The organism is Desulfocurvibacter africanus subsp. africanus DSM 2603 (assembly GCF_000422545.1).
In the GTDB taxonomy this organism is placed as follows: Bacteria; Desulfobacterota; Desulfovibrionia; order Desulfovibrionales; family Desulfovibrionaceae; genus Desulfocurvibacter; species Desulfocurvibacter africanus.
Map to the genome: position 1 here is coordinate 112,293 of NZ_AULZ01000005.1, position 57,421 is coordinate 169,713.

The window sequence follows — 57,421 nt, forward strand, 5'->3', positions numbered from 1 at the left end:
AGCTTGCAGGGCTTGTAGCCCGGCAGGACTACCAGGATTGGCACGCCGCCCTTGGTGTCGGTTTCGTGCTTGAAGACGCTCATGCCGCTTCCTCCTTGAGCTTCTCCTGGCTCAGCTCGATGAAGAACTCGTCGCTCGTGTCCAGCTTCACGCCGACCGTCTCCTGGCGCTCCTCGGGCCAGGTCTGCAGGGCTTCCTTGTTGACCTCTTCCTTGATCCGGATGCCGTCCTCCAGTTTCAGCTCCTTGAGGCGCTGGAGCACCAGTGCCCAGGTGAACTTGGAAAGAAGCTTGAGCTTGGTGGACTTGCGGAAGCCGAACACGCCGAAGGCGCGCTCAACGGACCTGCGCTTCTTGAACAGATCGGCCTTGTTGTAGGCCCCGAACGTGGCCAGAGCCGTCTCCAGCTCCTTCTTGCGCGCGGCCAGGGGTGCGGCCGCCTTCTTGGCCTCGGCCTTGGCCACGTCCAGGGCTTCGTTCATGGCTGCCTCGATCTCGCCCAGCTTGCGGCCGATGCGACACAGCTCTTCCAGCACGGCATCGGCCTGGGCCAGATCCTCGATTGTCATCACTTGCGGTTTGCTCCGTGCCACGGTCATCCTTCCTTGGTCTGTCGATTACGCGCGAAAGCAGTCATTCAGCTGGCCGCAGACAAGGCACTCGCTCAGCGGCACGGATTGGCCCGGCTTTACCCCGTTCTCGGGGCAGGCCACGTGGAGCCTTTCGCCGTCCTCCATCGTGGACATGATGCCCAGGGCCTCCAGGTTGGACAGGGGCTCCTGGATGCCGCGCAGCTGCGCATGAATCGGGCTCAGGCGTTCCCAGATGTCCGAGGGCACCGTGCCGGCCAGCGATCCGAGGTCATTTAAAGCCGCGTTAAACTTCTCCGTAATCATGCTCCGCCTTCCTTGTTTTGCAGGTTTCGCGGGCAAGCCTGGCAGGCCTGCCAAAGCTTCACGGCCCAGCCGCTGTCAGGAGCAAGCGGCTTGCGCTGCTGCTCCAGACACTCCTGGCCGGTGATCTCGCCCAGGGCCGGGCAGGTGACTCGCTCGCTCATGAGCGCGGCGCGCACACGGGCCTCGACCTGGGCTAGGTTGCCCCTGTAGTCGTTCTTGAGCACACCGCTGATGACCGCCGGGCAGTAGCCAAGACGCTTGGCCAAGGAGGCCTGCTTCTGCCCGGCGTCCACTTCGCGGGCCAGGGCGAGCACCCAGTCCGGGGCATCGTCCCGCCAGGCGACCCGCACGGCGGTTTCCTTGGGTCCTACGATGCTCACGAGACACCTCCAGCGCTCCAGACCACGCGCCCCTCATTCGGGTCCCAGATCTGCTTCGTGCGCTGAATCTGAGGCGGGAGAATGCCAGTGTCGCGGTCGTCGCACAGGCGATAGCGCGCCAGGCGATGCGGCCCGAACTTCTCCACCTCGGCGAGGTAGCCGGCCTTGAACAGGTGCTTCACGTAGTCCTTGGCTTCGCCCTCGGCCACGCGCACGCCGTCGGCGCTGGCCGCGTCGGCCAGCTCGCGGTAATTGAAAGGCTTTTTCATGCGCATGATCAGCCACATCTTCTCCCGGCCCGAGCCCATGCGCACGGTCTGGCCGTCCTTGTCCAGGCGCGGCGTCTGGAGGCTGCCGCGCTCCAGCTCGTAGACCTGCGCCGGGCCGAGCATGTAGGCCGGCCGCAGATAGCCGCCCTTGACCAAGCGGCGCACGTAGTCGACCACGGCTGCGCGCGAGCCGTTGCTCAGGGCATGGACGCTGCTGACGGTGATGGGCTTCTTGTCCCTGTCCAGGTCGGAGATGATCCGCCAGTAATGGTCCTGGCCGCGCATCCGCGACTGCTGATGGATGGGCTTGCGGGCCATGGCTAGCGCCTCCTGGCGGGCGGACGGCCGGAGAAGAAGGGCTCGTCGCCCCACTGGGCCAGGCCCATGATCTCCAGGCCCTCGATGGCCGCGCGCTCGCGCGCCCGCTCCAGATTCACGCAGATCCGGCGCACGCGGCCCCCTCCGGCCTCGTGGATCTTCGCCAGCAGGTCCTGGCCGATCTCAACGCCTGGGGCGTAAAGCCGGGCCAGATGGCGCGTGTCCTCAAGGCTCGCGGGCTGGGCCGGAACCCAATCCAGGACCCGGTTGTCCACGCGCTCCCACCTGGAGAGCAGCTCCGGAAGCATTTCCTCGCCGATGAGCACGATGGACGCTCCGCTCTTGTCGTGGATCTCGCGCACCACCTCGATCATGCCCTTGCGGGCCAAATGGTCCGCTTCGTCCACGAGCACCGGCAGCTTGGTACGGCACAGGCAATCGATGATCTGCTCGATCATGTCCGCCACCGTGCGCTTGGCCGGTACGCCGACCTGGCGCAGGAGCGCTGTGCAGAGCTTCTTGCGCGTCCAGCTCTCGCCGACCTCCACGTACACGGCCCGGTTGACCACCACGGCCCTGGTCGCGGCCACGGTCTTGCCGTAGCCGCTGTGGCCGTAGAAGCAGCCCATGCCTGGCAGATGCGGCGGGCGGTTCATGACCCGCTTGACCAGTTCGTCCAGCAGCGTCACGTTCCGCAGTGGGGCCACGTCCCCGTTGACAGAGGGTTGTGCCTGGGTCATCCTTCAACCTCCTTGATTGACAAGGCCTCGCGGCTACGCTTCAAACGCCGCGAGGCCGAATTCCCGATACATGTCCCGCTGGCTCAGGTACTCGGCAGTCTTGCTGTAGCCATCCAGCCAGCGGGCATCCGCTTCCGAAATCTGCTCCCCACGCTCCAGCCGCTGCTCCAGGCTCAAGGCCCTCAGGTAGCGCGCCTTCTTGATGTCCATGGGCTTCGGCTCCGGCCTGACCTGCTCGGCCGGCTCGGCCTTGGCCTGCAGGGCCTGCTCGAACTCGCGCACAAGCTCGGCGTGCTTGGCCTGCTGGGCCGGGGTAAGCTCGACGGCCACGGGCGCGGCCTCCAGCATGGGCGCGGCTCCGGCCAGGATCTTGTCCTCCTTGCGCCGGATGCGCTTGAGTTGCTGCCGGGCGCGCTCCTCGCGGGCCTGCTCGATGACGGGCTTGGGGAAGTAGGGCGTGGCGTTGGCGTCCAGGCCGGCCGTGCAGATGAGCCGGCCTTCCAGGTCGCGCACCCACACCATCTGGACATTGTGGATGTCGTAGCCGACCTGCACCTCTCTCTCGTGGTAGAGGTCCAGCTCACGGGCGAAATAGGAGTTGTTGGCGACCTGGACGACGCAGCGGCGCACGGTGCGCACAACGTAGGGCCGGAACAGGTCGGCGGTCTCCTCGGGAGTTGGCCGCAGGACCTCAGCTCCCTGGGACAGGCGCAGGTTCCAAAGCTCGTTGGGGCTCATGTGCCGAGCCCGGCCCGTCTCCTGGTCGGTGATCTTGGGCAGGCTGGAGTGCGGGCGGTTGTTGTAGGCGTCGATGCACCCCTGAGCCCAGTCCACGAACTGCTGCCAGCTCATGAGCAGCTTGGACGATCCCTGCTCCTTGAGGTCCTTCTTGATGCGGTCGTCGCGCTCCTTGCGGGACTGCTGGTCCATGTCCATGCCGCAGTAGGCCGGCAGCATGCGTGCGGAGCGGACCCAGCAGGAGCCCTGGAAGCGTTCGATGACGCCGCGCGCCTGGCTGCCGTAGGGCAGCGAGTGCTGCACCGAGGTGCCCAGGCGGGAGAGCATGCCCAGGGCCGGGCCTGTGAGCACCTCGTTCTTGAAGCCGCAGCCGTTGTCCACGTAGAAGATGGCCGGGATTCCGCCGATCTCCACGGCGTTGCGCACGGCGTCGGCCACGAGCCAGGACGATTCGTGCAGCTCGGCGCTCCAGCCCACGCAGCGCCTGGTCACAAGATCCAGCACGGAGATGATCTCCGGCCGCACGGGCTGGCCGTGGATGGGATGCTGTACATTCAGGTCGGCCTTGTGGCCGTCCGCCGTGTAGACGTCCCCCAGCTCCAGGTCGTCGAGGCCGCGACGCTTGTAGGCCATGAACTTCTTGAGTTCGCGCGAGCCCAGGCGACCCTTGTTCTTGACCCGCACGCCCATGCGCGCCAGCTCGCGCTCGACAGTGCGCAGCGCGGGCAAGGTCACATCGTCCGGCAGGAGCCCAGGTGTCTGAAGCTCTTCATAGCACTGCCTGATGCTTGGCTGGCCGCGCCGCTGGTACAGCTTCATGAAATAGAGCAGCCAGGCCGGATCGTTCCGCCTGGCCTCGGGAGCCTTGGGCGCAAGGCCGTCCGGGCCCTGCAGCTTGAGGATGCGCCGCCAGTTGCGCAGGGTCGCGGCGGACAATGCGCGGGATGAGCCCGAGCGGGCATTGGCTTTGAGCACAAGGGCCTGCAGGTGCTCGACCAGGCCGCCGCACGCGGCCGCTTCGGCGATCTTGCGCTCGGCCTCCAGCATGCCCACGGCGGCACCCAGGCGGGATACGGCGTCGAGGATGGCCAGTCGCGCGTCGCGGATCTCGCGCTGCCAGGTCTTGAGGCTGACGGCCGGGGCCGGAATGGCCTCCGGGGCAAGGATCACGGCCGGAGCCGAGCGAGCCAGGAGCGCCTCGGCAAGCTTGTCACGGGTTTCGATGGGCAGGGCGGAGGTGATCCACTCGCTTCCGCCGCCACGGCCGGAGCGCGGGCGGGACTGCCAGCCTTCAGCCTTAGCTTGACGCTGGATCGTCCGCTCGCTTGTGCCGAGCAGGTCCGCAAGCTCCTTCGTGCTGTATACGTCTTTCAGCGTAGTCATCCGGCTGTCCCGCTATCCTCTTTGGTCCTACAAGGCTGGGCCGCACAAAGCCGCAGAGCGGCCGTTGTTGGATTCAGCGCCCCCTGCTATGGGTCGTTAAACGCCCTTCACAAACCCCTGAAAAAAGAGCGTTGCTCGTGCTCGGACCAATCGCGCATGCCAAGCAAGCCAGCGCAATGCTGGATGCGCTGACAAAGCACTTTTTCGCGCCAGGGTTGTCTTACCTGCAAGCCACGGCCGTTGCTGGAGAAATATATCTCGACGTTCTCGCGCCAGAGATACTCGATTGGCCGTTTTGGTCGCCTGATCCATTCGCGGAGTAGCCATCTACGCCGCCTCCTGTCCGTTGTTCTCCAGGTCCTCAGGCAGGGCCAGGAACTGCTTGGGACAGCCCTTGTCCCTCAAGGCACGCAGGACTCGGCGGCTGTTCTTGCGGCCGAATATCGTGTGGCTAACCAGAGAGTGGTGCACTCCCAGTTCGGCGGCCACGTCGTTGACCTCCAGGCCGATGTCAGCCATCCATTCTTTGATCCTGTACGGCTTGCGCCGCTTGCCTGAGCCCTGCTTCATATTTCTTCCTCAAGCTTCTTTTTGCGACGTTGCAGCCGCTTGATCTCGGCTTCGATCTCGGCCCGCTCCAGGAGCGCCGCCTGTCGTTCATCTATGATCGTGAGCCCAAGCGGCGCGGCCAGAGCCTGGATGGCCCCGTGATCGCCCACGACGCGGCAGAACACCACCAGAGCGCGCAGCCCAGGCACATGCTCTCGGTCAGCTGGATTGAGCCACTTCTCAAGGGTCGCCGGAGCCATTCGTAAGGCATTCCCGGCCTGCAACCTGATGCCGTGCTCGGCGGCCACCTCGGACATGCGGTCGCAGATCTGCTCACGGGACAAAGCACTTTCCTTGGCGGCCCTGTTCATGGCCGCCTTGAGCGCCTGGAGTACGTCCAGTCCAGGCCCGAAGAGGGAAAGTTGCCTACCGTCCGCTGACTTGCGCATTCGCTATCCGGTCAATTTGTGACCTCGGACATTGACCCCCCGAAGGAGTGCCGAGTAAGGTCTAACCGTGACGGTCGTTTTGTGACCATCTTTCTGGGCACTTTATGACCCATAATTTTGGGAGTCAACATGAAAAAGTATGTCGCAGTTCATTTTTATGAGCTAGCGACCCACTTTTATGGATTTGTGTGGAATTATATGGAGATAGCAACAGATGGCGACCAACGAAGGGCTGTCGGAGTTTGTGTCGGAGTTTGACCCTAGAAGTGCGACACAAAATTTTGGGGAAAGACTCAAAAAAGAACGCGAGAAGCTGGGCTTGTCCCAGCGTGACATGGCCCAAAAAGTTGGTGTTGGTCTATCCTCAATCCAGAATTATGAAAGCGGGCTTCTGCCTAAGGGAGACCACCTGGTAAAACTGGCAGTTGCCCTTTCTTGCTCTGTAGACTGGCTCCTCTTCGGAACCAAGCAGGGCGCCGGTGAGCACTCCGAAGCTTCAAGGATGGGTGTTGGTTTTCCTAGCCAAGTAATCCAACCCTGCGACCCGGAGTTGGTCATGGTACCAAAGGTCGAGGCCAGGCTCTCTGCCGGGACAGGCAGCCTGGAGACCAGCGCGGAAATCACAGGGCGATTCGCCTTCCGCTCCAAGTGGATTCGAGCCCGAGGCAATCCTCAAGAGATGGTTTTGATGGACATCTACGGGGATTCAATGGAGCCGGAGATCAAGGCAGGTGACACGGCCCTGATTGACCAGAGCCAGACCGACGTGCATGTGGGTAGAATCTATGCGATAGGCATTGATAGTGAGGTTTTCATCAAGTACGTGGACCGAATCCCCGGCAAGTATATTCTTCGATCTGCAAACAAAAACTACGAACCTATCCCCGTTGATCTTAACGAAGAGAGCTGCAACGTCCGCATTATCGGCCGGGTTGTGTGGTGGTGCAGGGAGGCCCGCTGATGAAGGTTGCTAAATCGTTATGTATCGCACTAGCATTCTCTTTTATATTTTCTGCAAATGGATTTGCGGAGAAAGTTGCATTTTCAATCACTGGTAAAGAAGATTTTAGTTTTCCAGGCAGGAGTAGAAAGTCATTTACGCTTGTTCCTGATAGAGATGATCTGACGTTTGACATGTTGCTGGAGGCGGTCAAATCTGCTGCCGTTAATCTCCAGCAAAATGAAAGATGCGACGTGGTTGAGGTCTGGATAACATGCGCCAAGTCTGGAGACACGTTTTCTGGATTCAATGTTTTGGCCCTGGCCAGATATTGTCCTGATGGACGCGGACACTCTGGGAGCGATAAGTGGACTTGGGAAGTATTTGTAACCAAAAATGCTACGCCTGATAAAATCAAGTTTATCAATGCACTTGAAACGCGTTATCCAAAATTCAGGGATATGTATTCAAAAGAGTATAACGCCGCCCGCACACAGATCGCCGCTGACCTTGGGTTGCCGCCTGATTTCAGGCCGGACATTGAACTAGAGGAAGTTGTCAGCCGCCGTAGCGGGGGTGTCTAAAACAACCGCCGCGCGGATTATTTTTCTGGCGGCGGTGTTCAAATCAGCCTTTTCCCCTCGGATGCCCACGAGTCCCGATATATCCCGGCATTTCCCCGAATATCCCGGATAGTGCCGGTGTTAGAATCTAGCGCCGCAGCACACCAAGCGCACGCATCCGCATCCCGGCGGGCGCGAATTTCGTGTACCAGATAGTCCAGATGGACGTACGCTGCACTGTTACCCTGTCCAAGGACTGTTTCCAGGCTAAGTTGGCCTTCTTCGCGGACTTGGCCATTCACCGTCCCTTTGAACAGGTTAAGGCGGTCTTTCAAGACAAGGAGCGGCTCAAGCCGTCCTACTCCAGCGTGTTCGCCCAGAAGCGCAAGCTGGCGAAGGCCATGGTCGCCGCCGCCAAGTGCGCTGGACGAAGCGACTTCAACCGGGAACGGTTTCCCATCGATTCAAGGCGACGAATTATGCATGAGACGGACGACTGAACGAAGGCCCCGCGAATGCGGGGCCTTCGTACGTTCAAAAGGGGGGCTTCCAAAGCCCTTGCCGTCGGCTGATCGCCGACGGCAATTCACCTCCTGCTTTATCGTGTTATTGGTCGGCTTGCAGCCGGCCAATAACACCATGACAAAGCTAACAAACGACGATTATAGGCGCTTGCGGTTGAACCAAGCGAGGGCGCTGCCCTCTCTCAGACTCACTCCCGGCAGGGAGCTGGGCTCCCTGCCCCCATTTTATGTGCAATGTGCCGTAGTTTAGCTTGCAGAATAAATGCTATCAACACATCAATCCATGCCTCTTGATGCATATGCGTAAAACCGGTATAAAGACAGGCTCTATCGACAGTTTGGTGCCCATAAACTGCAGATTGCAGCATTTTTGTCCGCCGGAATTGCCGAAAATATAACGTTTACAACTCCGGCTGAAAGGAGCCTATAGTGGAAGCCTACATCGACTACATCATCCATAGCACGGTCATACTATTGACTATCCTGTTCATCTACATCCTAAAATGTATCAGTGATAAAGCCGCCGCTTCTAAATCCACCTCTTTAGATATTCAAAAGAGGTGCGAAAGTGATGACACTTCGCTAGATCCATTCTACTCCAGCTTTGCTGACAACATACATCATCGTATCGGCGAGTAATAACAATCCCTTACGATAAATAACCCACAAATCTCTGTAGTCATCCTTTCATCAAGTATATGACACAAAGACCGCAACGAAGTCGGCTAAACTGTATACAGCCTAGCCGACTTCGTTGCGGCCGTTATCTTTACCAATCCCATCTTTTTGACCCCTTATTCCCGCCTGCCTATAGTTCATTGCCAGGGGATGGCCGACTCGGCGCCCTCGGTTGGCATCTCCTTGGGAACCACGATACCGCTTGCGTGCCGACTTCACTTGGTTCGGCGGCCTCCGCAACCACGGTGCTGCCCCACCAGTCGTTCTGTCGACAAGCTGAGACTGCTTACCTGTGCCGTGTTTGACGACAGCCCCCACGTCCAGGCCATCGCCAACCACATCTCCCCACATGTTCATCTGGACTATTGCAGTTCAGCTAAAACTACGTGTCCGACACGTGTCCCAATCCGTTTTTTCCGTGTTTTTGGTGGCACTTGGCTCATCGACAGGTCTAATGATTTAAGGCAGTTTAGCGGCCTAATAGTTTAGAAGCACACGACTTTCACGCAGGCGACAGGGGTTCAAATCCCCTTGGGGACGCCAACGCAAATCAACAGGTTACATACCTGAGCATTTTCCAGGGGTAGCATTGGACTAGCACTGCCCCGCAATTGCAGCCCTCGAAGCATCCGCTTCGGGGGCTTTTTGCATCTTGAACAGAAACACCCTCCCACGCGGCCCAAGTCTCTCCAGTGGGTTCTTCACGCACCCGAGCTAATGCAAATATCTTCAGGGTTCTTCTTTCGACCTTTCGACTGGCCGCGACGCTTGGCTTGCGGCCCTGGAGAGGATAGCGTTGCGTGGTCTTGAACTATCCGGCCAAGGCCTGCCAGCGCGCCGGTACGCGCGCGGCCCTTGATTTGCAGCCTGTGAGCCTTATTTCTTGGCCCGGCCACTCGGCGCAACCTCCATGCCTCACCCGGCGCGCCCCAACGGTCCAAGACCCCAACGAGCACGCATGAACCCGACCATCCATGATTTCCTGGCCAGCCTGGCCAAGGACGACCCCTACGGCGACCAGGTCGTCCATCACGAGATCCTGCCCGAGCGGGCCGAGAGCCTGGCCCAGACGCGCCGGCCATGGCCCAGGCTCGTGCAGGGCCTTTTGGCCTCGCGGTCGATTTCCAAGCTTTACAGCCATCAGGCCTTGGCCTGCGACCTGGTGCGCGCCGGCCGCCATGTGGTCGTGGCCACGCCCACGGCCAGCGGCAAGTCGCTGACCTACACGCTGCCCGTCATCGAGCAGTCCCTGGCCATGCCCGACAGCAAGGCCCTGTGGCTGTTCCCGCTCAAGGCCCTGGCCCAGGACCAGCTGCGCTCCTTCAACGAGCTTACGGCCCTGCTGCCGCCCGACCCGCGCCCCGGCGCGGCCATCTACGACGGCGACACGCCCGACCACCGACGCCGCAAGCTGCGCGAGGACCCGCCCGGCGTGCTGCTGACCAACCCCGAGATGCTGCATCTTTCATTGCTTCCTCACCACTCCACCTGGGCCGCCTTCTGGGCAGGGCTCACGCACGTCGTGGTGGACGAGGTGCACACGTATCGCGGGGTCATGGGCTCGCACATGGCCATGCTCTTCCGGCGCATGCTGCGCATGTGCCGCTACTACGGCGCGCAGCCGACCTTCGTGTTCTGCTCCGCGACCATCGGCAACCCCGGCGAGCTGGCCAACCTGCTCACGAATCTGCGGGCCGAGGTCATCCTCGATAGCGGCGCGCCCCAGGGCCGGCGACATTTCCTGTTCATGGACCCGGCCGCCAGCGCCGCCACTGCCGCCATACGCCTGCTACGCCAAGCCCTGGAACGCGGCCTGCGCACCATCGTCTACTGCCAGTCGCGCAAGATGACCGAACTCATCGCCATCTGGGCCGCCGAGAAGTCCGGCGAGTTCAAAGAGCGCATTAGCGCCTACCGCGCCGGCTTCCTGCCCGAGGAGCGTCGGGAAGTGGAAACGCGCATGGCCTCCGGCGACCTGCTGGCCGTCGTGACCACCAGCGCCCTGGAGCTGGGCATCGATATCGGCTCCCTGGACCTGTGCATCCTCGTGGGCTACCCCGGCACGATCATGGCCACCCTGCAGCGCGGCGGCCGCGTGGGCCGCAAGCAGCAGGAATCCGCCGTGGTGCTCATCGCCCAGGAAGACGCCCTGGACCAGTATTTCCTGCGCCATCCCGAGGACTTCTTCAACCGGCCGCCCGAATCCGCCGTGCTCAACCCGGCCAACCCGGTCATCGTCACCCGTCACCTGGACTGCGCCGCCGCCGAGCTGCCCCTGCGCATGGACGAGCCCATGCTCCAGGAGGAAGGCATCGCCCAGGTCGCCCAGGACATGCTGCAACAAGGCACGCTCCTGCAATCCGCCGACGGCCGCCAGTTGCATTCCCGGCGCAAGCGCCCCCACCGCGAAGTGGACTTGCGCGGAGCCGGCGGCACCATGGTCATCGAGGTCGACGGTCAGGTCATCGGTCAGATCGACGAGTACCGCGCTTTCCGCGAGGCGCACGACGGCGCGGTCTACCTGCACCGGGGCGAGACCTTTGTAGTAGATCGCCTGGACCTGCCCGGCCGGCGCGCCCTGGCTCACAAAGCCCGCGTGGGCTACTACACGCGCGTGCGCGGCGAAAAGGACACCGAAATCCTGCGTGTGTACGGCTCGCGTCAGGTCCTCGACACCCGCGTGCACCACGGCCGGCTGCGCGTCACCGAAACCATCACCGGCTACGAGAAACGCCGCACCAGCGACGGCAAGATGTTGACCATCGTGCCCCTGGAATTGCCGCCCCAGTCCTATGAAACCGAGGGCCTGTGGATCGAAATCCCTTCCGAAATCCAGGCCGCCGCCGAGGAAGAACGCCACCACTTCATGGGCGGCATCCACGCAGTGGAGCACGCGGCCATCGGCATCCTGCCGCTTCTTGTCATGTGCGACCGCAACGACCTCGGCGGCATCTCCATACCTTTCCATCCGCAAGTCAACTCGGCCGCGGTCTTCGTCTACGACGGAGCGCCCGGCGGCGTGGGCCTGTCTCGCCTGGCCTTCACCAAGGCCGAGGAACTGCTGGTCAAAACCCTGGCCGTCGTGCGCGAATGCCCCTGCGAACTGGGCTGCCCGTCCTGCGTGCACTCGCCCAAATGCGGCTCCGGCAACCGGCCCATATCAAAAGACGCCGCGGCATTCGTGCTCGAACTGCTTTGTGGAGAATCGGGGAGGGCGTTGCCCTCCCCGAACCCCACCCACCAGGGGGGACGCCCCGCTGGACCCGCGATGTTCCGGAGCGATGAGGCCCTCGCAGACTCGGCCCCCATCGCTCCGGAAAGAGTATATCTCGCAGATACTATCCCCCCGGTCGGCCGCAGGCCGACCGGCGAACGCGGCGGCGGATTCGCCGGCGCTTTGGCCGGAGAAGACGCCGCCGATTTCCCGACCGACCCCGAGGCGTCTCCCGGTCCATCCGAACAGCGCCCTTCTGCCGCACAGCGGAGGGGCCGGGGGGACGAGTTCCCCCGGCAGGGGTCTGGGGGCGGCGCCCCCAGTTCGCCTTCGCCTTCCCGCTTCGTGGTCCTCGACGTGGAGACGCGCCGCTCGGCCGCCGAGGTCGGCGGCTGGCACAGGGCGCGGGACATGGGCGTGAGCGTGGCCGTGGCTTATGACTCGACCACGGATGTGTTTCATACGTTCGGGCAGGACGAGCTGGACGGCCTGTGCGAGCTGCTGTCCGGCGTGGAGCTGGTGGTGGGCTTCAATGTGCGCCGCTTCGACTACGCAGTGCTCTCGGGCTGCGTGGAGTATGACTTCCTGCGGCTAAAGACTCTGGACATGCTGGAGCACGTCAAGCGGCGGTTGGGCTATCGGCTGGCCCTGGACCATTTGGCCTCGGCCACGCTGGGAGCCGGCAAGAGCGCAGACGGGTTGCAGGCTCTGGCTTGGTGGAAGGAAGGCCGGGTGGATCTCATTGCCGAGTACTGCCGGGCCGATGTGCGCATCACTCGCGACCTGTACCTGTTCGGCCGGGACAAAGGCCACCTGCTGTTCAAAAACAAAGCCGGCAGCCTGGTGCGCCTGCCGGTGGACTGGACTGGTTAGGTATAGGACCGTCGGGCCTGGATATTTGCGGTGAAATCCACCACAATCCGCACGTCCTGAACGCCGATGCGCGGCACAAGGTATGCATGGGCGGCAGCGTGGAAGAATATCTGCTCATAGCCGACCTGGCCAAGGCTGCGGGAATGGCCAGGAATATCGTGCGCCGCTACGTGAAGTCCTTTCCGAGACTCTTTCCGGGCAAGCGCTTCGGCCGTGTCACACGTTATCCGGAAGCGTCGGTCGAAACGTTGCAGCGCATCGCGGAGCTCTACCGCGAGGGCCTTAACGCCGCCGAGATCAAAAAGCGCCTGACCGGAGCAGAGCCTGGTGAGCGCGAGAAGTCAGCTCAATCAGGGATTGCTCCGGTAGTTGAGTCAAAGACAGCCCTGGAGCCTGCTGAAGGCGCTGTTCGAGATGCGGCCCGAAACGAGGCCGATGATGAGCGAATCGTGGAGTTGTCCACCGAACTACGCAGATTGACCGGGGAGCTGGACGCCGTACGCCAGGAGGCCGTGCGGCTGGCCGGGCAGGTGAACCAGTTGACTCGGGACCGCCTGGAAAACCTGGAGCGGCAAGAGCGTCTGGAAGCGCGCCTGAACGAGCTCGAGGCCTTGCAGGGTCCGCCTGCGGAGTTCCTGCGCCTGCCCCTGGTGTTCCGTTCGGAGCAGGGCGAATACCTGGGTGTGACCGATAAGCAGAGCAGCCAGCATTTCAGCCTGCGCGACTTCGTCTGCATCATCCACAAAAACGCCGGCGGCCGCACTGACGTGGACACGAGCTGGCAACGCTCCGGCAACGCAGGCTGGCGGCTGATCATCCGCGAAATAGCCTCGGTCACGGGTCGCAGCAAGAGCCATTACGTGGACGTGGAGCGCTTCGCCACGCCCAAGGGCAACCTCGTGGCCAAGCTCATGGACCTGTGCTTCGACGGCCAGACCATGCCGCCGTTCTTCGTCTACGAGCTGTTCCGGCAGATCGGCCGGGACTTCACTTAAGCCCTTCCCGCCTCCGCAATACGCATATCGATAAAACAATGGGCTGACCGGGCCCGTCCCCGATGATATCCTGGTTCATTGCCGCCCAAGCCGACAGGACCGGCTGCCTGATCGCGGCAAGAGCAAACCAGGAGGCCGCATGCCCTTCGCCATGCCCCCAAGAACACATACGCATGAAGGTCGGGAACGCCGCGTCGGCGTGGAACTCGAGTTCGCGGGCTTGGGTTTTCCGGAGATCATCGCGGCGGTGCGGGAGGTTTACGGCGGCACGGCCAAATCCGAGAACCGCTTCCTGCACAAAATCGAGGGGACGAGCCACGGAACCTTCGGCGTTGAGTTGGATTCGTCCATCTTCAAGCAGGAGCGCTATTTGAAGTTGCTGGACCGGATCGGCATCCATCTGCACGAGCTGGACACGGGCGACCTGGTGGAAGGTGTCCTGGAACGCGTGGCCGCCACGGTCATCCCCTACGAGGTCGTCACGCCGCCCATCCCCTTGTCCGAGTTGGACAGCGTTGAGCGCCTCCGGGACGCTTTGCGGGCGCGCGGGGCCGAAGGCACGGGCGAATCGCTCCTGTATGCCTTTGGGCTGCATTTCAACATCGAGCTGCCCGATCTGGAACGCGAAACCATTCTCAGCCTGCTCAAGGCCTACCTGCTCCTGGAGGAGTGGATCGCCGAGGAGTCGGACATCGACTTGAGTCGGCGCGTGACGCCATTCATAGAGGAATTTCCGCACGATTACCGGGCCAGGGTCGTGGACCAGAACTATCAACCCGACCTGTCCGCACTCATGGCGGACTACCTGGAGGCGAACCCCACGCGCAACCGTTCCCTGGACCTGCTCCCGCTATTATGTCAGCTCAACTGTGAGCTGGTGCGACGCTATCCGGTGGAAAGTCATCTCATCAAACCCAGGCCTGCCCTGCACTACCGCCTGCCCAACTGTCGGCTCGACGATCCTGAATGGAACGTGGCCGACGAGTGGTCCCATTGGGTGAGCGTGGAGAAGCTGGCCGAGGACAGGGACAAGCTGGAGGCCATGGGCCGTGAATATGTCAGTCGCCCGGGCTTTCCCCGGAACCTGCTGACTCCGGATTGGCCTGAGACGGTACGTAGGTTGCTGCGCTGATGCGAAGGCCGCTGGTGGGCGTCACGGGACCGGACAAGGGCGGCCTGGCGGCTTGGCTGTGCACATGGTTGGCCATTCGGCGCGCGGGCGGCAAGGCCTGCCGCATAACCCCGTCCCGGCAACACCCCGTGGATATCGATGCGCTCGTCCTTGGTGGCGGCTCGGACGTGGATCCGCGCCATTACGGCCAGGAACGGCTCGAGTTGGAGGAATCGATACGCGAGCAGAAGGGCGAGCGGGTCTGGTGGCGGCGCTGGCTCAACATCGGGCTTTTTCCGCTCCTGTGGCTCCTGCGCTTGGTGCTCAGCACCCGGCAGGCCCCGGCCGTGGACCACGCCCGCGACGAACTGGAGCTGAAGATGCTCGGCGCGGCCCTGCTGCGCCAAATTCCTGTCCTGGGCATCTGCCGCGGCGCGCAATTGCTCAACATAGGACTTGGCGGCAGCCTGCATCAGGAGCTGTCGGCCTTTTACACCGAGATCCCGCAGGTGCGCACTGTCTTTCCGCGCAAGGAGGTGCTGCTGGAGCCCGATTCGCGCCTGGCGGGCATCCTGGGCGCGACTTCGGCCAGGGTCAACGCCCTGCACGACCAGGCCGTCAAGACGCTGGGCAGCGATCTGCGCGTCGTGGCCCGCGAGCCTTCGGGAGTCGTGCAGGCCATCGAGCACACGCGCCAGCCCCTGGCTCTGGGCGTGCAGTGGCACCCGGAGTTCATGCCCCAGATAGCCAGCCAGCAGAACATCTTTCGGGCTTTGGTGCGGCAGGCCGCCCGGCAGCCGGGCGAATGAAGGTCTTGCCCCTGCGCTCGCACGTTCCGGCGCGCCTTCCCGCTCAGTTCTTGGCCAACAGGAGCCGGATGAGAGCCTTGGCCTCCTCCCGCGCCACCGGCCGGGAAAACATGAACCCCTGAGCCTCATCGCAGTCCAGGTCACGCAAGGTCTGGAGCTGTGAGGCCAACTCCACGCCCTCGGCCACCACACCGAGACCCAGGTTGCGGGCCAGGGAGAGAATGGTGCGGATGATCTCCAGATTGTCGCCGGTTCCCTGCAGGCCGCTGATAAAGGAACGGTCGATCTTGAGCATGTCTATGGGGAAGCGTTGCAGGTAGGACAGCGAGGAGTAGCCCGTGCCGAAGTCGTCGATAACCAGGGCAACTCCCAGCGCCTTGAGCTCGTTGAGTTTATCCACCGTGGCCTTGACGTCCTGCATGACCACGCTCTCGGTGATCTCGAGCTTGAGCCGTTGCGGGGCGATGCCCGTCTCGCGCAGCACGCCCTGGATGAACTCCACCAGATCCTCCTGCATGAGCTGCTTGCCCGAAATGTTCACGCTCATGTTCAGACCGCAGGCTTCGGGACATTCCACATCCCAGCAGGCCAGTTGCCGGCAGGCCTCGGTCAGGATCCATTTGCCCAGAGAAACGATGAGCCCGGTCTCCTCGGCCAGGGGAATGAACTCCGCCGGCTGAACCAGGCCCCGCTCGGGGTGCTCCCAGCGCGCCAGGGCCTCGAAGCCCTCCAGTCGCCCGCTGAGCACTGAAACGATGGGCTGGTAGTGCACGCGCAGCTCCTCGTTCTGCACGGCATGGCGCAGCTCGGTTTCCAGGCGCAGCACGCGCACCGCGTTTTCGTGCATGAGGCGGTTGAATACCTTGAAACGGGCCTTGCCCATTTCCTTGGCGCGGTACATGGCGATGTCCGCGTCGCGCAGCAGATCTTCGGCGGTCATGTACTCGCGCGTGCGCAGCACCATGCCGATGCTCGCACTGGTGAAGACCGTGGTGCCCTCCACGATGAAGGGTTCCTCGATGACGCTCAGGATACGCTTGGTGATCTGGACGATTTCGCGATGGTTGCGGAACTCCTCCAGAAGCACGCCGAATTCGTCGCCGCCCAGCCGCGCAACGGTATCCATGCTGCGCAGGCAGCACTCCATGCGCCTGGAGATGCCCACCAGCAACTCGTCGCCCGCCATATGGCCCAGGGAATCGTTGACCCACTTGAAGCGGTCCAGATCCACCAGCAACACGGCGAAGCGGTAATCCGGGCGGCGCTTGGCGCGCTCCAGGGCGCGTTCCAACCGTTCGTGGAACAGCAGGCGGTTGGGGAGGCCGGTCAGGGCGTCATGGAAGGCTTGGTGCGTGAGCTGCTCCTCGAAGGCCTTGCGCTCCGAGATGTCGGAAAAGATGCTGTAGACTCCCTTGATCTTGCCTTCCATGAGCACTGGGTAGCCCACGACGGATACGGGAATGAGTTCGCCGTTCTTGTGCTTGCGCCACGTCTCGGATTGGAAGGGCCGGCCCGCCACCACCAAGCGGAAAAAGTTCTCGGCCTCCATTGCCCGTTCCTCGGGCACCAGGGCCGATCGGCTGAAGTGGCCGCGCAGCTCCTCGCGGCCGTAGCCGAAAAGCCTCTCCAGGCCGCGGTTGACGTTGAGGATCTGCCCCTCGGTGTCCAGGAGCATGATGCCCAGCGGCGAGCTTTCGAACAGTTCCTGAAAAAAGGCCCGCTGTTCCACCAAAGCCTGCTCGGCCTGCTTCACGTCCGAAAGGTCCATAAGCGAAAAGAGCGCCCGGCTGGTGCCGGGGAAGATGGCTATCGTGACGTACACGGGCTTGCCCGCGCCCAGGCGGTCGGTGAACACGGCCTCGAAGGATTGGGGCGAACGGCGCACGCCCTCCCGGAAAAGGTCGTGGCAACGCTCCACTGTTTCCAGAGCCTCGCCCATGAAGAAGTAACGGTAGGTCATGAGCGCCTCGATCTCGTCCCGGCTGTAACCGGAGAACGACTCGAACTCGCTGTTAACCAGACATATGCTCCCGTCGGTCTCGGCCACGAATAGGGCCGTGCCCGAGTTCTCGAAGAGCGTCTTGTACATGGTCTTGGAGGAGCGCAGGATCTCCTCCGCGCGCCTGCGCTCGGTGATGTCCCGGAAAGTGCCGATGCAGAAGCGTACGCTCCCCGTGGTCGCCTCGGTCACCAGCGCCTCAGCCGGGAAGCGGCTGCCGTCGGCCCGATGGCAGAGCACTTCCAGGCTGCGGCCGGCCAGGAGCTCGCGCATGAGCCCGCTGCCGTTGCCGCCCAGGATGGTGGACAGCGGCTTGCCGGCCAGATTCGCCTGATTGTAGCCGAAGGCCGCCTCGGCCGCCGGATTGCAGCCCATGACCAGCAACGAATCGCCGCCGAAGGTCACGATGGCGTCGGCCGCCGTGCGCACGATGGCCTCGGTCTTGGTCACGGCGGATTCCAGGGCGTCCATGACCTGATTGTAGCGCCTGGCGATGAGCCCAGCTTCGCTGAAAGGCTCCTCGGGCACGCGCAGGGACAGGTCGCCCGTGGCCGCTTGCTGATCCATGGCCATGAAGAGGTCGGCCAGATCGTTGCGCGCGCCATGCTCGGAGATGTTCAAGCCCACGGCCTCGTCGTCAGGCGAGACGCGCAACGGGTGCACGCGGTTCACGAGCCGCAGGAGCAGGTAGGTCAGCACAAATGACACGCCGCAGGCCGCGCCTATGCCCAGGATCTGCACCTGAATTTGGCCGGCCCTGGTCAGACCCGTGCCGATAAGCTCCGGGTTTCCCAGCAGGGCCACGGCCAAGGTGCCCCATATGCCGCAGGCCAGGTGCACGGGCACGGCTCCTATGGCGTCGTCGATGCGCAACCGATCCAGCAGCCTTTCCGAGGCTAGGCAGACCGGGCCGGCCACCAGGCCGATGATGGCTGCGCCCGTGGCGTCCACCACATGGCAGCCGGCTGTGATGGCCACCAGGCCGCCAAGGACGCCGTTGATGAGCCAGGCCACCCTGGGTACGGAGGTCAGCAGCCAGCCCATACCCAGGCAGGACAGGCCGCCCATGGCGCCGGCCAGGGTCGTGCGGGCGATGATGAGCGGAACGTCGGCGGTCAGGGCCAAGGAGCTGCCGCCGTTGAAGCCGAACCAGCCGAACCACAGCAGCATGGCTCCGAGCACGGACAAAGGCAGATTCGAGGCCGTCATTTCCCTGGGTCGGCCCTGGGCGTCGAAACGCCCCTGCCTGGGACCGATGACGAGCAACGCGGCCAACGAGACCCAGCCGCCCACGCTGTGCACCACGGTGGAGCCGGCGAAGTCCACGAAGCCCATTGCCCCCAGCCATCCCGTGAGTTCTCCGTGCCCAAGCCCGCTCCAGGCCCAATGGCCGAACAGTGGATAGATAAGGGCGGAGACGATGAAGGACACAATGACGTAGGCGGAGAAACGCATGCGCTCGGCCACGGCGCCCGAAAAGATGGTCGTGGCCGTGCCGCAGAACATGGCCTGGAAAAAAAAGAACGCGGCGAGCCACGGCTCGCCGTCCAACGGCAACGCAAAATGGCTCCAACCCACGATGCCGGCCGTGCTCGCGCCGAACATGAGCCCGTATCCAACGGCCCAGAAGGTGAAGACGGATATGACGAAGTCGGCCAGGTTCTTGATGGCCACATTTATGCTGTTCTTCGTGCGTGTCAGACCAGTCTCAAGACACATGAAACCGGCTTGCATGAGGAACACCAGCGAGGCCGCCATGAGAACCCAGAGCAGATCCACTGGCTCGTAGCTCATTCCTCACCCCTGGGGCTGGAAGGCAACGACAGTATTGTCGCCCTTATTCCCTATACGGAACGGGAGAATAGAATTTACATAAATGGAAGTAAAGACGAACTCAGATGGAAAAGAGCCTGCAATGTCTATTGGATCGCTTCCGATATGCTAAAAGCAGCCCGTGGAGAAGGAATCGCCTCTCCACGGGCGTCCAATACATTTAGAATCGCTCGAATTCCTGGTCCTCGTCGTGGCCACGAGCATGGCTCATGTCCAGGGAAATGCGCTTGATGCCTGCCGGAGCCTTGGCCAGGTTCTTACCCTTGCCATTGCCATTGACGCCGGGCAGGGGCGTGGAGCGAGCCGGATCAGCAGCCCTGCGCGCCGCGGACGGCCTGTTCGCCGTCGCGGAGTCGGTCTGGCCTACCTGAAAGAAGCCGATGGTGGACTGAAGCTGCTCGGCCTGGCTGGACAACTCCTCGCTGGTGGAGGACGTCTCCTCTGCGACGGCGGCATTCTGCTGGATGACCTTATCGAGCTGCTGGATCGCCTTGTTGATCTGCTCGGCACCGGAATTCTGCTCATTGCTGGCCGCGGCGATCTCCTGCACCAATTCTGCCGTGCGCTGGATGTCGGGCACGATCCTCATGAGCATCTCTCCGGCCCTCACGGCGACTTGCACGCTGGCCGCCGACAGTTCGCGGATCTCGCCCGCGGCGGTTCCGCTGCGCTCGGCCAGCTTGCGCACTTCGGCGGCCACCACGGCGAAGCCCTTGCCGTGCTCGCCGGCGCGGGCAGCCTCGATGGCTGCGTTTAGGGCCAAGAGGTTCGTCTGGCGGGCGATCTCCTCGATAATGGAGATCTTCTCGGCGATCTCCTTCATGGCCTCCACGGTATGTTCCACGGCCTGGCCGCTCTCCCTGGCGTCTTTCGCGGTCTTGAGGGCCATCTGCTCGGTCTGCTGGGCGTTATCGGCATTCTGGCGGATGTTGGCGGCCATCTGCTCCATGGAGGAGGAGACTTCCTCCACGCTTGCGGCCTGTTCCGTGGCGCCCTGCGACATGGACTCGGAGGAAGCCGACAACTCCTCGCTGCCCGAGGCTACGTTGTCCGAAGCACTCTTGACCTCCATGACGACATCGCGCAGGCAGGTGACCATGTCGTTCAAGGCCTTGGCTAACACGCCGACTTCGTCCTTCTGGTCGATATCAAGCCGACGGGTGAAATCTCCCTCGGCCATGGCCTTGGCTAGTTCAACACCCTTGGTAAGCGGATGGACGATGCCCCGGGTCAATAAAAAGGCCAGGAACAAGGATGCAGTCATGCCGATACAGATCATCGAAAAAATGATGACCTTAATCTTGGAATACATGGCTGCCGCACTCTTTTCGGCTTGGGCGGCCGTCTGCTCGTTTATTTCGGTAAGCTCATCCAGATGGGCGCGCATGGCGTCGAACTTATCCCTGCCCACACCCAGAGCAAGTATACGCGCCATGTCTCTGCCTTCAGCGGAATTGCTCTTCAATGCATCGAGGATTCGTTTTGATACCTCGATCCATTCTTCGCGCATGGCCTCGTACTTGGGCATCACGGCAGCTTCTTCCGCTGAAGTGGAAAGGGCCTTGAATTTTTTCCAGCGTTCATCGGCCTGTTTGAGGTTTGTCTCATGCTCGCTGAGAAGATCTTTATATATCTGTTCGCCAGGATTTGCCGAAATGAGAGAACGCTCGGCCACAATAAGCTGATGCAGGTCACGGTCCACTTGCAAGAGGTAATTGATGCTGGGCATCCTCTGTTGGAATATCTCCAGCAGAGAAGATTGTATGGAGCTCGCGCCATACCAGCCAACCAGGCCCGACGCCACAAGGAGCAAACCAAGTGTCACGAAACCACCAAGAAGCTTGCTGCCGATACGGACATTACCCATTGCCGCCATGATGAATCACCTCTTCCAACGTTTGTGGGCCAACCTGTTCCTAGGACGCTTTGACCCTGCTTCCCAGACGTTCCGCTACGCGGCGGAAATGCGTTCCAGACCCTCGCACCAGTCCTGTCCATCCTCTCTCAAGACATAGCCCCTGCATGACGTGCATTGGCTGAAAAAACCTCTACTCAACCCATCGGTCATCTTTCTCGCTGGACGTTCATCTCGCCCAGCACCTTGGTTTATGTGCCCATGCTGGTTACTTCATACATGCCAATGCGGCGATGGCGCATGCGATGAGGTTGAGCAGGATGAGGCCTAGATCGATCCTGACTGCAAGCCTCAACTTTTTCTTGGCTTTCCCAACATAGGCAATCGCACTAAATTCAATAGCACACGCGCTTGAAAGTCTCTGTGCTCGCGGATGCTAAGAAACGTAGCCCAATTTTTTGATTTCGCACTATACATATCAGTAAGAAAAACGATTGACAGATAAATTTTGTTGGCAAGCTTTGTCCTTATATTCCAACAAAATGAAATACTCCCTCATTATCCTTGGGCGGCATATGTAAACTTGGTCATCGACTTGATCTATGGTGAGTCAGCACGAAAGGACCGCACATTCGAGAGCCAGACGGGATCGGATGAAATCCGTGACAGGGGCTGCGCCAAACATCTTTCCCATGGCCCAAAAGACCTGCCCTGACCCCGGGATTCCGCCAGCGCTCCCTCGCCACTCTGTAACGCCTCTGTTATATAATCCATCTAGCCAACTAATGGGCAGACGCAAAAGGATACACCCTATCACGTCACTGTAGTAGGCCAGCCCGAACAAGTATCCCTTCAAGCCTCCAACTCCAGTATGAGACGCGTCCCGTCGCTCGTCTCGCCATGCTCCGCAAGGCCCATCTCTGCGCCCATGGCTGCACGCGATCGGCTTCGAGAGAAGGCTGCTCGTTATACAATACGTCGCCAAGCTGCCGCAGGCGGACTTTCCGGAGATGGCACGCCAAGTGAAATCTCTCTACATTGCCTTGGGAAGATTGGTTTTATTGCGACCTGCAAGACCGAATGCCAGACTTTCTATTCATTTGGCAAAAAAACATTGTCGATCGTCTGAAAAATGTTACTGTACTGGAGTTGAAGGAAGCGTCCCTACAGGAGGAGGAGACAATATGGAGTCCTATCTCGAAGATGCACTGGGGATCGTCAAGGCCCAGGCCGGGGTCCGCCACATGACCGAGGAGGAGATCGTCTCCATGGTGAGGACCCTTGCCGAAGGCATCAAAAACGCCACCGAAGGCATCGTGATCGAAGGCGAGGGCGACAAAGGCGAAATCCCTTCGGACCCCTCCAAGGCCATCCGCGAACGAAGCGTACAATGCCTTGAGTGCGGCAAGAAGTTCAAGGTGCTCACCAAGCGGCATCTTGCTCTACATGGCCTGACTCCCAAGGAGTACAAGGCCAAGCACGGCTACAAGAAGGGTACCTCGCTCATTGCCAAGGGCTTGGCCCGTGATCGGCGCAACAAGATGCGCGAACTCAAGCTCTGGGAGAAGCGCGGCGGGGGCGCGGAAGAAAAAGAGATGTAGGAGCATGTCGCAAAGGCTGCGACACCTCGAAGAAAAGAATGTTAAAGCCGTTGCACGACGGCTTTTTCATTTCAATCGTCCGACGAACGATAACTCTGGCGCTGGCGAGCGTGGCGCTCGGCCAAGTTGCGCAGGAGACTCTCGCCCACGGCCTGACCGCGCCAGCCCGTGATGTGCTTCCAGGGCGCATCGGCCTGGCCCATGAACAGGTCGCACATCATGTCCGCCACAAGCTTGCGAGGCGCCAGCAGCTCGGGAGGCAGGCCCAGCTCCCCTGCCCTGCGGTCCAGGGCGGCCTTGGCCTCGTCGGCGGCCGCCTTGAGGGCATGGGTGTGCAGCGGCCTGCCATGAGCAGGAGGCAACTCCTCCTCGGGAAGCTGCCTGGCCTGACGCAGCATGGCCAGGATAACCTTGCCGCTCCTGCGCACGACTTGGGGCCGCATGCCTTCCACTGCCGCCAGATCCGCGAGCTTGCCCGGCCAATCCCGCACCACGGCCCGTAACGACTTGTCATCCAGTACGAAACTGCGCGGCAGGTCGCGCGACATGGCCTCGTGCTCGCGCCAGGCGCTCAGGTCGCGCAGGGCCGCCAACTCTCGGCGGTCGAACTGCCACAGGGAGCGCATGCGCAGGTAATAGCACGCCGCATCGGTCTCGAAGCGGGCCTCGCCCTCAAGGGCCGCGCACTCCTCCCTTGCCCAGCTCAGTCGCCCCTGCTCGGTCAGGGCTTGGCCGAGAATGCTGTACATGGCCGGGAGATAACGCACATCCTGGGCCGCGTAGATCAACTGGGACTCGCTCAAGGGTCGCTTGATCCAGTTGGAGCGGGTCTCGTCCTTATCCAGCTCCACTCCGAACAGGGCTTTGACCAATGACCCGTAGCCCGGCTGGAAGCCATATCCCAGAAAGCTCGCCGCCACCTGCGTGTCGAAAACCGGTCCGGGCGCAAAGCCGCAGAGATAGTAGAGGGCTTCCAGGTCCTCCTGACAGGAGTGGAAAATTTTGATCAGACGCGGGTCTGCCAGGATTTCCACCAGAGGCGAAAGATCGTCCACCCCCAGCGGATCGACCAGGAAGACCCCGCCATCCGCGACAAGCTGTATCAGACCCAGGGTAGGGAAATAGGTCCGCGAGCGCACGAACTCCGTATCCATGCCCACGGCGTCGCAGCCGCGCAGCCTGGAACACAGCTCGCCCAGGGCCTCGGCCGACTGCACCAGGATTGCCTCGCTGTCGACCACGCCCGGCAGCTCCAGGGCTGGGCCCTCGCATCCCCCCGCGCTCATATCGCCACGATCCATGAACACCTCGCGCGGCCGACATGCGTTGACTTTCGGCCGATCGTATCGGATAGCATAAAATGATGACCGTAACCAGCCTTGGGCCTGGAGCCACCTTCCCCAATGCAATAACCCAAGGAGCATCCCTTATGAGACGCATCTGCTTAAAAGCCCTGCCGCCTCTGCTGGCCGTCGGGCTGTTCATCGGGCTGGCCGCGCCGGCCGACGCCGAGAACATGGCCTACGACTTCGAGGCCGAGATTCCCGAGGCCTGGTCCGAGGACGCAACCCACCAAGTAACAGGGCAAAGCCAAGTCCTTGGTCCGTTCAACCAACGCAACGACGACTACCCCAATAAGGCTTCGCTGCGCATCAGCAAGGAGTCGCAAGGCAGGCCGCTCAAGGTCGAGTTCGATCTGGTGCTGCTCGGCAACTGGGACTCGCAAGGTTCCAAGGCCGACAGCTTCACGGTCGAGGACGGCGACGGGAATGAACTGCTCAAGGTCGAGCAGTTTCCCTGCGACCTGACCGACAAAGACGAGAACCTGCCGGAAGGAACTCCTGGCGCGACCAAGGTTGGCAAACGCTACATGAGGCACTGCGTGCTGCACAAGTCCTTTGTGCTGCCCGCGGGGGTCGAGGAAATCGTGTTCAAGGGCAAGACCACGGGCCGCCGCAGCGAATTCTGGGCCTTGGACAACGTACGCCTGACCGCCGGGTAAGTCCCTGCCGGCCTTGCCAAAGGACAGGCCCGGAGGCTATATGTGTCCGGCCGGGTTGTCGCCCGGCGCACGCATGGCCGCCCGCTTGTCCGGGCGACCGCGAGCCACTGCAGACCCGGGGAGGACGCCATGACCAGCTTTTTCTTCTTTTTTCTGGGCATAGCCGTTGTCGGCACCGCTCTTTTTTACCTCAAGCACACCGCCGATAACGAGTAGGGCTGGTTCGGCATCCGCCGGGACAGTCACCAAGGGGCCATCGGCCCCTTTTCTCATTTTTGTACATTACAAAGCTCACCCGACACGCCGCTGAAGAGATAATTTCAAGAGCAGGCCCATCACACAGATCGATTCTCTGGTTTAACAAAAACGTATTATACAGTCGCCAATCGGCCTCCGCTTCTTCAATTATGTCCACGCAAGCCCTCTCGCAACTGGGGTCACGCGGGCATAAATAATATTTTATTAATTCAATTCAGCAGCTTAAAAACACAGGCCGCATTTTAAGCGATTATGGCACAAGCCGTGCTAATCTCAGTCTGAGTCCGGCAGACTTAACTACCTTCATCTTCCATCCCGCCTGTTTTATTTCTCCGCAGAGGGGCCGTTCTGGCCCCTCTTTGCATTGCCCTTTCCCATACTGATTTGCCAGACAGCATTTTCCCGTATATAAAAAGAGGCAAGAACCGACCACCGAGGATATCAATGTGTCTCCCTTGCTTCTATTCATCATCAGCTTTTTAATCTTTCTGATCATCTCCGCCATGGGCTATGGCCAAATTCGCAAGGACTTCAGCCGCCGCTACGAAGAGCTGCTGGGACGCTACAACTTCGTGGAGGATGGTTACTCCCGAGTCGCCGGAGAGTTGGACCGCGAACGCGTCCGCGTCAAGGATCTCGCCAAGCAGGTCGAAGAGCTCAAGTTGGATATTCAAGACCGCGACATGATACTGCGCGAGGTGCTGCCCTCGGCCAACCCCACGGCCCTGGACATTCTCGTGACCAAGGGCCTCCTGAGCAAGCGCGAGGCCGAAGCCAAGCCGACGCAAGGCAAGGACCCGCTGGTGGTGCTCGTGGAGAAGGGTCGGCTTACGGAGGACCAAGCCTACGAGGCCCAGAAGCTCTCCGAACGCATCGCAGCGCTACACAAAGTTTAGCCTGGCACGCAATGCAGTTCCGCGCGTGGGCGAGTTCTCCGACTCCCCAGGCAAAGTTAGTTCCTAGTCAGAGCCTCTCCCACCCTGCGCAACGCATGATAGAAGGCATAGAATTGCGAAAGCTTGGCCAACTCGAAACGTCGGGTAGTGCCCAGGCTGCGCAATTCCTGCAAGCGCGCCTCGGCGCGGTCCAGCGCGCCGCGCACGGCCTCGATCCGCTGCGAGGTGTGCTCGGACCAAGCCGTATCCGCCAGACTCAGCAATGCCGCCTCGATGCTTGCGGCCAACTCACGCATCTCGGGTTCCATGATGAAGCTCGCCGGCTCGCCGCTCTCCGCGGCCAGGGCGTTGGCCATGGCATGCAGACCGCCGTGGATTCGCTCGGCCGTGGTCATCAGGCCTAAGACGTGCTGGTAGGCGCGCGGGTAGATGCGCGATTCCTGGACAATGGCCTTGGTCGCCACATCCCGACTCTTGGCCAGCAAGGCGTCAAGGCCGCCGGCATCCGAAACCGATTCGGCACGTTGGGTTTCGAGGAAGTGGCTGGTCATGGCCGCCACTCGTAGCGCGGCATCGCGGAAGTACCGGCCAAGCGTCTCGCGCAGGAGCGCCGAAGCCCGCTGGGGCCAGACCGTCAGGGAAACCAGCACGGCGCAGGCAATGCCCAGAGCAATCTCCACCACCCGGTCGATTGCCACGATCCTCCAGTCCTCACTGTGCACGCCCATGAGAAAAACGATGGATACCGTGATCGCGGCCATGCGGAACTGCGGGGCATAGCTGGTCAGAAAGCCGCAGAAGGCCAGAGCCACGAACAGGAAGAGACCCGTGTACACGTCGCCGCCGGGGTTCACGGCAAGCACCAGCACGCTGATGAGCGCGCCCACCAGGGTTCCGGACATGCGGTAGGCGGCCATCTGCAGGGAGTCGGCCACATAGGCCTGCAGCACGATGACCGCAGTGACCACGCCGATATAAGACGAGGGCAGCCCTAGGGCCAGGGCCGAGGCATAGGTCAGCAGCGAGGCCAGGCCGACCTTGAAGCCCTGCTTGAGGCTGGGAACAATGCTCTCGCGCGTCAATTTGGCCATATATCTCTCTATATAACTCACGTTAGCGTTATTTTCCGGCAGGCGAGCCTGTGGATTTCGAAGATTCGTACACCCGCCTTCGGAGTTGCGCTACGCTGGCTCTGCCGCTACTTCTGACTGCTCCGGCGGGTCGCCGCTCCATCCTCGCGCGGTTCATGCGCCGGGGCTCGTTACACCCTCTCCCTAAACTGGGCAACCAATAAGGCTGTACCCATGACCAACATGACCAATACCATCATTCTCGCCCCCAACGCCTTCAAGGGCAGCCTGCGCGCGGTGCAGGCCGCCGAGGCCATGGCTCGAGGCCTTGCCGATTCCGGCCTGCGCCGCGAACTGGACCTCATGCCCGTGGCCGACGGCGGCGACGGAACCCTGGACGTGTTGCTGGCCGGCGGCGGACGTCGCGTGACCTGCACGGCCGATGATCCTTTGGGCAGGCCCAGGGACTCGGAATTCGGGCTGCTGGATGACGGCCGAACGGCCGTGGTCGAGATGGCCCGCGCTTCCGGTCTGGCCCTGCTGACCCGGGACGAGCGCGACCCCATGCGCGCCAGCACCTCTGGCACAGGCCAGCTCATGATCAAGGCGGCGGAACTGGGCGCGCGCACCATCATCGTGGGCGTTGGCGGCAGCGCCACCGTGGATGGTGGGGCGGGCTGCCTGCAGGCCATGGGCGTGCGCCTGCTGGACGCCGAAGGCCGCGACCTGCCGCCGGGCGCGGCTGGCCTGGCGCGACTTGCGTCCATCGACCTGCAGGGGTTGCATCCGGCCTTGCGGGATGTGCGCATCCGCGTGGCCTGCGATGTGGACAATCCGGTCCTGGGCGAACGCGGCTCGGCCAGGGTCTTCGCTCCGCAAAAGGGCGCGACCCCGGAGCAGGTCCCCCAGCTCGAAGCCAACCTGGGTCATTTCTTCACCCTGGCCGCCGGGATGGGCCGCGATGTGCGTGATCTGGCCGGAGCCGGCGCGGCCGGAGCCTTGGCCGGCGGTTTGACCGCCCTGGCCGGAGCCAACCTGGAGAGCGGCAGCGACCTGGTGCTGAACCAGATCGGAGCCGACGAGCGCATCGCCAGAGCCTGCCTGGTGGTCACGGCCGAGGGCCGGCTGGACTCGCAGAGCCTGGGCGGCAAGGGACCCGTGGGCGTGCTGCGCCGGGCAGCCGCGCACAACGTACCCGTGGTGGCTCTGGCCGGCGAGGTGCTGGGTTCGGATGCGCTCTTCACCCAGGCCGGCTTCCGCGCAGTGGCCTCCATCTGCGACGGCCCCACCAGCCTGGAGGACGCCATGCGCCGGACCGCCGAAGCCGTGGAGTGCGGGGCGCGCAGGCTCGGCCTGCTCATGCGCCTGGGCGCGGACGTGCTGGCCGGATCCCGGAACTGATCCGTCGGGCCTGACTATTGGGCTGCGTCGAACGTATCCCACCGGCTGCTTCCGCTTCATCCACAGCAGGCCATCCTGATCGCAAGCTGAAGACAGGCTACGTGGCCAGGATGGCTTGTACACTTCCCACGCATGGAAAGCACCCGCAAAAACATATTTTTGAATGTGAAGCAAATGTATTGCTTCATTGCAAAGCTTAATATGCCTATATTTGAGTGCTTAGATTAACATATCAATTCATCCATCTGCGATCTTATCCACTTTTCTGTTGAACAGGCGTGTAAAAACAACTAACGACTGCCTTCATATTCCCTTGAAAGTTACGCGACAGAGTCGGACCATCCTGGTTCGCGCCCATGTATCGGAGGATTCAGGTCATGCATCCTTTGGCCTATATTCCGAGCCCGGAGCCCATTCCCGCGGCCTGGTGGCTCTTCGAGGTTCTTTTGCTGGCCACGTTCACTGCCCATATTCTGCTCGTGAACGTGGTGCTGGGCGGCAGCGCGGTCGCCTTCATCGAGTCCCTGCGCGAGCGCCAAGCCCCCTGGGCGCGGCCATTCTCGGCCAAGATCCCTACGGCCCTGGCCCTGGCGGTCAACTTCGGCGTGGCCCCACTGCTCTTCCTGCAGGTGCTCTATGGCCATTTCGTCTACACGAGCTCCGTGCTCATGGCCGTGTTCTGGCTCGGAGTCACGGGTCTGGCCATGCTGGCCTACTACGGGTTGTATCTCACGGTTCTGCGCCACGAATCCCTGGGCAGGGCCAAGTCACTGGTGCTGGGCCTGACCGTATTGCTTCTGCTGGCCGTGGCCTTCGTGTTCAGCAACAACATGACGCTCATGCTCGCCCCCGAGCGCTGGAGCGCCTATTTCGCGCGTCCCGACGGCACGCTGCTCAACTTGGGCGATCCCACGCTCGTGCCGCGCTGGCTGCATTTCGTGACCGCATCCCTGGCTCTGGGCGGCTTGGCCCTGGCGGCCTGGTCCAAATGCAAGGCCAACCACAGCGACGAGACTGCCCTTGCGGGCGTGGTGCGCGGCATGCGCTGGTTCTCATCGGCTACCCTGGTTCAGCTCTGCGTGGGCCTGTGGTTCCTGTTCAGCCAGCCGGCGGCCATCAGGAGCTTGTTCCTGGGCGGTGGCAGCCTGCACACGGCCGCTCTGGGTCTGGCCGTGGCCCTGGCCCTGGCGGCCCTGTATCTGGGCCACCGCAAGCGGGTCTGGCCCACGGTCTGGGTAGTCGCGGCCACCGTGGCGCTCATGGTCTGCGTGCGCGCCCTACTGCGAGCCGCGTACCTTGCCCCATACTTCTCGCCGTCCGAGCTGACCGTGGTGTCTCAGCCCTCGCCGCTGCTGGTGTTCATCCTTTCGCTGCTGCTGGCCGCGGCGGCCATCGCCTACATGCTGCGTCTGGCCCTGCGCGCGAGCGCCGCACCCGCCGAGGATGCGACTAACGGCGAAATCGAGGACGCCGGGGAATCCGACGACACAGCCGACGTGCGCCAGGCCATCGGCGCGCCCAGGGAGGCCTAACCGTGGAGTATCCCGTCTGGCAGGTGCCCTACGTCAACAGCGGCTTGCTCATCGCAATCATCGCCGTGGTGCACGTCTTCGTGGCCCATTTCGCCGTGGGCGGCGGCCTGTACCTGGTCCTGGCCGAGCGCCTGGGCCTGCGCCGTGACTCGCGGCCCATACTGGACTATGTGCGCGGCCACACCAAGTTCTTCCTGCTTCTGACCATGGTCTTCGGCGCGCTGACCGGCGTGGGCATCTGGTTCATCATCTCCCTGGTCAATCCAGGGGCCACGTCCGTGCTCGTGCACTCCTTCGTGTTCGCCTGGGCCGCGGAATGGACCTTCTTCCTGGGCGAGATCGTGGCCCTGCTCGTGTACCACTACACCTTTGGCCGCATGAATCCGCGCGACCATCAGCGCGTGGGCTGGCTCTATGCCGCTTTCGCCTGGCTGTCGCTCTTCGCCATCAACGGCATCCTGGGTTTCATGCTCACGCCCGGAACCTGGAGCAGCCCTGCGGATTTCTGGGCCGGCTTCTTCAATCCGACCTTCTGGCCTTCGCTGGCGCTACGCACCTGTCTGGCGCTCATCCTGGCCGGCCTGTTCGGCCTGCTAACGGCCACGCGCATCGCGGACGCGGACGCCCGCCAGGCCCTGGAAGCCTTCTGCTCCAAGTTCGTGGCCGTTCCCAGCCTGGCCTTGCCCCTGACAGCTTGGTGGTACCTGGAGGCCCTGCCCGAGCCCCAGATGGCCATGGTATTGCGCCAGACAGCGGACATCGCGCCTTTCGCCAAGACCTTCCTGTTCGTCATGCCCCTGGTGTTCCTGGGGGGAATGGCCTTCTGCCGCCTGCGTCTGCCTTCGTCCGTCGCGCGGGTTCTGGCCGTGTTCCTGCTCGTGCTGGGCTTCGCGCAGATCGCCAGTTTCGAATGGGTGCGCGAGGCCGGCCGCCGGCCCTGGGTCATCCACGGCCACATGTACTCGAGCGGCATCACCGTGGTGCAGGCCAACTCTCTGCAAGGCAGCTTCTTGCAAGCCGCCAAATGGAGCGCGCACAAGACCGTGACCGAGGACAACGCCCTGGAAGCCGGCCGCGAGCTGTACGTGCTGCAATGCAAGTCCTGCCACGGCCTGCGCGGACCCATGCTCGACATAGCCCGCCGGGCCGGGCCCATGCCGGTGCTCGGCCTGGAGACCCAGCTCGCAGGCCAGGGCAAGCTGCGGCCCTACATGCCACCGTTCCTGGGCGACGCGGCCGAACGCACGGCCCTGAGCCGCTACATCACGGAAGTCCTGCGGGCCCGCTAGCCCACGGGGGAGAACGACCATGAGCTTCGACAACAAGCGATTCCCCAAGCTCGCCCTGAGTGCCTGGTTGGCCGCCGCCGTGCTGCTGCTCGGCTTCCTGGCCGCCCAGGCCGTCATGCCCACGGAGCAGGCCCGCGCGCCCAAGGCTACAGCCGACCAGGAGCCTGCGCCCTACGTGATCAAGGAACTGCCCACGACCATTCCGGCCTTTGACGCCGAGCAGAGCGAATACGTGCTGCTGGCCTGGAACAACCTGGGCATGCACTGCATTTCCGACAGCGACCCGTGGTGGATCCTGCTGCCGCCGGCCAACGACCTGCACGCCCAACTCGTGCGGCGCGGGCCCTCGCCCGAGATCGTCACCGAGGGTGTGGAGTTGACCTACCGCGTGGAGTCCGGCTTCGAGACACCCTCGGCCCACTCGCGCTTCTGGGAGTTCTCCAAATCCCTGCTGGGCAAGGCCCTGCCCAATGACGCGGGCATATCCGGCAACAGCCTGTCAGGCGCCATGCGCCTGGACGCCGAACGCCGGGCCTTCGCGGCCGAGCTGGTGCCGGTGGTGCCCTACCCGGACGACGGGAGCTTCAATCCCTATCCCATCTTCCACATCGAAGCCCGCGACGCTGCCAGCGGCGAGCTGCTGGCAGCAACGAGCATGGTCGCGCCGACCTCCACGGAAATGGGCTGCCGCAACTGTCATGGCGGCGACTGGAAGGTCCAGGACGTGGCCGGCTTCAGCGAGCAGACCTCCAGGGAGGTCCTGCGCGTGCACGACCGCAACACCGGCACGGACCTGCTGACACGCGCCGAGCGGGGCGAGCCGCGGCTTTGCCAGTCCTGCCACGCCGATCCGGTCCTCAACACTCAGGGCCAGCCCGAACGTCTGAACTTCCCGGCGGCCATCCACGGCTGGCACGCCAACTATATCCAGGGACGTGGGGCCAAAGCCTGCGGCTTCTGCCACCCCAGCGCGCCCACCAGCGCCACGCGCTGCCTGCGCGGCCTGCACGACGCCAAGGGCCTGGACTGCACGAGCTGCCACGGCACCCTGGAAGACCACGCCCTAAGTCTGCTCAAGAAGGAGCAGGAGCTGGGCAAGGAGCGCGCCGCGACGCTCATGGCCAACATCATCCCGCGCATGGTCGCCTCCAGCGAAGACATCGTGGGCCGTACGCCTTGGCTCATGGAGCCCGATTGCGCGAGCTGCCACGACTTCGAGGTCAAGCCCGAGCGCGGCGTGGCCACCTCCTTCAACAAGTGGACCTCGGACGAGCCGGGCGAGCTCTACCGCCTGCGCAGCGATGACGCGGGGGCCATCATGTGCGAGGCCTGCCACGGCAGCACCCACGCCCTATACCCGGCGAGCAACCCTTACGGCCGCGACCGCGACAACATCCAGCCCATGCAGTACCAGGGCCTGGCCAGAACCATCGGCGCGCGCGGCAACTGCGCCGTGTGCCACGTGGTGGACATGGACCCCGAGTCCTCCATCCACCACCCGCTGGTCGAGCAGGCAGACAGCTAAGCCAAGGCGCCGCCCAATACCGAGCTGCCGATCCTGCGCCGGCCGTAACCGGACGGGGCGGCCCGCAAGGGAACCTGTTGACGTCCCGTCCGCGATATCATAGTGATACTCGAGAAGGCCGGCTGCGAAGTCGGCCTTTTCCATTTCAAGAACCATAAGAGCACATTGGCGTCCGGCGATTCGTGACGTACGCCGTCAGCCTGCCCAATTACACCTGCCGCACATGCCCGACGCCGCAACAGAGAGAACGCAATCATGAAAACCTGCTTCCGTTCCCTGCTCGTCCTATGCCTTGTCCTGTCCCTCGGCTGCGCAACATCGTTGGTCGTGAGCGACACCAACCAACGCCTGCCCGCCAATGCGCCGGTCTATGTCGCCGTGGATGCTGACGGCGGCAGCGGAGACAGGATCCATGAAGGTTCCGGCCTGCTGGCCGCCGTGGCCGTGGCCAAGGCTCTGGAGCCCTACACGAGCTCCCGCCTCATGGGCCTGAACCGCGAGTCGCGCGACGAAGCCCTGGCCTCGGCGCGCCGGGCCAACGCAGCCTATCTATTCGTCCCGCGCATCGTGAGTTGGGAGGACCGCACAACGCTTTCGGCCAGGCCACAGTCCGCCGAACTGGTCGTATCCGTGATCGAGGTGGAGTCCGGCAACAGCGTGGTCAGCGCCCAGATCGCGGGCAAGAGCCAAGCCTTTCTCAGCACCGGCACGCCGCAGGAGCAGCTCGCTACGCCGCTCTCCGACTGGGCTGATCAGCTCTTCGCAAGATAGGATGCCTCCGGCGGCCAAAGGGGCGCAGCCCCTTTGGAATCCCCGCCAGGGGGAACGCCCCCCTGGACCCGCGATGTATCTCGGCTGAATGCCGGCAATGCCCGGCATTCAGCCAAGATAAGACGCTCTTGGAATGCCATGCGTATGGCATCCAGCTAGCACAAAGTGCGAAATGTTCTTGAAATACGGGGCCCAGGGGGATTATCCCCCTGGTGGGGTGAGGTCTGGAGAGGGGCGACGCCCCTCTCCAGTATTACACGAGTCCGTGCAGCGGGCCGCCGGGCGCGCCGAGGGCGTCCACGCGCTTCTCGACCTGTGGGTCCGGCTCAAGCGGCGGGGCCTGATAGGTCTTGAGGCGGGCATCGATGACCGCGGGGCCCTTGCAGCCCCAGTGCTTGCAATGGATGAATCCGCCGGCTCCATAGATATCTGTCGCCGGGTCCGAGCGGGTGAAGGTCACCCACAGGAAATTATCCCAATCCCTGGCCGTGAACGCTGCGTCGTCGCAGGCCACGACCCAGGGAAATCCCTCCAATCCTCCCACGCCTTCCAGGTGCTTGGCCAAGGCCTCCATGCGCGGGTCGTGCTCGTCGCGGCCCCGGTCGTGCTTCGGCGCGCTCAGCACCACGATACCAGGCGCGAAGACCCGTCCGTCGCGGAAGCCTTCGGGCAGCGAGAAGCCTTGCGGCAGCTCACGGGCCAGCTCACGCTTCTTGGGGCCGCAGGCGGCCAGCACGAGCTTGGAGCCCTGGTTCAGACTGATGCCCGAGTAGTCCAGCGTGTCCATGGTCGTGCGCGTGATGAAGTGGAAGTCGCGGGCAAGGTCCATGCGTTCCAGCAGGTGCCGGATGAAACCGGGCATGTCGTGCGTGGAGGGCGGGTTGTCCTCCTTGGCGGCCATGAGCACGTACTTGGACAGGGCGGTCTGCGTGTTGCCGAGCAGGCTCATGGCGTTGGTCAGCAGCTCCTGCGGCTGGCGCTCGGCCGCGAAGGGCACGTAGCGCTCGCTGCCGATGGCCAGCAGCAGCGGGTGCACGCCCGCGGCGTCCACGGCGTGCACCTCGTGCACGCCCGCGAAGACCGTGGGCACCAGCGCGGCGGTCAGCTCGTGGATGAAGGTCCCGAAGACCGTGTCTTCCTGCGGCGGACGACCGACCGTGGTGAACGGCCAGACCGCGCCCGGACGATGGAAGACCTTGCGGACCTTGAGCACCGGGAAGTCGTGGGCCAGGCTGTAGTAGCCCAGATGGTCGCCGAAGGGGCCTTCGGGCTTTTCGCCGCGCTCCACCACGCCGCAGATGCAGAAGTCGGCCTGGGCGAGGATCGGCAGACCGTTGGGCGAACGCGAGCCGTCGATCATGTCAACGCGCCGGCCGCCCAAGGCCCCGGCGAAGAGCAGCTCCGCGATGCCCTCGGGCAGCGGCATGACCGCGGCCAGGGTCATGGACGGCGGGCCGCCCACGAACACGTTCACGGGCAGGGGCCTGCCCGCGGCAATGGCCTCGCCATGATGATGGCCGATGCCGCGATGGATCTGGTAGTGCAAGCCGACTTCGCGGTCGGGCTCGTAGGCTTTGCCGGAAAGCTGCACCCGGTACATGCCCAGGTTGGAGCCGCCGAAACCCGGCTTGGCCAGGCTCTCGGAGTAGACCTGCGGCAGGGTCACGTACGAGCCGCCGTCCATGGGCCAGGACACGAGCTGCGGCAGCTCGGACACGCGCGCCTCGTGCGCCAGCACCGGCCCGGACCGAACCTTGCGGGGCAGGGCGTTATACAGCGCCTTGGGCGCGCCCGCATAGAGCCAGGGCTTGCGCAGGGCCTCCTTGAGCGCTCCGGCCGGATCGGCCTTGGCCTTCATGAGCCGCTCGACCATGGGCAGGGCGTCGCGGAAGATGTAGCGGGTGCGCTCCAGCGTGCCGAACAGGTTGGCCAACATGGGGAAACGGCAGCCCTTGACGCGCGTGAACAGCAGCGCCGGCCCACCCGTGTGGTAGGCCCGACGCTGGATCACGCCGGCCTCCAGCCTGGCGTCGATTTCCACGTCCACGCGCCGAAGCCAGCCCTTGGCCTCCAGGTCGCACATGCATTCGGACAGATTACGGTAGCCCATAAGAAATGCCTCCGGCAGCCGCGAAAACAGGCGCTAGAACTTGTCGAAAAAAATCAGCACGCCGATGGTCACGAAACCCACGGCCGCGACCTTCTTGATGATCTCCGGGGAGACGTACTGACAGACCACGTTGGCCACCATCACACCCAGCAAGCTGACCAGCGTCAGCGCCAGGGCCGAGGCCACGAAAACGGTCCAAGGCTTGCCGCTCTTGGCGGTCATGAGCATGCAGGCCAGCTGCGTCTTGTCGCCCAGTTCGGCCACGAACAAGGCTCCAAAGGTGGTGGCGAAAAGTTTCCAGTCCATTAAGGCGTCCTCCAGGCGTGTGATAAGAATAGGAACTGCTAGCCCGAGCCGCCTTGGGGCGCAAGCCTTAACCCGCGCCAGCCCGATGCCGGCCGCACCCACTGACATAGTCAGAGCAGGAGCACGGCCGCGGCGGATCATGCACAGGCCATACATACGTAGACGCGCCTGTGCAGCGCTCATGTTTCTCCTACAGAACCTTCGGGCCTGCTCCTATACTCCCCATGTGGCGATTCCAGTATCAACTCCAGCAGGCGTTCCCAATCCCCATTGCGGCAAACAGTCATGGAGGAAAATATGACCAGAGGCGTTGGCGGCCATTCCCCGGCCAATGTGGCTAAGTTCCTGAGCGGCATCAATTTCCCGGCAAAGAAGAAAGATCTTGTCGCGCACGCCAAGAAAAACAAGGCGGACAAGGGCGTCATAGACGAGCTGCAGAACTTCCCGGATCAGGAGTACAACTCTATGGCCGATGTCATGAAAGGCTACGGCAAGGAGCATTAGCCTTGTCGTGTCACACACGAGCTTATGGCTTATGGACAATCAATCTAGCCTGATTGCATGCATTGCATGCTGACCACCCGACAACTTGAAACACGGGTTGCCTGAAAAAAGGCCCGGCAGATGATCTGCCGGGCCTTTGACGTTTTCTGGAGGCCGGAGCGAAGCCAGAGTTACCGTTACCCGATCTCCTCGCTCAGCAGCCGCAGTAGATACTCGCCATACCCCGACTTGCACAGGGGCTTGGCCACTTCGCGCAGGTGGTCGGCGTCGATGAAGCCCATGCGGAAGGCGATCTCCTCCGGGCAGCAGATTTTAAGGCCCTGACGTGATTCGACTGCCTGCACGAAGGTCGAGGCGGACAGGAGCGAATCGTGAGTGCCGGTATCCAGCCAAGCCACGCCTCGGCCCAGCAGTTCCACATGCAATGCGTCCCGGCGCAGATATTCGGTGTTCACGTCGGTGATCTCCAACTCGCCGCGCGCCGAGGGCTTCATGTCCTTGGCGATGGACACGACTTCGTTGTCGTAAAAATATAGTCCGGTCACGGCATAATTGGACTTGGGCGTCTTGGGCTTCTCCTCGATGTCCACGACCCGGCGCTGCTTGTCGAAGGCCACCACGCCGTAGCGCTGGGGGTCGGTGACGTGATAGCCGAAGACCGTGGCTCCCTGCTCGCGGCCCACGGCGTTGGTCAGGTAGTTCGACATTCCGTGGCCGAAAAAGATGTTGTCGCCCAGGATAAGGCTCACCGGCGAGCCCGCGATGAACTCCTCGCCCAGGATGAAGGCTTGGGCGATGCCCTCCGGGCGCGGCTGCTCCAGGTAATCGAGGCGCACGCCGAACTGCTCGCCGCCGCCGAGCAGGGCCTGGAAGCGCGGCAGATCCGTGGGCGTGGAAATGACCAGAATATCCTTGATGCCCGCCATCATGAGCACCGACAGCGGATAATAGATCATTGGCTTGTCATACACTGGCATGAGCTGCTTGCTGGCGGCCAGGGTCAGCGGATAGAGCCTGGTGCCCGATCCACCCGCGAGGATGATGCCTTTCCAGCTGGTGGCGTTGGGATGGGCGGTGTAACGCACGGTATGTCTCCTACTGCCGCGAGCGCGGGCCTGCGGCAGGCTGATGATGTCGTCGGACCAACGTGATCATGCGCGAACATGCTCTACGGGCTTGGTTCCCGCATATTTGCTTAGCACCGCGCATGATCGGAGACAAGTTATGCCGAGGGTTGACGTATTCTTTCAAGCTCTTGTCAGGACAGGAACGCGGCCACATCCTGCGCGAGTCTGTCCAGCGCCTGGCGCAGCAGGGAAAGCCGACGGACGCACTCGTCAACCCGGCCTTTCCTGGCCGTTTGCTCCAAGGCCAGGGCCTGCTCGCACAAGGCATCCGCCCCCACGGTGCCGGCCGCTCCCTTGAGGGAATGGGCCGCGATGCACGCGGTCTCCAGGTCGCCGCCATCCATGGCAGCCGCGGCAGTTTCGACCTGTCGGGCGGCATCTTGCAAAAAAGTTTCCAGAAGCATCGCGTACAGCTCGCGGTCTCCGCGCAGGCGCCCCAGGGCCGTTTCCACGTCCAGGGTCTTGGCCGCCTTGGCAGGGAGTCCATCCCGCGCCGGAAGATCGAGGGCTTCCGTGGAAGCGGATTCCACTACGGGATCATGGAAGAAAAGCACCCTGGCCATGACCCTGGACAATAGGCCGAAGTCCACGGGCTTGGACACGTAACCATCCATGCCCGCGGCCAGGAAGCGTTCCTGGTCGCCCTTCATGGCGTAGGCCGTGACTGCTATGATGGGGATGGCCGGATCGAACAGTCTGCCATCGTGCTCGCGGATGCGCCTGGTGGTCTCCAGGCCGTCCATCTCTGGCATCTGCACGTCCATGAGCACCAGGTCGAAAGTTTCCTCGGCCAGGGCCTGCAGGGCCTCACGGCCGTTGGCGGCCACGCGCGAGCGATGACCGGCCGCGCCCAGCATGTGCACCAGGAACTCCTGGTTGATCCGGTTGTCCTCGGCAAGCAGGATGTTCAGGGTCGGCATATGATCCAGCGCCAGAGCTTCCTCGCGCCGGTTTTCGGCGGCTTGCGCCCCGCTGTCCGGCAGACCGAACTTGGCGGTGAAGGCGAAGAGGCTGCCTTGACCCTCGATGCTCTCGACCCAGATGCGTCCGCCCATCATCTCCACGAAATTCTTGGAGATGGCCAAGCCGAGCCCCGTGCCGCAATACTGCTTGGCATAGGAGCTGTCCAACTGACTGAAGCTGCGGAACAGCCGGTCCTGCTTGTCGGACGGAATGCCCAAGCCCGTATCCTGAACCTCGAAGCGCAACTCACAGTCAACGCCGCTTACCTGCACCGGGACTACGCGCAGGGTCACGCCTCCCCGGCTGGTGAACTTCAGCGCATTGGACAGGAGGTTGGTCAGAATCTGCCCCAGACGGATGGGATCGCCGTGAAGCTTCGGCGGCAAGCCGGGGTCCAGATGGACCTCCAGGCCAAGGCCCTTCTTGACGGTCTGCAGGACGAAGGGATCGACCACGGCACGCAGGGCGGCGTCCAGGTTGAATAGCTCGGGCTCAAGCTTGAGCTTGCGCGCCTCGATCTTGGACAGGTCCAGAATGTCGTTGATGATGATCAGCAACGCGTTGGCGGAATCCTTGAGCAGCGCGATGTACTGGGCCTGACGATCTTCCAGGCGAGTGGTCAGCAGAACATCGGCCATGCCCAGGATGCCGGAAATGGGCGTGCGGATCTCATGGCTCATGTTGGCCAGGAACTCGCTCTTGGCCCGGCTGGCCGCCTCGGCCTGCTCCTTGGCCTGCAGGATTTCCAGGGTGGCTTGCTTGCGCTTGACGTGCGCCCACAGACCTTCGAGCAGGAGCATGAGCTGCTTGGCGTCCAGCTGGTCGTAGGGCGCGGGCTTGTTGGCAACGGCTGCCATGGCCACTACCCGGCCGCTGTCCAGCACCGGCGCGATGAGCAGGCGCCGCAGGGGCGGATGGCCTTCCGGCAGGGGACGCCGGCGGCTGCGCCGCGCATAGTCGTTGATCACCAACGGCCGTTTGGACCGCGCGGCGATGCTCCACACGCCCGAGAGCGCGGAAAGGTCGTGCGCCTGTTTCGTCACGGGACATTCTCGGCCCGGCAGGCCCGTGGTCACGATATCCAGATCTTCCTCGCCCGTGGCGAGCAGGATTCGACCCGCCTCGCTGCCCGTCAGATCGACGGCCTGTCCCAGGACGTACTCCGCCATGTCCCTGGCCTGGCGGTCCTCGACCTGGAACAGGCTCAGAAGCGCCTCCAGCCGCGCCTGGTTGAGCCGCAGCTGTTTCTCGGCCATTTTCTGGGCCGTGATGTCCTGGCCCACGGCGATGACTCCGTTCAGGCTCTCCGGGCTGCCTTCCAGGTGGGTCATGTTCCACAGGATCACGCTTATCCGGCCGTCCCGGCCTCGTACGACCTGCTCCAGATCCCGTTCCCGCCGGTGGCCGATGACGGACAGAAGTCGCGCGCCCAGCTCCTCCCGGGCCTCGGGCGCGAAGAGGGTCGAGAACTCCTGGCCCAGCACGTCGGACCTGGCATAGCCCGTAACCTGCTCGGCCTTGCGGTTGAACTCCAGGATGCGCAGGTTCACGTCCAAGAGCACGATGAGACTGCCCGCGGTTTCGAACAGGGAGCGGAAGCGGGTTTCACTGCGGCGCAGGGCCTCTTCAGCGGCCTTGCGCTGGGAGATGTCCGCCACGAAACCTTCATAGTACGGCTCCTGAGGCGTGCCGGCGGCCTTGAGGGTGGTCAGAGCCCAAAATTTGGTGCCGTCGCGGCGCAGGCGGCAGGATTCCTGATTGGCTACCAGGCCCTGGCTGTCCACCCGGTCCAGAAACCTTTGTCGCTCGGCCGGGTCGGCGCAATAACGGCATGCGGCATCCCCGGTCTCAGCCAGCAACTGCGCCGGGCTTTCATAACCGTGCATGCGGGCGAAGGCCGGGTTGACGCTCGTGTAGCTTTGCTGGCGCGTGGCTCGGAAGATGCCCAAGGGAGCGTTCTCGAAGATGCCCCGATACTTCTCTTCCGAATCCTTGAGCGCCCTGTCGGCCTGTACGCGGGCGGTGATATCCTGCACGGCCGAAAGGCAGAATCGCCCATCCCGGCTGGACAAGCCGAGCGCATCCGGCCGGTCGGGCATGACCGCGCTCGCGATCTGCACATGGCGCACGCCGCCCCCGCGCGGCGACAGGCGCAACTCGCAACGCGCCGTTGCCGCCGTTGCCGAGGATGCAAAGGCTGCCTCGCCATGAGCGAGAAAGGCGCTCTGGTCCTCCTCAGCCACGAAAGCCGTGAAAGACCTGCCCAGCAGGTACTCGCGCTGCACGCCGAGCAGATCCGCTCCGGCGAGATTCGCCTGCAGTATGGTCCCGGAGCGGTCAAAGGAAAAAAAACCGATGGGCGCGAAATCGTGCAGGCGGGAATACAGGTCGCGGGAGGCCTCCAGCTCGCCCTGGATCTGGGCCAGCCGCAGGTCCTGCCTCTGCAGCCCGGCCTCGTAGGCCTCCAGCTCCCGCAGCAACTCGCGCAGGACAAGATGATCCGGACCCGATAGGCCGGCCTCCAGCCTGGCGAGCAACAGCTCGGCCTTGCGGCGCAGGGCGGCCAGGGTTGCGGGGCAAGATACGTGTTGTCCGGTCATGGCTGGCTCAATGCTGCATGCGCGTTCCGCCGCAGCCTCAGAAGCGATACACCTTCTTGGCGGCGTCCTTGTGGACTGGCTTGTCCACATTCACGAGCTCGCTCGCCTTGCGCGTCTTCTCGATGTGCCGCACGAAGAGTTTGGCTTGCTTGAAATCGGGGTTCATGGACAATCCCAGGCGCAGGTATTCCAGGGCCAAGCCCAGATCGCCCTTGTCGTACAAGGCCCGGGCTATGTTGTGATACAGGTTCTCGTCGGCCTGATCCACCTCCATGGCCTTCTTGTAGAAGGAGATGGCTTCCTCGAACTGCTTGGCCTTGCGCATGTCGATGCCGCAGCCGTTGAACACGACCTTGTGCTCGGGTTCGAAGGGGCCCTGCAGGGCCAGGATGCGACGGAAGGTATCCACGGCCTTGGCCGTCTCGCCGCGCCGGAGCTGAGCGCGACCCTCGGACTGGAGGGCCTCCATCTCGCGCGATACGGCCTCGAAAACCGCCCTGGACTCCTGGGCAGCGTCGGACTCGGCGTGTTTCGCCACTGTTTGCGCACCGAGCGCATCGGGCGTAACGGGCGTAAAAGGAGCGGCCATATCGGACACGCCCGCCGCAGGGCGCTTGATGAAGAAATCCGGCTCGGGCGTGAACTGGCTCGAAAACGCGGATGCGGCGATACGCTGGCGCTGGCCGATGGGCACCATGTTCTGGTTCAGCGGCTGGATCTCGTAGACATCGACGCCGGCCTCCCACACGCCCCAGTATATTTTGCGCAGCACTTTGCCGCCGTCCTTGCCTTTGGCTTCGAATGGCGTGGAATAGACGCCCTTGAGCGGGCCGCTCTCATTCTTGCGCAGCTTCATGCGATCACTCCTTGCATTCCCTTGCCGTCCTCCCCTGGGCCCGCGCGCCGACATCCGCGGCAGACGTGGCAACCCTGGCTTTTCACCGCAGGCCCATGGCGGCCGGTCCCGTCATTCCAAGCAAGAACAGGGCCGGAACAGCACGATTTGGCCAAAGCCAGCAGCAGTACAGGCGCGACATTACTGAGATAGAAGAGGCCCATGGTCAGCCCCTGCACCAGCAGCAAGCCCAGGCCGCGAGCCTGGGTGCTTCGACGGAGCAGGGTCAGGCACAGGGCCAGCACCGCGAGCATTGTCGTCAGACCCCAACTCACGGCCAGTCGTAACCAGAAAGAGTGGAAATTGTAGGCGTGCACTCCAGGCGCGCCTGTTTGTCTGGCCTGATCCCGCCACAGCTCCCATAAGGCGGCCGGGACATCCACGGGCAGGGGCCTGCCAGGAGCGAAACCGACCAGGGCCTGCAGGGGCTGGTCCCGCAGCAGGTCCACGCCCGCACTCCACATCCAGTAGCGGTCCAGCTCGCTCAGGCCGTCCCCGGACAGGACGCGCAGACTGAAGGCCAGGATTATGCCGGCAAGCAGCGCCACGGACAGGATGAACCGACGCGGAAAGGACAAGCCGGGCCAGCAGGTCAGGACCACCAAGCCTGTGGCCAGCAGGGTCGTGCGCGACATGCTGGCCAGAATGCCCGCCAGAACCAGGGCCTTGAGCGCGGGCGCGCGCTGGCCAAGGCCCATGCACAGGCCGACGAGCATCAGGGCCGCGTCGTAGTTGATCTCGCCCAAGCCCTGGGGTCGCACGACGGCCTCCGAGGCCAAGCTGGACAAAGCGAGGTCCAGCAGGACCAACACCGCCAATGCGGCCGCCGCTTGCAGGAAATGTTTCGACGCGGGCGTTCCGCCGGCTGCAATGGCCAGTCCGGCCAAGGCCAGGTAAAAAAACGGCTTGAGCTCCATGAGCCAGGCGGCAAGCTCCGGCCCTTCCTGAAGCCAGATGGGCCCAAAGCGCAGCAGGAGGGCCAAGGCCAGCAGGAGCATCAACAGGGTCCTGGCGTGCGAGAATCGCGGCCCGCCATGGCTGCGGGCAAGCACGACGAACATGCAGCCCAGGCCCCACAGCAGCCAGAAACCATCGATCCAGTCGCGCGGGAGCGCCCATTCGGCCTGGCGCGCCACGGTCATGGACAGGGGGTAGGTCACATATGCCATGACCAAAGGCACGACGGCCAAATAGGATCGTCCGGTTTCAGGCATGCTCGCCTCATACGGCTGAAATCTCAGCTTATCTCAGGAAAGAGCAAATGCAAAGCGCCTGATCGGTCTGTCCGTTCCTCGCAGTGCGCGCAGTGTCGCGGCGAACAGCGGCCTTGGTCATCGAAACGCTCCTGAATGCGAACGCCTCTTTATCCCTTGATCTTTCGGTGCTAAACCTTACCTTTCATGCTATCCCTTCCCCCTGCCAAACCGTGGAGGCCGCCATGTGGGAATATACCGACAAGGTCAAGGAGCACTTCCTGAACCCCAGGAACGTAGGCAAGCTGGACGACGCCAACGCCGTGGGCGAGGTGGGCAGCCTGGCCTGCGGCGATGCGCTCAAGCTCTACCTCAAGATCGACGACAAAGGCGTCATCCGGGACGCCAAGTTCCAGACCTTCGGCTGCGCCAGCGCCATAGCCTCCAGCTCGGTGCTTACGGAGCTGGTCAAGGGCAAGACCGTGGAGGAAGCCCGCGCGCTGACCAACAAGGACATCGCCGGCTTCCTGGGAGGCCTGCCCAAGGAGAAGATGCACTGTTCGGTCATGGGCCAGGAGGCCCTGGAGGCCGCGCTCAAGAACTACTGGGGCGAAAAATACGTCGCGCCCACGGGTGAGGGCGAGCTCATTTGCCATTGTTTCGGCGTGACCGACGAGCAGATCCGCCGGGCCATCCGCGAGAACGACCTCAAGACCGCCGAGGAGGTCACCCAGTTCACCAAGGCAGGCGGCGGCTGTGGCGAGTGCATCCTGGACATCGAGCGGCTGCTCATGGAGGTTCGTGGCGAGCAGGCCCCGGCCGAGGGCGTTGCCCCCGTTGCTGAGGAAAAGAAGCCCAAGCGGCTGACCAACATCCAGCGCATGCAGCTCGTGTCCAAGGTCATCGACGAAGAGATCCGCCCGAGCCTCAAGAAGGACGGCGGCGACATCGAGCTCATCGACATCGACGGTCTGAACGTGGTGGTCTCCCTGCGCGGGGCCTGCGTAGGCTGTCCCTCGGCGCAGCTGACCCTTAAGCAGCTCGTGGAGCGCCGCCTGCGCGAGACAGTGGAGCCCGACATCGTGATACAGGAAGCGCAATAGGGAGGCCTCGACATGTCCCACGGACCAGCTCAAGACAAGCCCCAAGTCATCTACCTGGACAACAACGCCACCACGCGCGTGGCTCCCGAGGTGTTGGAGGAGATGCTGCCGTTCCTCTCGGAGTACTACGGCAACCCCTCCAGCATGCATTCCTTCGGCGGCAAAGTCGGCGGCAAGATCAACCAGGCCCGCGAGCGCGTGGCCGCGGCCCTGGGCTGCGACCCGCGCGAAGTCGTGTTCACCTCCTGCGGAACCGAGAGCGACAACACGGCCCTGCACTCGGCCGTGAGCGCCAGGCCCGACAAACGCCACATCGTGACCACCCGCGTGGAGCACCCGGCCGTGCTCAACTACGTGAAACTCCTGGAGCAGCAGGGCTACTCCGTGACCTGGCTGCCCGTGGACAAGCATGGCCGTCTGGACCTGGAGCATGTCCGCGAGGCCATCCGCGCGGACACGGCCGTGGTCTCGGTCATGTGGGCCAACAACGAGAGCGGCACCGTCTTCCCGGTGCGCGAGATCGGGGCCATGTGCCGCGAAAAAGGCGTGCCCTTCCACACTGACGCGGTGCAGGCCGTGGGCAAGATCCCTGTGAACCTCAAGGAATTCCCCTGCGACTACCTGGCCCTGTCGGGCCACAAGATCCACGCGCCCAAGGGCGTGGGCGCGCTCTACGTGCGCAAGGGCATGCTCTTCAAGCCCTTCATGATCGGCGGCCACCAGGAGCGCGGCCGGCGCGGCGGCACCGAGAACGCCGCCTCCATCATCGGCCTGGGCAAGGCCATGGAGCTGGCCGCGGCGGGCATCCAGGACGAGAATACCAGGGTCAAGGCCCTGCGCGATCGTCTGGAGAAAGGACTTATGGGGGCCATTCCCGAAGCCCTGATCAACGGCGACCCGGTCAACCGGCTGCCCAATACCCTGTCCATCGCCTTCATGTACATCGAGGGCGAGGCCATGTTGCTGCTGCTCGACCAGTTCGGCATCTGCGCCAGCTCGGGCTCGGCCTGCACCTCGGGCAGCCTGGAGCCTTCGCACGTGCTGCGGGCCATGGGCGTGCCCTTCACCTATGCCCACGGTTCCCTGCGCTTCTCATTGTCGCGCTACACGACGGAGGCGGAGATCGACACGGTCGTGCGCGAACTGCCCAAGATCGTGGCGCGGCTGCGGGCCATGTCGCCGTTTTCCGCGGATAGTGAGACCGAGGGCCAGCACAAGGCCGTAGCGGCCTGCGCCGTGGAACGCAGCACGGAATAACGGGAGATTTTGTGAAAGTCTACAACGACATGATCGCCCTGGTGGGCGCGACGCCTCTCGTGCGCCTGAACCGCATCACCAAAGGCATCAACGCCACGGTGCTGGCCAAGCTGGAGTCGCGCAACCCCTGCTACTCGGTCAAGGACCGCATCGGCGTAAGCATGATCCTGGCCGCCGAGCGCGAAGGGCGCATCGACAAGGACACGCTCATCGTGGAGCCTACCAGCGGCAACACGGGCATCGCCCTGGCCTTCATGTGCGCCGTGCGCGGCTATTGCCTGGTGCTGACCATGCCCGAGTCCATGAGCCGGGAGCGCCGCACGCTGCTCCAGGGCTTCGGGGCCAAGCTCGTGCTCACCCCGGCGGCCGAGGGCATGAAGGGCGCCATCGCCAAAGCTGAGGAGATCGCGGCCAGCGCGCCCAAGGCCTTCATACCCCAGCAGTTCAACAACCCGGCCAACCCGGAGATCCATGCGCTGACCACGGCCGAGGAGCTCTGGAACGACACGGATGGGACAATGGACATCTTCGTGGCTGGCGTGGGCACGGGCGGGACCATCACCGGAGTGGGCCGGACGCTCAAGCCGCGCAAGCCCGAGCTGCGCATCGTGGCCGTGGAGCCCGATGCATCGCCGGTGCTCTCGGGCGGCAAGCCCGGTCCGCACACGATTCAAGGCATCGGTGCGGGCTTCGTGCCCAAGAACTACGACGCCTCGGTCGTGGACGAAGTCGAGCGCGTCACGGGCGAGCAGGCCATGAGCATGGCCCGGCGGCTGCTGCGCGAGGAAGGCATCCTGTGCGGCATCTCCTCTGGCGCCATCGCCCACGCGGCCCTGGAGATCGCCCGCCGGCCCCAGAGCGAGGGCAAGACCATCGTTTTCGTGGTCTGCGACACGGGCGAACGCTATCTGTCCACGCCCCTGTTCACCGAAAGCGGAGAGACCTAGGTCTGCCCTTCACGCCGACGGACGAAGCAGGCCGTGCGTTCTCACGTTTTTTCACAGCCCCCTATTCAGGAACTAGAACCATGATGCAATACGACGCGGGCAAGCAGCCCCTGAGTCTGGAAGAGATCACCAAGCGCCTGTGCGATCCGGCCTCCTACGCCGGAGTCTACCACCGGCCCATGCACGACAAGCCCATGCCCTCGGTGACGGCGCTGGCCGACATCATGGAGCGGCTTCGCGCGCTGCTCTTTCCGGGCTACTACGGCAACTCCGAGATAACGCCCGAGACCATGGTCTATCACATGGGCGCGGGCCTGGACCACGTTGCCCGGCTGCTCGCCGAGCAGATCACGCGCGGCCACTGTTTCTCCTGCACCATCACGGACAGGGAAAGCTGCAAGGATTGCGACAAGCAGGCCGAGGAAAAGACCATGCGCTTCCTGTCGGCCTTGCCGCGCATCCGCGAGCTGCTGGCCTCGGACGCCCAGGCGGCCTACATCGGCGACCCGGCAGCCAGAAGCCCCGGCGAGACCATCTTCTGCTACCCGTCCCTCACGGCCCTGACCCACTACCGCATCGCACACGAGCTGCACCACCTGGACGTGCGGCTCATCCCGCGCATCATCACCGAGCTGGCCCACTCCAAGACCGGCATCGACATCCACCCCGGCGCGGAGATTGGCTCGCACTTCTTCATCGACCACGGCACCGGCGTGGTCATCGGCGAGACGAGCATCATCGGTCGCAACGTGCGCCTGTACCAGGGCGTGACCCTGGGAGCCAAGAGCTTCCCCAAGGACGACTCCGGCACGCTCATCAAGGGCATCGCCCGCCACCCCATCGTGGAGGACGACGTCATCATCTACGCCGGCGCGACCATCCTGGGCAGGGTCACAGTTGGCAAGGGCGCGGTCATCGGCGGCAACGTGTGGGTGACCGAAGACGTGCCCGCCGGAGCCAGAATCTCGCAGAAGGCCAGCGACTAGAGCAGATTGCTTTTAAGACGCCCGCTCCGGCGTTGACGGCGCAAGTGAATTGCGCCTACGCCTACGAGGCGGCAAGCCATGCCGACGCATGGCTTGCAGAGCATTTTCAAAAGCAAAATGCTCTAAACTTGGCGGAACAGTAATCGGGAAGGGCGTTGCCCTCCCCGAACCCCACCCACCAGGGCCGACGCGGCCCTGGACCCGCGTAGTTCGTTGGTGGACCGCCATGGGTGCGGAGAGAACGGACCCTTCGGTTCGCGGCGGGCGCTCCAGGCCGGAGCGCCCGTTTTCTTTTCCTTTGACCCGGAAAAAGGTAGTTGAGGCCCGTGAACAACAATACTCTTTCATTTCCCGACGTCTTCACCGCCTACCTGGCTCCGCGCGGCTTCGAGGCCGAATTGCTGCGCGAGCTGGGCGACTCGATTCTGGCCGTGCGCGACAGGCTCGTGCTCGCCTCGGGCCCGCCGCGCGACGTGGCCTGGGCCCAGAACATCTGGCTCGACCCGCGCTGGATCCCAATCGAATCCATCGGCGACGCGGCGCACAAGCTGAAAGGCTTGCAGCGCAAGTGGGCTTTGTACTCCACGGGCCTGCATCGCCGGGCCACGCTCATCCAGGACAAGCTGCCCAAGGTCTCGGCGCGGCGGCAGGTCTTCGGTGAGCCGCCGCCGTCCGCTCCGCTGGGCTCGTGGACCTTGTGGGAGGAAAACCTGCTGCTGGCCTCACCCGCCTGCGCCAGCCCCTGGAATCACGGCGAGGCCGAGTTCGAGGAGAACAAGACCGAGCCGCCGGGCCGGGCCTACCTCAAGCTGTGGGAGTTGTTCACGCGCCTGGGCATAAAGCCCGCGCCGGGCGATCTGTGCCTGGACCTCGGCGCGTCGCCGGGCGGCTGGAGCTGGGTGCTGGCCGGGCTTGGCGCGCGCGTGTTCGCCGTGGACAAGGCCGATCTGGCCGCCAACGTCGCGGCCATGCCGAACGTTGAGCACTGCCGGGGCTCGGCCTTCGGTCTGGACCCGCGCATGGTCGGCGCGGCGGACTGGCTCTTCTCGGACGTGATCTGCTATCCGGACCGACTGCTGGCCATGGTCGAGCGCTGGCTGGAGCTGGGCGAGTGCAAACGCTTCGTCTGCACGGTCAAGCTGCAGAGCGAGACCGACTTCGCGGTCCTCGAACGCTTCCGGGCCATTCCCGGCTCGCGCCTGCTGCACCTGCACCACAACAAGCACGAATTGACCTGGCTGCGGCTGTAGCGCCTTGGCGTTTTACCGCCTTGCATATGAAACGAAAAATGAGGGGTGCAGGGGAATTATTCCCCTGCCGGGAGAGAGTCCGAGAGAGGGCAGCGCCCTCTCTCGGTTCATTCGCGGAATGCTCTAAACGGCCGTGAGCAACATATAGCTCATGGAAAAACGTCCGCTCTCGGGGATGAAGCACAAAAGCTTCTGGTCTTTCTCGATGCGGCCCGAGCGGAACAGTTCGGCGAGCATGATGAAGATGGAGGCCGAGCCCGTGTTGCCCCTGCTGGACAGGTTGGTGAACCAGCGTTCCTGGGGGATGTGGAAGCCGAAAGCCTCCATGCGCTCGGCGAGTTGCGGCCGGAAGAACTCCGAGGAGATGTGCGGCAGGAACCAGTCCACTTCCTCGGGCTTGATGCCGCGCCGCCCGATGACCAGCGGCAGGGTGCGGTCCACGGCCGTGACCACCACCTCGGCATTGAGCATCTTCACATCCTGGCGCACGAGCAGCAGGGACTTGTCCACGTTCTGGCCGCGATCGACCAGGCTGCGCCAGCCCGTGAGCGAGCCGTCCTCGCGCTTTTCGCCGCCCGCGTACATGCACGTGGGCAGGCTGCCGGCAAAGGAGACATGCTCGATCCAATCGATGCGCAGGGACAATCCGTCAGGCCTGGGCGCATTGGTCACGAACACTGCCCCCGCGCCGTCCGAGAGCATCCAGCGCAGGAAGTCGGCCTCGAAAGCCAGGATTGGCGCCTTCTGCAGCTCCTCGCTGCGGTCGCAGGCGGCCGGTTCGCAGAACTCGGCGCGCAGGAAGGTCGAGGAGAGCTCCGAGCCCGTGGCCACGGCGTTCTCCGAAAGACCCAGGGCCACGTTCATGTACGCGTACTTGAGCGCGCCGATGCCGGCCAGGCAGATGCCCGCGGGGCTGACCACTTCGCACGGGCCGGTGGCCAACTCGCCGTGGACCATGAGGCCGTGGCCGGGCAGAAGCTGGTCCGGGCTGGATGTGCCGCAGGCCAGACACTGGATGTCGGCCGGCGAGTAGCCCGAATAGGGTGCGAGCCGCCGCACGGCCTCGGCCGCGAGCTGCGCGTTGCTGTGCGTCTGCGCCCGCGTGACCGGGTTCAGGGCGTAATGCCGGCTCTGGATTTTGTTGCTGCGCAGAATGATGCGCCGCACGCGTGAGGCGCTCTCGCCCACCAGGCCCAGGACCTTTTCCATGTCTTCGTTGGAGACCGGCTCTCCTGGTAGGAAAGCGCTCACATCGGTGATGTATGCCGCTTGGCTCATGGTTCTCGCGTGAGGATCAGAGTTTGGCGCCGGCGTGGCCGCTTTTGATGAGGCCGGCGTAGGTTTCGTAGAAAGTTTTCTCGGGCAGGCGCGTGGGCAGCACTGCGTTGGTGAGCGTGTAGTAGTCCAGATCGTGGATGACGATGCGCTCGCGCAGCTCGTTGTACAGCGGCGTTCCCGGCAGCGGCGTGAGCACCGAGACCATGGGCAAGTCGATGTGCAGGTCCGCGATGGTCTTGCCCAGGTGCTCGAAATCCGCCTCGGAATAGTCGGGCGAGGCGATGAAGTCGCCCACGATGCGTATGCCCAGGCCATGCAGGATGGACACGGCTTCCACGTTGTTGCGCCAAGTATTGCGCTTGCCCAGGCGCGCCAGACCCTCGTCGCTCAAGTCCTCGAAGCCGATGATCACGGCCAGCAGCCCGGCCTTGCGCCACAAGGCCATGAGTTCGGGGTGACGCACAACGGTATCCGAGCGCACGTCGGCTATGATCCGTTTGCCCAGGCCCGCGTCGATGATTGCCTGGGCCAGCTCGGCGGCGTGTTTCGGGTCGCCGAAGGTATTGGCGTCGATGAGCCGCACCACCGGGATGTCGCCCAAAAGCCGCATGTCGCGCAGCACGGCCGGTATGGAGTGGGTCAGGTAACGGCCGCCGGCCTGGGCGCGGATGGCGCAGAAGCCGCACGCGTGGGTGCAGCCGTAGGCCGAGGCCACGAAACCGACCTTGAGGCCCAGGGAGGAGAGCACGTACTGATCTCGGTAGCCGGCTACCAGGTCGTAGCGCGGCGGCTGCTCTTCCATGAGGTCACGGCTTGAGAACTTCCGGGGCGTCAGGGCCAGGGGCTTGCCCGGCGAGGTGCGCGCAACGCCCGTGATGCCGGTTCCGTCCTCGGCGCGCTCCAGGGCGTCCACCAGCTCGCGCAGGCTGGCCTTGCCCAAGCCCTGGATCACGTAATCCACCTCGGGCCGATTGAAGTGCTCCGGATCGAGGCTCGCGTGCATGCCGCCGCAGACGACCGTGGCCTTGGAGACGCGTTTCACTTCGCGGGCCATGGCGAGCATGACATTAGCCTCGCAAGTCACGCCCGTGATGCCCACGACGTCCGACCGGCTCTCGGCCAGCGCGTCGGACAGCACGCGCAGAGGCTCGCCGGCCTCGGCCTTGAGGTCCAGGATGCGCGACACATGGCCGTCCAGACCTGCGGCCAGGGCCTCAAGAGCCAGCGGCTCGCCTCGGAAGATCTGCTTCAGTGAAGTGATACCGTAGCGCTCTTCCGGGATGGAGCGTCCGCTGTTGGGCGGATTGACAAACAGTACATTCATGATGCGCTTTTTTTCTGCGGAAAATGTGTGAAGATGTGTCGATAGCCTCAAGAGGCCCGCTTGGCAACTGTTACGGCGCAGTGGCGAAGCAATACTGGCAGGGTCTTGCCTTGCACGCGATCAGCGCATAGGGGAAAGCCATGGCCCGCGACTTTGAATACGTTTTCGTTTACGGCACGCTGCGGCGCAGCTTTCAGAACCACCGCCTGCTGTCCCGCTCGCCCTGCCTGGGCGGGGCCGGCACCCGCGAGCGCTACGCCCTGTACGTGGGCGAGTATCCCTTTGTGGTCAGGGATCAGCCCGTGAGCCCCATCATCGGCGAGGTTTACAAGGTCGACCCGGCCACGCTCATGGTCCTGGACGCCCTGGAGGAGCACCCGCAGGTCTACCGACGGGAAAAGGTCCCGGTGGTGCTGGACGACGGCCGTGAGATCGAGGCTTGGCTCTACTTCTATCCCCGCCCAGGCGGTCGGCTCATCGAGAGCGGCGACTACGCCGGAAACGCCTAGCGCCCCTGCCTTGTCGGGCCGCCACCAAGGATCCAAGCGCCCAGCGAACTTGCTTTTCCACGTCAGTCGCGTACAAAAAGCTCGCCTTATGCCAAGTAGACTATAACAAATAATTCGCGATCGAGCCCCTGAGAGTCACGCACAGACATGGACTTCATCCTCGACGGCCTAACCACCGCCCTGCGCCTACTGGCCGGGCTGGACCCGGAGACCTTCTCCGCCGTTCGGGCCACGCTGGCCACGACCTTCCTGGCCATCAGCACCTCCCTGGCCCTGGGCATTCCGCTGGGCTTCTGCCTGGGCTTCTTCGATTTCCCCGGCAAGCGTGCCGCGCGCGCCGTGGCCGATACGGCCTTGGCCCTGCCCACGGTGGTCATCGGCCTCATCGTCTTCGCCTTCCTGTCCCAGCGCGGCCCCCTGGGTCACCTGGGGCTTTTGTTCTCCATTTCAGGCATGGCCGTGGGCCTGGCCATCCTGGGCCTGCCCATCGTCGTCACCATGACCGCCACGGCCGTGGAAGGCATCGACCGCCGACTGACCGAGACCCTGCTGACCCTGGGCGCCAACCGCAGCCAACTGGCCATGGCCTCCCTGTGGGAGGCACGCTTCCCGGTCATGCTCGCGACGCTCACGGCCTTCGGGCGCATAGTGTCCGAGGTGGGCATCGCCATGATGGTCGGCGGCAACATCAAGTGGCATACGCGCACCATCACCACGGCCATCGCCATGGAGACGGGCAAGGGCGAGTTCGCCATGGGCATCGCCCTGGGCATCGTGCTCATGTCCATCGCCTTCCTGGTGACCCTCTCGGCCCACTGGATAAAGCGGAGGGCCGCGCCATGAGCATCCCGCTGTTCGAGGCCCATGGCCTGAGCTTCCGCTACCCCGGCCGACCGGCCGTGACCTTGCCTGGCCTGCGCGTCGCGGCCGGCGACATCCTCGGCCTGGCCGGGCCCAACGGCACGGGCAAGAGCACGTTATTGCGCATCCTGGCCTTCCTGTACCCTCCGTCCGAAGGCGAGTTGCGCTTCGACGGCCGGTCCGTGACAAGCGAGGCCCAGCGCGCCCGCCTGCGCCGCCAGGTGACTCTGCTGCCGCAAGAGCCCAGGCTTCTGTCGCGCTCCGTGTGGCACAACGTGACCTACGGCCTGCGCGTGCGCGGCGACAAGCAAAACATGGACGAACGCGCGGCCGAGGCCCTGGACATGGTCGGCCTGGAGCCGTCGCGCTTCCTGTCCCGCTCCTGGCGACAGCTCTCGGGCGGCGAGGCTCAGCGCGTGGCCCTGGCCGCGCGCCTCGTGCTGCGGCCGCGCGCGCTCATCCTGGACGAGCCCACGGCCAGCCTGGACGCGGCCTCGGCCGAGCGCATCCGCCAGGCCGCCCTGACAGCGCGGCAGGAGCGCGGCACCACGCTCATAATCGCCAGCCACGACCTGCGCTGGCTCGACACCGTATCCGACCACGTATTGCGCATGGGGGATTATCCCGAGTAAGCAATGGTCGCGGAGGAGCTGCCCATGAAAGCCGTCAGCATCATTGGCTACAAGAAGACCGGCAAGACTACCCTGGCCGTAAACCTGGCCAGCGAGCTGAACTCGCGCGGCCTGCGCGTGGCCGCGGCCAAGTTCACGCACCATGCCTTCGATCGCGCCGAAACGGACACGGCCAAGCTGGCCGAGGTTTGTTCCGCGGTCATGGGCCTGTCCGAGAATCAGACGCAAGTGGTTTGGAACGCCAAGCGCTATCTGCCTGACCTGCTGCCCTTGGTGAGCGCCGACGTGCTCATCGTGGAGGGCGGAAAGTCGCTGGGTTGGCTGCCGCGAGTGCTGCTGCTGCGCTCGCCAGGCGAAGCCGACGAGTTGGGCCGCGACCTGGCCCTGGCCACCTATGGAGATATCGGCGCGCCCGGCCTGCATTCCGTGTCCGACGTGTCCGAACTGGCCGATATCGTACTGGCCAAGGGTTTCGCCTTGCCCGGCCTGGACTGCGGGGCCTGCGGCCTGGAGAATTGCCAAGCCCTGGCCGAGCGCATGGTCGCAGGCATGGGCGAGGGCCTGCGCTGCAAGGCCTCGCATGGCGGCCTGCGCATCAGCGTGGGTGGGGCGACTCTGGGCATGAACCCATTCGTGGCCTCGATCATGCGCGGCTCCATCATGGGCATGCTCAGCCAGCTCAAAGGATACGCTCCGGGCGTTAGCGTGCATATCGACATGGACTAAGAGCTGGGAAAGGGCGCTGCCCTCTCCCAGACCCTCACCCGCCAGGGGAATGATCCCCCTGGACCCCGCGTTTTTGTGAATTGAACGAGAAAGCCCTCCTGGCTTCAGCCAGGAGGGCTTTCTCGTTCAGAAGCATCGTGAACCTAGAGCATTTTGCTTTTGAAAATGCTCTGCTAGCCATGTGTCGGCATGGCTAGCCGCCGCGTAGGCGTAGGCGCAATTTACTTGCGCCGTCAACGCCGGAGCGGGCGTCTTAAAAGCAATCTGCTTAAGAGTCGTGCGCGAACGAACTGCGCGGGTCCAAGGGGTCGTTACCCCCTGGTGGGGAGGGGTCCGGAGAGGACAACGCCCTTCCCGGTTCTTATGCGGAAGCTCTATCCGAGCCAGCGCAGCAGGGCCTTTTTGAAGCCCGTGAGCTTGGGCCTGGGCGGATAGCGGAACTTCCAGTCCGGCCGGAAGCCGCGCCGCATGACGCTGCGCTGGTAGCCGAAGGCCTCGAATCCGGCTTGCCCGTGGTAGCGGCCCATGCCGGATTCGCCAACGCCGCCAAAGGGCAAGGTGCGCGGCCCGAGCTGCAGGGCCGTGTCGTTGATGCACACGCCGCCCGAGGCGGTGTCGCGCAGCACGCGGGCCACGGCCTCGTCGTTGTCCGTGAACAGGTACAGGGCCAGGGGCTTGGGTCGGGCGTTGATGCAGGCGATGGCCGAGGCCAGGCTGTCCACCGTGAGCACGGGCAGAATCGGCCCGAAGATCTCCTCCTGCATGAGCGGGTCGTCCGCGTGAACGTCCGTGAACACGGCCGGGGCCATGTACAGCTCGCCGGAGTGGTTGTCGCCGCCGAAGAGCTTGCGGCCGCGCGTGGCCGCCTGCAGGCCTGTCAGGCGCTGGTAGTGGTCCTGGTTAACGATGCGTCCGAAGGCCGGGCTGCGGCTCGGATCCGTGCCGAAGAATTCCTTCACCGCCCGCACCAGCGCGGCTTCCAGCTCGACTTTGACGCCCGCGTGGACCAGCACGTAATCGGGGGCCACGCAGGTCTGGCCGGCATTCAGGAACTTGCCCCATACGATGCGCTTGGCCGCCGTGACGACATGCGCGTCGGACAGGTTCCTGTCCACGATGCACGGGCTCTTGCCGCCAAGTTCCAGCACCATGGGCGTGAGCGTCCTTGCCGCCGTGGCCATGACCTGTCGGCCCACTTTGGCCGAGCCGGTGTAGAATATGAAATCGAAGCCCTGGCCCAGCAGCAGCTCCGCCGTATGCGCGCTGCCCTCGATGCAGAACACGTGCTCGGGCAGGAAGGCCTCGGTGAGGATGCGCGCGATCTCGCGCGAGGTGTGCGGAGCCTTGCTGGAAGGTTTGAGCATGACGCAGTTGCCTGCGGCCAGGGCGCTGACCAGCGGGGTCAGCGCCAGGCCCAGCGGGTAGTTCCAGGGCGAGAGGATGAGGCATGTGCCATAAGGCTCGTCGCGCACATATCCGCGCGAGGGCTGATACAGAAGCGGCATGGGCACGCTGCGCGGCCTCATCCACTGCCGCAGACGCCCCTGGGCATAGCGAGCCTCCGCGAGCACCGCGCCAACCTCGGCCACCCAGGCCTCGTCCTCGGGCTTGCCCAGATCGTCGGATAAGGCCTTGAGCAAAGCGCTCTCGTTGGACTTCACGGCCATGGACAGCCGCCGCAGGGCGTCGCGACGGAAAGCGTAGGGCTTGGTGTGACCTTCGTCGAAAAAGCGTTTCTGGGCCAGAAAGAGGGCGCGCAGCTCCTGCTCGGTCATGGGCGGTCTCCTGCTCTGGTTGCGGTGCCGGGCCTCGACTCTTCTTGGTGACACTCCAGGGCTCGGGGGTCAAGCCGCACAAAGGCGTCGGCTCAGGCCTGGGAAATACTTGACAGGCCGCGCATGGCGTGGGATTTGCCAGTTTTTCCACGAAATCTCTGCTCCGCGGGCTCCTCCCGCCGCGAGCGACACGAGGACAAGCCGTGTCCAGCAAGGACCGTTACAAGCAAACCTATCGCGTATCCTGGGACCAACTGCACCGCGACAGCAAGGCCCTGGCCTGGAAGCTGGTGGATGTGCGGCCCTCCTGGGAAGGCATCATCGCCATCACCCGCGGCGGCCTGCTCCCGGCCGCGGTCATCGCCCGCGAGCTGGACATCCGGCGCATCGACACCGTCTCGGTGGTCAGCTATGATTGGAAGACGCAAGGCGAGCCGCGCATCGTCAAGCCCCTGGCCGAAGAGACCGACGGCGAGGGCTGGCTGCTGGTGGACGACATGGTGGATACTGGCAAGACCGCCAGGTTCATCCGCGAGCTGCTGCCCAAGGCGCACTTCGCCACGGTCTACGCCAAGCCCGAGGGCAAGCCCCTGGTGGACACGTTCATCACCGAAGTCAGCCAGGACACCTGGATCCTCCAGCCCTGGGACTCCGAAGTTCAGTTCGTCGAGCCCATCGTCGGACAGCGCTCGACGTAGGCCATACATGCGCTACTACGGAACGGAGACAAGGAGAGGGGACATGAAACGCATTTTCACGCTGCTGCTCGCGCTGCTCTGCCTCGGCGCGCTCGCCGCCTGCGGCGATTCCAAGGAAGAAGCCAAGCCGGAAAACGCCCAGGCGCCGGCCGGTGAAACCGCTCAGGCACCCGCCGGCGATCTGCTGGTGGGCTTCGTATACGTGTCGCCCGTCGGCGACGCCGGATACTCCTATGCCCATGACCTGGGCCGCAAAGCCGTGGAGGACATGGAAGGCGTGACCACCATGTACCAGGAGGCCGTGCCCGAGGGACCGGACTCTGAGCGCGTCATCACCAACATGGCTCGCAAGGGCGCCAAGCTCATCTTCACCACGAGCTACGGCTACATGGACCCGACCATCCGGGTCGCCAAGGAGTTCCCCGAGACATCCTTCATGCACTGCTCGGGCTTCAAGACCGCCGACAACGCCGGCAACTACTTCGGGCGCATCTACCAGGCCCGCTACCTTACGGGCATGGTCGCCGGCTCCATGACCAAGAAGAACATCATCGGCTACGTGGCCGCCTTCCCCATTCCCGAGGTCATCCGCGGCGCCAACGCCTTTGCCCTTGGCGTGCGCGCGGTGAATCCCGAAGCGCAGGTGCGCGTGGTCTGGACCAAGACCTGGTATGATCCGACCACCGAGAAGGAAGCCGCCAAGAGCTTGCTCGACGTGGGCGCGGACGTCATCGCCCAGCACCAGGACTCCCCCGGCCCGCAGGAGGCCGCCCAGGAGCGCGGCGCGTACTCCATCGGCTACAACTCCGACATGAGTCAGTTCGCGCCCAAGTCCCACCTGACCGCCGCGATCTGGAACTGGAGCGTGTTCTACAAGGACCAGGTTGAGAAGAAACTGAACGGCACCTGGAAGCCCG

General features: G+C 63.6%; 50 protein-coding genes (2 of these 50 only partly in view). 28 read left to right on the forward strand and 22 right to left on the reverse strand.

Features of this window, described 5'->3' with window-relative positions:
• The 9 genes from H585_RS0104705 to H585_RS0104750 form a co-directional block, all read right to left on the reverse strand.
• Positions 1-83, reverse strand: partial view of a hypothetical protein gene (locus H585_RS0104705; protein WP_027366958.1) — the start only. Its footprint begins 160 nt before the window's first position; the window shows 83 of its 243 coding nt (coding positions 1-83); its start codon is at positions 81-83; its stop codon lies off the left edge, out of view.
• Positions 80-592, reverse strand: coding sequence for a host-nuclease inhibitor Gam family protein (locus H585_RS0104710; protein ID WP_027366959.1), 513 nt, complete (start codon positions 590-592; stop codon positions 80-82). The genes H585_RS0104705 and H585_RS0104710 overlap by 4 nt, the downstream gene beginning before the upstream one ends.
• Positions 593-616: 24 nt before the next feature.
• Positions 617-895: a hypothetical protein gene (locus H585_RS0104715; RefSeq protein ID WP_027366960.1), complete on the reverse strand. Its 279-nt coding sequence runs from the start codon at positions 893-895 to the stop codon at positions 617-619.
• Positions 892-1,275, reverse strand: a complete 384-nt coding sequence (locus tag H585_RS0104720; RefSeq protein ID WP_034627161.1) for a hypothetical protein — start codon at positions 1,273-1,275, stop codon at positions 892-894. Before H585_RS0104720 ends, H585_RS0104715 begins: the two co-directional genes overlap by 4 nt.
• Complete coding sequence (locus H585_RS20850) at positions 1,272-1,862, reverse strand: hypothetical protein (protein WP_034627163.1); 591 nt, start codon at positions 1,860-1,862, stop codon at positions 1,272-1,274. Before H585_RS20850 ends, H585_RS0104720 begins: the two co-directional genes overlap by 4 nt.
• A gap of 2 nt (positions 1,863-1,864) precedes the next feature.
• Complete coding sequence (locus H585_RS0104730) at positions 1,865-2,602, reverse strand: AAA family ATPase (protein ID WP_027366962.1); 738 nt, start codon at positions 2,600-2,602, stop codon at positions 1,865-1,867.
• A gap of 33 nt (positions 2,603-2,635) precedes the next feature.
• Positions 2,636-4,723, reverse strand: coding sequence for a Mu transposase C-terminal domain-containing protein (locus H585_RS20855; protein WP_051182952.1), 2,088 nt, complete (start codon positions 4,721-4,723; stop codon positions 2,636-2,638).
• Positions 4,724-5,050: 327 nt separating this feature from the next.
• Positions 5,051-5,293, reverse strand: a complete 243-nt coding sequence (locus H585_RS0104745; RefSeq protein WP_027366964.1) for a hypothetical protein — start codon at positions 5,291-5,293, stop codon at positions 5,051-5,053.
• On the reverse strand, positions 5,290-5,721 hold the full coding sequence (locus H585_RS0104750) for a phage regulatory CII family protein (protein ID WP_027366965.1): 432 nt from the start codon (positions 5,719-5,721) through the stop codon (positions 5,290-5,292). The genes H585_RS0104745 and H585_RS0104750 overlap by 4 nt, the downstream gene beginning before the upstream one ends.
• 214 nt (positions 5,722-5,935) lie before the next feature.
• Between H585_RS0104750 and H585_RS0104755 the strand changes: the two genes are divergently transcribed.
• The 7 genes from H585_RS0104755 to H585_RS0104790 all read left to right on the forward strand — a co-directional run bounded on the left by H585_RS0104755 (position 5,936) and on the right by H585_RS0104790 (position 15,428).
• The gene (locus H585_RS0104755) at positions 5,936-6,682 is read left to right on the forward strand and encodes an XRE family transcriptional regulator (RefSeq protein WP_027366966.1); all 747 of its coding nucleotides are present in this window, start codon (positions 5,936-5,938) and stop codon (positions 6,680-6,682) included.
• Positions 6,682-7,245, forward strand: coding sequence for a DUF4875 domain-containing protein (locus H585_RS0104760; protein ID WP_027366967.1), 564 nt, complete (start codon positions 6,682-6,684; stop codon positions 7,243-7,245). Before H585_RS0104755 ends, H585_RS0104760 begins: the two co-directional genes overlap by 1 nt.
• A 182-nt stretch (positions 7,246-7,427) precedes the next feature.
• Positions 7,428-7,724: a hypothetical protein gene (locus H585_RS0104765; RefSeq protein ID WP_138708162.1), complete on the forward strand. Its 297-nt coding sequence runs from the start codon at positions 7,428-7,430 to the stop codon at positions 7,722-7,724.
• A 1,660-nt stretch (positions 7,725-9,384) separates the two neighbouring features.
• Positions 9,385-12,513 carry a DEAD/DEAH box helicase gene (locus H585_RS0104775; RefSeq protein ID WP_027366970.1) on the forward strand — a complete coding sequence of 1,043 codons (3,129 nt, stop codon included), beginning with the start codon at positions 9,385-9,387 and terminating at the stop codon, positions 12,511-12,513.
• A gap of 86 nt (positions 12,514-12,599) precedes the next feature.
• Positions 12,600-13,508: a MerR family transcriptional regulator gene (locus H585_RS0104780; protein WP_027366971.1), complete on the forward strand. Its 909-nt coding sequence runs from the start codon at positions 12,600-12,602 to the stop codon at positions 13,506-13,508.
• Positions 13,509-13,647: 139 nt separating this feature from the next.
• Complete coding sequence (locus H585_RS0104785; protein ID WP_027366972.1) at positions 13,648-14,640, forward strand: amidoligase family protein; 993 nt, start codon at positions 13,648-13,650, stop codon at positions 14,638-14,640.
• Complete coding sequence (locus H585_RS0104790; RefSeq protein WP_034627165.1) at positions 14,640-15,428, forward strand: gamma-glutamyl-gamma-aminobutyrate hydrolase family protein; 789 nt, start codon at positions 14,640-14,642, stop codon at positions 15,426-15,428. Before H585_RS0104785 ends, H585_RS0104790 begins: the two co-directional genes overlap by 1 nt.
• Positions 15,429-15,471: 43 nt before the next feature.
• Here H585_RS0104790 and amt read toward each other — a convergent pair whose 3' ends face one another.
• Together amt and H585_RS0104800 are read right to left on the reverse strand one after the other, a co-directional pair.
• Positions 15,472-19,221: an ammonium transporter gene (gene amt / locus H585_RS0104795; protein ID WP_027366974.1), complete on the reverse strand. Its 3,750-nt coding sequence runs from the start codon at positions 19,219-19,221 to the stop codon at positions 15,472-15,474.
• Between the two features lie 199 nt (positions 19,222-19,420).
• Positions 19,421-21,136, reverse strand: coding sequence for a methyl-accepting chemotaxis protein (locus H585_RS0104800; RefSeq protein WP_027366975.1), 1,716 nt, complete (start codon positions 21,134-21,136; stop codon positions 19,421-19,423).
• 1,163 nt (positions 21,137-22,299) lie between these two features.
• Here H585_RS0104800 and H585_RS0104805 point away from each other — a divergent pair.
• Positions 22,300-22,716, forward strand: coding sequence for a Ros/MucR family transcriptional regulator (locus H585_RS0104805; RefSeq protein ID WP_014259429.1), 417 nt, complete (start codon positions 22,300-22,302; stop codon positions 22,714-22,716).
• A 71-nt stretch (positions 22,717-22,787) separates the two neighbouring features.
• On the opposite strand, the gene rnd is transcribed toward H585_RS0104805, so the two are convergent.
• Positions 22,788-24,017: a ribonuclease D gene (rnd, locus tag H585_RS0104810; protein ID WP_027366976.1), complete on the reverse strand. Its 1,230-nt coding sequence runs from the start codon at positions 24,015-24,017 to the stop codon at positions 22,788-22,790.
• 128 nt (positions 24,018-24,145) lie between these two features.
• Between rnd and H585_RS0104815 the strand changes: the two genes are divergently transcribed.
• From H585_RS0104815 to H585_RS0104825, 3 genes are all read left to right on the forward strand, one after another.
• Positions 24,146-24,718 carry a hypothetical protein gene (locus tag H585_RS0104815; protein WP_027366977.1) on the forward strand — a complete coding sequence of 191 codons (573 nt, stop codon included), beginning with the start codon at positions 24,146-24,148 and terminating at the stop codon, positions 24,716-24,718.
• Between the two features lie 42 nt (positions 24,719-24,760).
• On the forward strand, positions 24,761-24,934 hold the full coding sequence (locus H585_RS23450; RefSeq protein ID WP_169432897.1) for a hypothetical protein: 174 nt from the start codon (positions 24,761-24,763) through the stop codon (positions 24,932-24,934).
• A 488-nt stretch (positions 24,935-25,422) separates the two neighbouring features.
• Positions 25,423-25,872: a hypothetical protein gene (locus H585_RS0104825; protein WP_014259426.1), complete on the forward strand. Its 450-nt coding sequence runs from the start codon at positions 25,423-25,425 to the stop codon at positions 25,870-25,872.
• Between the two features lie 56 nt (positions 25,873-25,928).
• Here H585_RS0104825 and H585_RS0104830 read toward each other — a convergent pair whose 3' ends face one another.
• Entirely contained in the window at positions 25,929-26,963 is a 1,035-nt protein-coding gene (locus H585_RS0104830) for an FUSC family protein (RefSeq protein ID WP_027366978.1), read from the reverse strand.
• Between the two features lie 213 nt (positions 26,964-27,176).
• On the opposite strand from H585_RS0104830, the gene H585_RS0104835 reads away from it, so the two are divergent.
• The 5 genes from H585_RS0104835 (at position 27,177) to H585_RS0104855 (ending at position 33,460) form a co-directional block, all read left to right on the forward strand.
• The gene (locus H585_RS0104835; protein ID WP_027366979.1) at positions 27,177-28,343 is read left to right on the forward strand and encodes a glycerate kinase; all 1,167 of its coding nucleotides are present in this window, start codon (positions 27,177-27,179) and stop codon (positions 28,341-28,343) included.
• Between the two features lie 377 nt (positions 28,344-28,720).
• Positions 28,721-29,875, forward strand: coding sequence for a hypothetical protein (locus tag H585_RS20860; protein ID WP_051182955.1), 1,155 nt, complete (start codon positions 28,721-28,723; stop codon positions 29,873-29,875).
• Between the two features lie 2 nt (positions 29,876-29,877).
• Positions 29,878-31,164 carry a cytochrome ubiquinol oxidase subunit I gene (locus H585_RS0104845; protein WP_027366980.1) on the forward strand — a complete coding sequence of 429 codons (1,287 nt, stop codon included), beginning with the start codon at positions 29,878-29,880 and terminating at the stop codon, positions 31,162-31,164.
• A gap of 19 nt (positions 31,165-31,183) precedes the next feature.
• Positions 31,184-32,689, forward strand: coding sequence for a cytochrome c (locus tag H585_RS0104850; protein WP_027366981.1), 1,506 nt, complete (start codon positions 31,184-31,186; stop codon positions 32,687-32,689).
• A 255-nt stretch (positions 32,690-32,944) separates the two neighbouring features.
• Positions 32,945-33,460 (forward strand): DUF4823 domain-containing protein, encoded by a 516-nt coding sequence (locus tag H585_RS0104855; RefSeq protein WP_027366982.1) that lies wholly within the window; start codon positions 32,945-32,947, stop codon positions 33,458-33,460.
• Positions 33,461-33,713: 253 nt separating this feature from the next.
• Here H585_RS0104855 and H585_RS0104860 read toward each other — a convergent pair whose 3' ends face one another.
• Complete coding sequence (locus H585_RS0104860; protein WP_027366983.1) at positions 33,714-35,570, reverse strand: UbiD family decarboxylase; 1,857 nt, start codon at positions 35,568-35,570, stop codon at positions 33,714-33,716.
• A 33-nt stretch (positions 35,571-35,603) separates the two neighbouring features.
• Positions 35,604-35,876 (reverse strand): TMEM165/GDT1 family protein, encoded by a 273-nt coding sequence (locus H585_RS0104865; RefSeq protein ID WP_005988703.1) that lies wholly within the window; start codon positions 35,874-35,876, stop codon positions 35,604-35,606.
• Positions 35,877-36,173: 297 nt separating this feature from the next.
• Here H585_RS0104865 and H585_RS0104870 point away from each other — a divergent pair, with 297 nt between their 5' ends.
• Positions 36,174-36,380, forward strand: coding sequence for a DUF2795 domain-containing protein (locus H585_RS0104870; RefSeq protein WP_027366984.1), 207 nt, complete (start codon positions 36,174-36,176; stop codon positions 36,378-36,380).
• 176 nt (positions 36,381-36,556) lie between these two features.
• Here H585_RS0104870 and rfbA read toward each other — a convergent pair whose 3' ends face one another.
• The 4 genes from rfbA to H585_RS0104890 form a co-directional block, all read right to left on the reverse strand.
• Positions 36,557-37,465, reverse strand: coding sequence for a glucose-1-phosphate thymidylyltransferase RfbA (gene rfbA / locus H585_RS0104875; protein ID WP_014259417.1), 909 nt, complete (start codon positions 37,463-37,465; stop codon positions 36,557-36,559).
• A 173-nt stretch (positions 37,466-37,638) separates the two neighbouring features.
• Entirely contained in the window at positions 37,639-41,070 is a 3,432-nt protein-coding gene (locus H585_RS0104880) for a PAS domain-containing hybrid sensor histidine kinase/response regulator (RefSeq protein WP_027366986.1), read from the reverse strand.
• A 37-nt stretch (positions 41,071-41,107) separates the two neighbouring features.
• Entirely contained in the window at positions 41,108-41,926 is an 819-nt protein-coding gene (locus tag H585_RS0104885; RefSeq protein ID WP_027366987.1) for a tetratricopeptide repeat protein, read from the reverse strand.
• Positions 41,923-43,179, reverse strand: coding sequence for an O-antigen ligase family protein (locus H585_RS0104890; RefSeq protein ID WP_027366988.1), 1,257 nt, complete (start codon positions 43,177-43,179; stop codon positions 41,923-41,925). The genes H585_RS0104885 and H585_RS0104890 overlap by 4 nt, the downstream gene beginning before the upstream one ends.
• A gap of 224 nt (positions 43,180-43,403) precedes the next feature.
• On the opposite strand from H585_RS0104890, the gene nifU reads away from it, so the two are divergent.
• The 5 genes from nifU to H585_RS0104915 all read left to right on the forward strand — a co-directional run bounded on the left by nifU (position 43,404) and on the right by H585_RS0104915 (position 48,701).
• Positions 43,404-44,261, forward strand: a complete 858-nt coding sequence (gene nifU / locus H585_RS0104895) for a Fe-S cluster assembly protein NifU (protein WP_027366989.1) — start codon at positions 43,404-43,406, stop codon at positions 44,259-44,261.
• 12 nt (positions 44,262-44,273) lie between these two features.
• Complete coding sequence (gene nifS, locus H585_RS0104900) at positions 44,274-45,518, forward strand: cysteine desulfurase NifS (RefSeq protein WP_027366990.1); 1,245 nt, start codon at positions 44,274-44,276, stop codon at positions 45,516-45,518.
• 11 nt (positions 45,519-45,529) lie between these two features.
• Positions 45,530-46,465, forward strand: coding sequence for a cysteine synthase A (gene cysK, locus H585_RS0104905; protein WP_027366991.1), 936 nt, complete (start codon positions 45,530-45,532; stop codon positions 46,463-46,465).
• An 80-nt stretch (positions 46,466-46,545) separates the two neighbouring features.
• The gene (gene epsC / locus H585_RS0104910; protein WP_014259410.1) at positions 46,546-47,451 is read left to right on the forward strand and encodes a serine O-acetyltransferase EpsC; all 906 of its coding nucleotides are present in this window, start codon (positions 46,546-46,548) and stop codon (positions 47,449-47,451) included.
• Positions 47,452-47,777: 326 nt separating this feature from the next.
• Positions 47,778-48,701 (forward strand): SAM-dependent methyltransferase, encoded by a 924-nt coding sequence (locus H585_RS0104915; protein WP_027366993.1) that lies wholly within the window; start codon positions 47,778-47,780, stop codon positions 48,699-48,701.
• Positions 48,702-48,824: 123 nt separating this feature from the next.
• Here H585_RS0104915 and H585_RS0104920 read toward each other — a convergent pair whose 3' ends face one another.
• Entirely contained in the window at positions 48,825-49,979 is a 1,155-nt protein-coding gene (locus tag H585_RS0104920; protein WP_027366994.1) for a beta-ketoacyl-ACP synthase III, read from the reverse strand.
• A 16-nt stretch (positions 49,980-49,995) separates the two neighbouring features.
• Entirely contained in the window at positions 49,996-51,303 is a 1,308-nt protein-coding gene (locus tag H585_RS0104925; RefSeq protein ID WP_027366995.1) for a B12-binding domain-containing radical SAM protein, read from the reverse strand.
• A gap of 140 nt (positions 51,304-51,443) precedes the next feature.
• On the opposite strand from H585_RS0104925, the gene H585_RS0104930 reads away from it, so the two are divergent.
• The 4 genes from H585_RS0104930 (at position 51,444) to H585_RS0104945 (ending at position 54,031) form a co-directional block, all read left to right on the forward strand.
• Positions 51,444-51,812, forward strand: coding sequence for a gamma-glutamylcyclotransferase family protein (locus tag H585_RS0104930; protein WP_005988679.1), 369 nt, complete (start codon positions 51,444-51,446; stop codon positions 51,810-51,812).
• Positions 51,813-51,959: 147 nt separating this feature from the next.
• Positions 51,960-52,655 carry an ABC transporter permease gene (locus H585_RS0104935; protein WP_027366996.1) on the forward strand — a complete coding sequence of 232 codons (696 nt, stop codon included), beginning with the start codon at positions 51,960-51,962 and terminating at the stop codon, positions 52,653-52,655.
• Positions 52,652-53,305 (forward strand): energy-coupling factor ABC transporter ATP-binding protein, encoded by a 654-nt coding sequence (locus H585_RS0104940; protein WP_027366997.1) that lies wholly within the window; start codon positions 52,652-52,654, stop codon positions 53,303-53,305. Before H585_RS0104935 ends, H585_RS0104940 begins: the two co-directional genes overlap by 4 nt.
• Before the next feature lie 24 nt (positions 53,306-53,329).
• A complete protein-coding gene (locus H585_RS0104945) occupies positions 53,330-54,031 on the forward strand; it encodes a molybdopterin-guanine dinucleotide biosynthesis protein MobB (RefSeq protein ID WP_027366998.1) in 702 nt (233 codons plus the stop codon).
• 374 nt (positions 54,032-54,405) lie between these two features.
• Here H585_RS0104945 and H585_RS0104950 read toward each other — a convergent pair whose 3' ends face one another.
• Positions 54,406-55,806, reverse strand: coding sequence for an aldehyde dehydrogenase family protein (locus H585_RS0104950; RefSeq protein ID WP_027366999.1), 1,401 nt, complete (start codon positions 55,804-55,806; stop codon positions 54,406-54,408).
• 203 nt (positions 55,807-56,009) lie between these two features.
• On the opposite strand from H585_RS0104950, the gene gpt reads away from it, so the two are divergent.
• Both gpt and H585_RS0104960 read left to right on the forward strand, forming a co-directional pair.
• Complete coding sequence (gpt, locus tag H585_RS0104955; RefSeq protein ID WP_005988669.1) at positions 56,010-56,504, forward strand: xanthine phosphoribosyltransferase; 495 nt, start codon at positions 56,010-56,012, stop codon at positions 56,502-56,504.
• Positions 56,505-56,547: 43 nt separating this feature from the next.
• A protein-coding gene (locus tag H585_RS0104960; RefSeq protein WP_027367000.1) for a BMP family ABC transporter substrate-binding protein crosses the window boundary here: on the forward strand, positions 56,548-57,421 show its 5' portion. 251 nt of this gene lie beyond the right edge of the window; only the first 874 of its 1,125 coding nucleotides appear in the window; it begins with the start codon at positions 56,548-56,550; its stop codon lies off the right edge, out of view.

What these genes read in the sequence shown, in the direction of transcription:
- H585_RS0104715 (WP_027366960.1), bottom strand. Translation starts at nt 895, where the DNA reads ATGATTACGGAGAAGTTTAACGCGGCTTTAAATGACCTCGGATCGCTG.
- H585_RS20850 (WP_034627163.1), bottom strand. Translation starts at nt 1,862, where the DNA reads ATGGCCCGCAAGCCCATCCATCAGCAGTCGCGGATGCGCGGCCAGGAC.
- H585_RS0104730 (WP_027366962.1), bottom strand. Translation starts at nt 2,602, where the DNA reads ATGACCCAGGCACAACCCTCTGTCAACGGGGACGTGGCCCCACTGCGG.
- H585_RS20855 (WP_051182952.1), bottom strand. Translation starts at nt 4,723, where the DNA reads ATGACTACGCTGAAAGACGTATACAGCACGAAGGAGCTTGCGGACCTG.
- H585_RS0104745 (WP_027366964.1), bottom strand. Translation starts at nt 5,293, where the DNA reads ATGAAGCAGGGCTCAGGCAAGCGGCGCAAGCCGTACAGGATCAAAGAA.
- H585_RS0104750 (WP_027366965.1), bottom strand. Translation starts at nt 5,721, where the DNA reads ATGCGCAAGTCAGCGGACGGTAGGCAACTTTCCCTCTTCGGGCCTGGA.
- H585_RS0104755 (WP_027366966.1), top strand. Translation starts at nt 5,936, where the DNA reads ATGGCGACCAACGAAGGGCTGTCGGAGTTTGTGTCGGAGTTTGACCCT.
- H585_RS0104760 (WP_027366967.1), top strand. Translation starts at nt 6,682, where the DNA reads ATGAAGGTTGCTAAATCGTTATGTATCGCACTAGCATTCTCTTTTATA.
- H585_RS0104775 (WP_027366970.1), top strand. Translation starts at nt 9,385, where the DNA reads ATGAACCCGACCATCCATGATTTCCTGGCCAGCCTGGCCAAGGACGAC.
- H585_RS0104780 (WP_027366971.1), top strand. Translation starts at nt 12,600, where the DNA reads ATGGGCGGCAGCGTGGAAGAATATCTGCTCATAGCCGACCTGGCCAAG.
- H585_RS0104785 (WP_027366972.1), top strand. Translation starts at nt 13,648, where the DNA reads ATGCCCTTCGCCATGCCCCCAAGAACACATACGCATGAAGGTCGGGAA.
- H585_RS0104790 (WP_034627165.1), top strand. Translation starts at nt 14,640, where the DNA reads ATGCGAAGGCCGCTGGTGGGCGTCACGGGACCGGACAAGGGCGGCCTG.
- amt (WP_027366974.1), bottom strand. Translation starts at nt 19,221, where the DNA reads ATGAGCTACGAGCCAGTGGATCTGCTCTGGGTTCTCATGGCGGCCTCG.
- H585_RS0104800 (WP_027366975.1), bottom strand. Translation starts at nt 21,136, where the DNA reads ATGGCGGCAATGGGTAATGTCCGTATCGGCAGCAAGCTTCTTGGTGGT.
- H585_RS0104805 (WP_014259429.1), top strand. Translation starts at nt 22,300, where the DNA reads ATGGAGTCCTATCTCGAAGATGCACTGGGGATCGTCAAGGCCCAGGCC.
- rnd (WP_027366976.1), bottom strand. Translation starts at nt 24,017, where the DNA reads ATGGATCGTGGCGATATGAGCGCGGGGGGATGCGAGGGCCCAGCCCTG.
- H585_RS0104815 (WP_027366977.1), top strand. Translation starts at nt 24,146, where the DNA reads ATGAGACGCATCTGCTTAAAAGCCCTGCCGCCTCTGCTGGCCGTCGGG.
- H585_RS0104830 (WP_027366978.1), bottom strand. Translation starts at nt 26,963, where the DNA reads ATGGCCAAATTGACGCGCGAGAGCATTGTTCCCAGCCTCAAGCAGGGC.
- H585_RS0104835 (WP_027366979.1), top strand. Translation starts at nt 27,177, where the DNA reads ATGACCAACATGACCAATACCATCATTCTCGCCCCCAACGCCTTCAAG.
- H585_RS20860 (WP_051182955.1), top strand. Translation starts at nt 28,721, where the DNA reads ATGCATCCTTTGGCCTATATTCCGAGCCCGGAGCCCATTCCCGCGGCC.
- H585_RS0104850 (WP_027366981.1), top strand. Translation starts at nt 31,184, where the DNA reads ATGAGCTTCGACAACAAGCGATTCCCCAAGCTCGCCCTGAGTGCCTGG.
- H585_RS0104855 (WP_027366982.1), top strand. Translation starts at nt 32,945, where the DNA reads ATGAAAACCTGCTTCCGTTCCCTGCTCGTCCTATGCCTTGTCCTGTCC.
- H585_RS0104860 (WP_027366983.1), bottom strand. Translation starts at nt 35,570, where the DNA reads ATGGGCTACCGTAATCTGTCCGAATGCATGTGCGACCTGGAGGCCAAG.
- H585_RS0104865 (WP_005988703.1), bottom strand. Translation starts at nt 35,876, where the DNA reads ATGGACTGGAAACTTTTCGCCACCACCTTTGGAGCCTTGTTCGTGGCC.
- H585_RS0104870 (WP_027366984.1), top strand. Translation starts at nt 36,174, where the DNA reads ATGACCAGAGGCGTTGGCGGCCATTCCCCGGCCAATGTGGCTAAGTTC.
- H585_RS0104880 (WP_027366986.1), bottom strand. Translation starts at nt 41,070, where the DNA reads ATGACCGGACAACACGTATCTTGCCCCGCAACCCTGGCCGCCCTGCGC.
- H585_RS0104885 (WP_027366987.1), bottom strand. Translation starts at nt 41,926, where the DNA reads ATGAAGCTGCGCAAGAATGAGAGCGGCCCGCTCAAGGGCGTCTATTCC.
- H585_RS0104890 (WP_027366988.1), bottom strand. Translation starts at nt 43,179, where the DNA reads ATGCCTGAAACCGGACGATCCTATTTGGCCGTCGTGCCTTTGGTCATG.
- nifU (WP_027366989.1), top strand. Translation starts at nt 43,404, where the DNA reads ATGTGGGAATATACCGACAAGGTCAAGGAGCACTTCCTGAACCCCAGG.
- nifS (WP_027366990.1), top strand. Translation starts at nt 44,274, where the DNA reads ATGTCCCACGGACCAGCTCAAGACAAGCCCCAAGTCATCTACCTGGAC.
- epsC (WP_014259410.1), top strand. Translation starts at nt 46,546, where the DNA reads ATGATGCAATACGACGCGGGCAAGCAGCCCCTGAGTCTGGAAGAGATC.
- H585_RS0104920 (WP_027366994.1), bottom strand. Translation starts at nt 49,979, where the DNA reads ATGAGCCAAGCGGCATACATCACCGATGTGAGCGCTTTCCTACCAGGA.
- H585_RS0104925 (WP_027366995.1), bottom strand. Translation starts at nt 51,303, where the DNA reads ATGAATGTACTGTTTGTCAATCCGCCCAACAGCGGACGCTCCATCCCG.
- H585_RS0104930 (WP_005988679.1), top strand. Translation starts at nt 51,444, where the DNA reads ATGGCCCGCGACTTTGAATACGTTTTCGTTTACGGCACGCTGCGGCGC.
- H585_RS0104935 (WP_027366996.1), top strand. Translation starts at nt 51,960, where the DNA reads ATGGACTTCATCCTCGACGGCCTAACCACCGCCCTGCGCCTACTGGCC.
- H585_RS0104940 (WP_027366997.1), top strand. Translation starts at nt 52,652, where the DNA reads ATGAGCATCCCGCTGTTCGAGGCCCATGGCCTGAGCTTCCGCTACCCC.
- H585_RS0104945 (WP_027366998.1), top strand. Translation starts at nt 53,330, where the DNA reads ATGAAAGCCGTCAGCATCATTGGCTACAAGAAGACCGGCAAGACTACC.
- H585_RS0104950 (WP_027366999.1), bottom strand. Translation starts at nt 55,806, where the DNA reads ATGACCGAGCAGGAGCTGCGCGCCCTCTTTCTGGCCCAGAAACGCTTT.